Genomic DNA, 57671 nt, shown 5'->3' on the forward strand with positions numbered 1-57671 from the left:
CAATGGGGCCGCGCGTTTTCAGCGCGGAGAACTCATTCACCGCCTCGCTGATCCCTTCCGGGTTCATCGCGCTTCAATGGGGCCGCGCGTTTTCAGCGCGGAGAACCCAACAACCACATCTTGATGATCCGCGTCACCGTCGCTTCAATGGGGCCGCGCGTTTTCAGCGCGGAGAACACAGGCTGGACCTACGGTGGTGAGTACTTCTGGTCCGCTTCAATGGGGCCGCGCGTTTTCAGCGCGGAGAACCCGAAAAGGGTACGTGGAGAAAGCTATCGAGTTGCGGCTTCAATGGGGCCGCGCGTTTTCAGCGCGGAGAACGCATTCTTGAGGTGATGTGATGTCCAAAATGTTTCAGGCTTCAATGGGGCCGCGCGTTTTCAGCGCGGAGAACCCCAGAAGGGGGCCGAGGCGGTCAAGAAGTCGCAGGCTTCAATGGGGCCGCGCGTTTTCAGCGCGGAGAACCAGCCCCGTTCTCGCAGCCTGCCGCACCGGTTGAACTGCTTCAATGGGGCCGCGCGTTTTCAGCGCGGAGAACATCCCCAGGCTTGAAGGCGGATGGCGTCTTATAGACTGCTTCAATGGGGCCGCGCGTTTTCAGCGCGGAGAACTTGTGAACTTCCCAGCGTATTCTCGCACCTGCCTGCGCTTCAATGGGGCCGCGCGTTTTCAGCGCGGAGAACACGATGAACGCACCGGCCGCGCTCTATTACCGCACGCTTCAATGGGGCCGCGCGTTTTCAGCGCGGAGAACGATCGATTCGCGTGCGATTGGTTCGCCAGCGACCAGCTTCAATGGGGCCGCGCGTTTTCAGCGCGGAGAACGAGTCACGGACTCAAAATCCGGTGAACGCCTCCGGTTCGCTTCAATGGGGCCGCGCGTTTTCAGCGCGGAGAACTTTCCTCGACTCTCCTTCGACGTAACTCGTTACGCCGCGCTTCAATGGGGCCGCGCGTTTTCAGCGCGGAGAACAAGCAGGCGGCCGCCCGACCAAAACCGACAAGTGCCTGCTTCAATGGGGCCGCGCGTTTTCAGCGCGGAGAACAGAAGGCAGGGAAACGGTCGAAGATTCCGGATTTTACCGCTTCAATGGGGCCGCGCGTTTTCAGCGCGGAGAACCTTCATGCCCCCGATGGCCTTCAAGAACTGTCTTTCTGCTTCAATGGGGCCGCGCGTTTTCAGCGCGGAGAACGAGCTGATGCCTCCTCGCGACACGTGGCATCTATACCGCGCTTCAATGGGGCCGCGCGTTTTCAGCGCGGAGAACCGTGCTCGCTGACAGTCAGTGCCACTACAGGACTCCGCTTCAATGGGGCCGCGCGTTTTCAGCGCGGAGAACGATGTAAGTGCTGTTCTGAATGCCATTAACATTATTGCTTCAATGGGGCCGCGCGTTTTCAGCGCGGAGAACGAGCAAGGCAATGCTTGTTGAAACCTACGAATGCAGCGCTTCAATGGGGCCGCGCGTTTTCAGCGCGGAGAACCTGCAGGTGATTGACGCGATGGACGCGGAACAACTCGCTTCAATGGGGCCGCGCGTTTTCAGCGCGGAGAACAGATTCTGGAGGACGTGGCAGACATCCTGCAGCGCTATGCTTCAATGGGGCCGCGCGTTTTCAGCGCGGAGAACCTGGCAGAGACGGAAGTGTCGTAGACGTTGGCCGTGCTTCAATGGGGCCGCGCGTTTTCAGCGCGGAGAACAGAACTCGCGACCCCATCAAGCGGTACACCGAGTGGTGCTTCAATGGGGCCGCGCGTTTTCAGCGCGGAGAACGGACACCTCCCCGTCTCCATCGCAGACGGGGCAGTAGCTTCAATGGGGCCGCGCGTTTTCAGCGCGGAGAACCCCGATGAGGATGGTCCGCTCGCCTGTGCTGGCTGCGGCTTCAATGGGGCCGCGCGTTTTCAGCGCGGAGAACGGGAAGTGCAAAGTAATTCCTGAGGGAAATGATCGGGCTTCAATGGGGCCGCGCGTTTTCAGCGCGGAGAACGTCACTCCCAGCTGAGGCACACGCTCTCGGCGATGGCGCTTCAATGGGGCCGCGCGTTTTCAGCGCGGAGAACCGTGATTTTCAATCAACGGTTCGGGCCGCGATGCGAAGCTTCAATGGGGCCGCGCGTTTTCAGCGCGGAGAACGTAACTGTGCGCGGCGTGTGTGGCTTCGGTGAACCGGGCTTCAATGGGGCCGCGCGTTTTCAGCGCGGAGAACCCACGATCATGGCCATCGGTCGCGCGCTGACCTGCGAAGCTTCAATGGGGCCGCGCGTTTTCAGCGCGGAGAACCAGTCGCGGCCTGCCGGTCTCCACTGCCAAGAAGGTGCTTCAATGGGGCCGCGCGTTTTCAGCGCGGAGAACCCTGCAGCGGGATGCTGAGCGGTATCGATGGCTAAGCTTCAATGGGGCCGCGCGTTTTCAGCGCGGAGAACGAGTGAATCTGCGGAGTGATGGTGTGGTTGAGTTTGCTTCAATGGGGCCGCGCGTTTTCAGCGCGGAGAACCTGGTGTGCAGCCGCCTGGGAGATCGGAACTGGTAGCGCTTCAATGGGGCCGCGCGTTTTCAGCGCGGAGAACCGCGGCACGGAAGGAGACGATATGAGCGAAGTAGCTGCTTCAATGGGGCCGCGCGTTTTCAGCGCGGAGAACCCGCCGCGTCCTGGAATCAAAGCGAGAACTCGGAGATGCTTCAATGGGGCCGCGCGTTTTCAGCGCGGAGAACAATCTACGAACCCCCGATGCCCGAGTTGGTGCAGATTGCTTCAATGGGGCCGCGCGTTTTCAGCGCGGAGAACCAGAGCAGCCTGCTCTTGGCCGCCGGCAGATCACGTGCGCTTCAATGGGGCCGCGCGTTTTCAGCGCGGAGAACAAGCGAGAAGTTGGCCTAGACATGCACGGCTATCCGGCTTCAATGGGGCCGCGCGTTTTCAGCGCGGAGAACTGGGGCATCACACCTCGTGCATTCTGGCAGTGTGTGCTTCAATGGGGCCGCGCGTTTTCAGCGCGGAGAACAAGGCCAAGAGGGAAGGAGTGGGGGCGTGAACAGAGCTTCAATGGGGCCGCGCGTTTTCAGCGCGGAGAACGAGTTGATTCTCGGAGGGACCGACCCGGAAGAGCGGCGGCTTCAATGGGGCCGCGCGTTTTCAGCGCGGAGAACGCTGCAGTGCGAGAGTCCACGGTAAACGAAGAAGTGCTTCAATGGGGCCGCGCGTTTTCAGCGCGGAGAACGCGCGATTCTGGGCGTCGTCAAAGAACTCTCCGCGGCTTCAATGGGGCCGCGCGTTTTCAGCGCGGAGAACTCCGCGTCGAATCGTTCAAGGGCGTCGCGGTGATATTCGCTTCAATGGGGCCGCGCGTTTTCAGCGCGGAGAACGCTCAGTGCGGTGCGACGGGCTGCCACATCGAGAATAGCTTCAATGGGGCCGCGCGTTTTCAGCGCGGAGAACCGGCGTCACGATCCCCGTGATAATTCAGCCACAGATGCTTCAATGGGGCCGCGCGTTTTCAGCGCGGAGAACGCCGTCGAAGTTCGGCCTGACGAGGTAGTCCGTCATGCTTCAATGGGGCCGCGCGTTTTCAGCGCGGAGAACGAGATAAAGTTCTTATAGTATTGCCTCACTCCCACGCAGCTTCAATGGGGCCGCGCGTTTTCAGCGCGGAGAACTGACGCCCCTTCGTGATTGCTCGCTGCAGGAGCACCTCGCTTCAATGGGGCCGCGCGTTTTCAGCGCGGAGAACCTCCGTGTTTGTCGCTACGGCGGCGCACGACCACAAGCTTCAATGGGGCCGCGCGTTTTCAGCGCGGAGAACCGCACTGAAACCGATCAGGCGCAGAAGGACATCAAGCTTCAATGGGGCCGCGCGTTTTCAGCGCGGAGAACGTCCTCCTCCTGGCGGGGTATGCGTTTTACGTTCGGCGGCTTCAATGGGGCCGCGCGTTTTCAGCGCGGAGAACGCTTCTGCACGCCACGCCAGTCGAGAGCCTTGGCCCCGCTTCAATGGGGCCGCGCGTTTTCAGCGCGGAGAACGTTGGGACTCAGGATTTCTCTACGTCTGCACAGCAACGCTTCAATGGGGCCGCGCGTTTTCAGCGCGGAGAACGCGATTCGTCGGAATCGAGTTGAAGCGTGAATACTACGCTTCAATGGGGCCGCGCGTTTTCAGCGCGGAGAACAGGTTCTGGCCGTTTGGGATAACCCGGTCTGTGCGGCTTCAATGGGGCCGCGCGTTTTCAGCGCGGAGAACCGCTCGTGTCTGGGGACATGAGCCGGTAAGGACTTACAAGGAGTCTTGCGAGGGCTGCGGTCAATCGAATACTGATCCTCTGTCGCATCGGCACCTTCCTTTCCTATCAATCTGTCACAGAACAACTTACAACGGCGAGCGGTAACGGTCTTTTTTGCGGCACCGGACCACTCGAGTTCGGAAAATTGTCAGATAATCGTAGCCGTGCGAGGACTGGGAGTCACGCAGGGATTGCCCCAGAATTCGATGCACTCATCCCCCCGACCTTCAATCGGCCCCAGGTCGACGATCATGACCCGGTCTTCTCGCAGATTCAAGATCGGCCACAGCAGATCTTTGAGTTGCTGCAGTTCCATGTCGTCCAACTCGCAGCGAAAGACGGAATACTGCAGCGGATCTCCATGACCGCACATCGCTTTGTAAAGCTTGCGATAACGCTTAGGGCAAGAGATGTCGTAAGCAATCAGATGGACGCTGCGCATGGTTAATCTCGCGTTGACTCGCAATGTCTGATGCGGAACTCATCTTGTGATAAAATGTGGATAGGTCGGCAATTCTCCCAAAAGATGCCGTGCCAGCAGACGGGCCTGAACTTCCAGAATTCGGCGGTAGCACACCTTGTAGCCAAAGAGTGGGTGAACGATTTCCGTTTCAAGACGGCGTTCGAATGCTGCGATGACGCTACGGCGACCGGCATCGGTCATGGCCACTGCGCCAGCGCGCTGGATAAATGAATCCGGTCCGACTTCACCGTTATTGAATGCGGTCAGGGTGACCGAGTCGGCAATGAGCGGCCGGAATTCTTCCGCCAGATCGAGTGCCAGAGAAGGCCGGCCATAACGAGGCCGATGGAACACTCCCAGCATCGGATCGAAACCGACCGCCTGTAAAACGACGGTCAACTCTTTCGTCAACAGGCTATAAACAAAAGACAGAACGGCGTTCACCGGATCGCGAGGAGGTCGGCGATTGCGGCCGTTCACATCAAAATCCGGGTGAGCGGGAAAGAGCTGAAACAGCCCTGCGAAGTATTCCTTCGCCGCCATCCCTTCGAGGCCCAGCAGCGTTTCCGCAGAACCCGCGATCAAGGCCCGGCGCGCATATTCCGCCAGTTGCTTGAGGACGGGGTGTCGCTGTTCGTCATTTAAATGGCGCCGCAGCAGCGTGCGACAGTTCTTGATCTTTCCCGCGATCAATTGCCGCGCCACGTTTAACGATTCCTGAGCATTCGCAGCCACGGCGAATTGCCTGATACGGAGTTCGATGTTCTTGTGAACCAGGCCGGTCGTCATGCTGTGGAACCAGCCGCCATAAGAAAAATGACAAATCGCCGCACTGCGTGACGTCAGTGCCTGTAGTGCCTGGGCCGTGAACATCACGTTTCCGAATACGCACACCTGCGAGATATCCAGCAGCCGCACGCTGGCAATTTCCTCTCCTTTCACCTTGATTGTGATACGCTCTCCGGATTTCCCCACGATTGCTCCCTGATTCTGCACATAAAGGGGCAGCGCCTGATGACGGGCTGGAAGCAGTTTTCTCAGTCCCTCCGGAGCGGAGCGTGTGACTTCTTCGGATGGTTCTCCCGAAATCCCGGAGAGTGAGTTATCCAGTTGCAGCAGCAGATTTGTTTCATCGGGCAGACAAATTCCGACCAGCGAACAACGCGGGCATTTGGGACTGTCGACAAGTGGCGGAGGGCGTTGTCCCGATGCAGCTATCGCTCGAAACTGCCGGGCGAGGTCGCGAGTTCTGGCAATTAGTGCGTCGTCGAAAGGAATTGTCACACGGCGACGGGAGGCGATGTAATAAATGACTCCTGCGGTGCATTCGAAGCCATTTTCGCGCAGAATCAATCCCTGCGCACAGAGCTGGACACGCTCGGGCTCATAGGCCCCTTCCGGAACGTCGGGAACCTGGCCACGTTTATAGTCCACTGGTGTTACGCGGTTGCCGTCAGTCCAAGCACCTCCACCATGTCTGGGTCGAGTCCGACGTTTATAGTCCACTGGTGTTACGCGGTTGCCGTCAATCTCCAGGAGATCCAGTTTGGCAAGCAACCCTTCCCGCTCGGCCGAGAGCATGACCGAGCGTGCATGAATTTTATCGCTTTCCGGCTCGACGATCGGTTCGGCATCCCCGTCAGGCTGCTGCCGACGCCCCCGCGACTTGCCGGCAGGAATACTCTTCCTGTCGGGCTTATCGACGTTTCGATGCCCGAACGTTCCCTGGAGTGTCTCCAGATTTTCAGACCATTCACCCTGTACGAATTCCAGATAGCCTAAGCGCGGACAGTATGTGAACTCATTCAGCATTCGCACGGGAATCAGAGCATCCTGATTCAATGCGCATGAGTCAGGCATTGGTGGATCAGACACCGTGAAAGCTACGATGCCGTCACTGGACATTTCCGTCTCATGCAAGTAATTGGTCGGCATCGAAGAATCGACATTGGGCAGGGAATCGGCAGAGAGCTGATCGAGAGCGGGCGCGACGCGAGGAAGCACATCTGCGCGGGGATCGGGTCCGGAAATCATCGGGGAGTCCTTCCACGACCACGAGGCGTCAGCCGCGGGCCATGCTGCGTTGCGGATTCGCGTCGGCCCCTCTGCCAGAAGTTGTTCGCAGTGGAAGCGATCGCTGATCAGCAACACCAAACCGCGGGACCCCGGAATCATCCGGCGGTTGTGCTCCGCGATCGACGAAGGAGACCCTCCGTGCCTTGGCAACGAGCGATCCGAGTCCGCTCGCACACAGCGTCGACGAGAAAAAAGCAATCAGTTCTTTCACCATCGACGCTGTGAGCGTAACGACACGCTTAACCGGAGGCAAACAAAACTTCAGGTGAATTGGAAAAGAGCGAAGATGCGCATCCTTAAGATGGCTTCTCAACGGTCGACATCGCCATTAACCCTAATCCGCAATGCCGCCCCGCGCCAATCATCAACGGGCCGGGAACCTGGAGATCATTGTGGAAGCGCAGCTGCAGGTGGACGGACGACAACCCGAGCAGATGATCCGGCCGAAAATATCCTTTGGGTCGTTGTCCCTTGTTCGCTTGATAAGCAGGCAGCGACTTGGAGAAATAAGAGAATGGGCTCCATTCGAACTCGCAGGGCTGCTCGATGCCTGATTGCGTGAGAGCCTTCTCAATCAGTTTGCGGGTCTTGGCGGGCTTCCCGTCCGCATGTCCCGGGAGAATCACCGGCGTGACGCTGGCCCAGGTGTTGGACGGCCTTACATAATAGTTGGCGACATCATCTTCCTGGACCCGGATCAGGAACGCATCTGCAGCCAAGACGTGCTGCTGTTCGGGTCGAAGCCGCTGTCCGTCAAGAATCTTCGCCAGATGGTCGAGAACTTCATCATCGCCGATCGGAGCCGAAATCATGATTCTGCGAACAAAGTGATCAGCGTGGGCATGTCCGATGGACGGCAGCGGCAGGTAGGAAAGCTGCCTGTGCTCACTCTTTCCGGGGAGAGCGTGCCCCATCACAAATGTTTCCACCCAGTTCTCTGCCACTCCACGGGGTGGCAAGGTCAGCATCGCGTTTTTCGCGAGATGCCGCGTCATCCCGGCAATGTGGATCAGCCTGGCCGGAGCATGCCGGAAGAACGAACCGTCCTCTTGGCGCAGCTGGAAGACAACGGCCGGACGAGCCAGGGAATCACTGGCTCGCCGATAGGCAACAGTCCGAAACGCGGTGAGCGGTGGAACAGGATGAAATCGCTCTCGTCCCGATGGATCCCGCTCGATTCTTCGCAGCCGGGCCTGATGTCGACGGATCAACGCGTCCAACGTTCCCCGGACCGGGACTCGCGATTGCACTCCCGACAAATTCGCCGCTGGAAGCCATCGTTCCCCCGGCAGCTGCGCCGCATCCCCGGTCGGCATCACCGATCCGTTTGCGGCCAGCATATCGACTCCCCATCCCAGATGGGTCATCGAGCGGGCAGCGGCGGAAAGGATCTCCAGCAGATCGCCAACCTCTGCAGGCAGAGGATCCGGCAGATCCCAGAGATAATGGACCGCATCCCCTGTTTGCAGCCGCGTGGGAGTGACATCCTTTTCTACTCGATGGCCGGCCATACTGGCATCAGAATTTCCTCGCGCCCAATCGGCCAGCATCAGGTCGCCGGCGTTATGCGGAACATACATTCTGAAAAGAGATCGCCTCTGTTGAATGTTCGCCGCCACAATCGTTGGCACTTGTGTCTCCAACCACTCCAGCGCCGATCGGGCGAGTGAGATTTGATCGTCCCGCCACCTCGCTGCTGCTGCGGCGACAAGCGCCTGAAACAGCCGCAACGGAGAAGGAGGCCATTCAGGAATGTCCCCGTCTCCACGGCCGTGAAAACTCGGCTGAGGATCCAGAAAACGAACGGTCAGGCAAAAGGAAGACGGCATTATTTCGTCTCCGCTGTTGTGGCTTCTGCCTTCTTCTTGGCCGCTGCCTTGCGGGTGACCTTTGTGTTTCCTTCTCCAGCGATATCCCGCTTGGCCAGTTCTTTGTCAAAGGCGACGGTTCGATCATCACCGACTCCGAAGGCTTTGGCGGCAGCCTGCGCGAACTTTAAGGCTTCGGCATGATTCAGCTTCAGTGCCTGGCGTGTTCCGTCTGACCCGACCTCCAAAAATTCGCGAGGGTTGTCGATGTCGGGAACGAGGTTGCATCCCTGCCGGAGGTACGTTGCTCCTGGTGCAGTGAACGCAACCAGAGCGAGCCCCAGAATGTAGCGTCGCAGGCTGAGAGTCTGCTGCCTGTCCTCTCCCGCTGCCAGCAGCCGCAATGCCGCGAGGCTGAGCACGGCATCCCTGCGGATGCCCGAGCTGGCAATCACCCCACCCGGAGTTCCTGTCGCAGGAACATGAATGAAACCCCGCTCCGCATGGGCTTTGCCGGTAGCTGTATCGGTCGCCTCATCCAGCAGACCTTCACTGAAATAGTTGGTCGCGGGATTGAACTGAGCGGAACGGCTCAGTTTCTTCACGTCGAACGCCCGGACTGTCGAGGAGATCAGACGGGGCAGCTTCGCCTGAGTGTCCCGCGAATCCCACACGCCGAAGATGAGCGACGTCGGAGCCAGCTTGGCCATCGGCAGTGCGTTGCCCCTGAGAATCTGCTTGAAGGCGTCTTGAATTTGCTGCTGCAACGCTGTGCAGCGGACAATTGCATCCCCCGCCCGGTGCCCCGCTTCCAGCAGGCTGACCGATTTTTCACCAGCTTGAATGACGATCTGTGGGATCAATCCGGAATACTCGGGCTTTGCAAATAAAGGTTCGATCCGGTTCGCCTGCGAGCCGACGCTATCGACAAGGCAGACATTCTTCTCCCCTTCAGGCGGATCGATGTTATAGCCTCCGGGAAAGACTTTCTTATCTTCTGCAGCCGCATAGGTGGCCGGAAAAATCACACCGCCCTCACCTTCGACCGGCACCAAAGGCTCGCGGATGACCAAAGCGGCGACCTGATCGCTATTCAGCCATGAATCGAATTTCTCTAATTCACTCATTGATCTCTCCGGTGAAAGGGACCGCAGGCAGGAAACTTTTCAAATACTTCGTGCGATACAACAATCGGAATTCAAATGTTTCGCCGGCGACGGGCAGTTCCCCGCAGGCAGCCACGGAGGCGATTTGCGGCGTGAAAGGGACATTCCAGCAGCGATAGCGAAAGCGGTTTTCCTTTTTGAACTGACGGGGACGAAAACGCTGCAAGCCGACGAACGCAAAGAATTCCAGGCCCGGCCGAGCCGAGGGTTCGATCCGCGTCAGAGCACTCGCCGCCAGTGGATCAAAGCTGAATCCCACATCCAGTCCAGAGCCTTGCCCGCCTAAATCAGAATCAAAATTAAAGGGGAGGCCGCAATCGGTGCTGGAAGTGAAGAACCAGTCCCCCGGCGGCCGTGCGAGCCAGTCTGGTGTTGCCAGCGCCTGCTTCATGGAGGTTGCGATATCGAGCACGGATTGCTGTCCGGCCCAGGTCTTGTAGCGGCTGCCTCCTGACCGACTGTCTCGGAACCAGTCGATCTGGATATTGAAGGGCTGCAGGAGCAGAATCGGCTCTTCGCGACGTTTCTTTTCAAGAAGTGCTTTCTCGTCATCGAGGCCCGGAGTCTGGCTCCTCACTTTGCCAGACAGTGCCGACAGTTCTTCGAGACGAATGATGTCTTCCGGTGACATGGAGTTGGTCAGGCGACAACCGGCCAGCTCGCGCAGCAGTCCCTCGCCAGAAACATTCTCGCAAGGCTGGACCGGTCGCAAATGAAACGTGTGGTTCTCAAACCATCCTTCCGCTCCTTTCCAAATCCGATCGGCCAGCTCGAGTAGCCCACAGCAGGCGAAAAACTGCCCGGGGTTTGCCAGGTCGACGTCCATCCGCAATGAAGTGGCAGGCGTTTGAATCATGCGAGTTCAGCCTCCACCGCCTCAGCAAAGGTGGGAAATGCACTGGCGACATAGTCTGCTGCGCGAAGCAGCGACTCGAGGTAAGCCAGGCCCCAGCGGCCGTACTTCTTTTGCAACCGCACGAACCTCAACGAAACGTCCAGTGTGATTCGGTCAATCAATTCCCGGCTTGCTGTCCGATCCAAGGCTTCCTCCAGAGTGAAATGAGGCCGCCCCCGTCCGTGATGCGCGGCGATGAGGTGTAATGCCAGGTCCTGCATTTCAACATCGAGCTTGGTGAAGGCGATGGCACCCGGATGCTCGCGCACGACGTCCACCAGCGAGCCAAACTCGTGGCGGAACTTCTCTTGAATGGGGCCGCTTCGATCTTTTGACTTCGCCAAGGCTCGCCCCTGATTAAAGTTTCCCAGAACGTTCTGGAACGATTCGCGGTCTTTTCCCAGATCATGCGCGGCGGCAGCGGCGATCACGGCCGCTTTGATCTGAGGAGAGAGCGGGAGAGGGGCCACGATCCGTTCGACCTGCTCGACGACGTCACCGAGATGGTCCGTTAGCCAGACAGGTTTTCGAGCCGTCCTGGACCCTTCCGTGTCCCCTTCTGTTGGAAGCTCAAACCAGTGCCAGAGTGTTTTTGATGCTTCACTTCCCTCGTCGGACTCATTGTTCTCTTCGTCGGCAGAATGAAGTTGAATCGGTTTGCGAATCCGCCGCATCTTTTTGCTGAATGCAACCTTCTGCTTGCTGTCGTCGTCAGCCTGCTCCCAGAATCGCCACCGACGACGAATCTCGTTATCGGGGTTGCTAAACCATTCATCTGCGACGTCATCCGCCATCGAAGACTTCCCGTTCAGGAATCCTCCTTCCAGCCCGCCGGCGGTTGGACAAAGCAGCACGATTTTGGATTCAAGGTGCTCTTTACGGTTGTATTGAGTGAGTTCTGCCAGTGCCGGAATCACCTCGACGCTTCCCTGGTCATCAACGAGCCAGACCGGGGTATCCGGCTTTCGCTCGGCAATCAAAACCAGGTTCTTGAAGACACGGTCGCTCCGCTCTTGCAGGAGTTCGTGAGGTTTGAGCGGAAAATCTTCGAGCAGCTCAGCAGGGGGATATTTCTCTCGGAGTTCCCCCGTGACGATTCCCACTTCCTCCCGCCAGGCGACTTGTGTGACCGGAGGCTCCCAGTCTTTCTCTCCGTGCAGATACGGCTCCACATCAGGACGGCCCGGCAGCTTTCCACGAATGGTCGTCATCGACCAGGAGTCGAAGAGAATCTCTGTGGCTGTCAACATTTTCGGCAGCGGCGCGAAAGCGGCGGCGCGTTCCTGCGCAGAGAGATGACTTAGAGCCTGTGGGCTGGCGTCCCCGTCCAGTTTCAACAGTAACTCGAGCGTTCGTTTCCGGCGTTCATCCAACGGCTCGATCTTGTCTCCTTTGCCGAAAGATTTCGGAGCAACAACATCGATCCGCGTGTCGGTAAAATTTCCAAAGCGGTTCACTCGGCCGAATCTTTGGGCCATGCTTTCGTAAGTCGTCAAATCACAAACCAGATGGTCCGCGGACAGGTTGATCCCCACTTCCCCGGCGCTGGTGCAAACGAGATAGACCGTCCCCTCCCGCCTCTGGCACTTGGAATCGGGGAGAAACCTGGCGAAGACTTCATCTTTGGTCGCCAGTTCATCCCGCTCCTTCCCGCGCATTGTGCCCGTGAGCGTTGTGACAGACTGTTCTTCCGCTTTGGGATAAGCTTTGCGCAGTCTTTCGGCGATCTTGTCCACCGCTTCCACATAGCGAGCAAACACCAGAATCGCCTGACCACTTTCGCGGTGCTCGAGTGCACATTCAATCAGGCGGTCAGCGAGTCTTTTTTCCTCGTCAAGTAGATGAATTTTCAATTGCTTTGCAGCACGTAATCTCTTCTGAATCTCGGGGTGTCGATAATCGTCCGCTTCCAGCTTGAATCCTTCGTCTCCGGACCGGGTGGTCGCGGTCAGCTCGATGATCTTCAACCGTCTTTGCTCATCGAAATCGGGAAAGCGTCCTGTCGCCTGTTCCTTCTCAATTGTTTCCAGCAGCGTCTGAAACGCTGGTTCCAAATGGGCCTCGTCATGAATCAGCAGGACATCATGGCCCAGAAAGCCGGCATGCAGTGGTTTCAACTTGAACCCGACGCCATAGCCGCTGAAGAGCAGTCGACTGCCGATCATGTCGACCGTGCCGCAGATAATCGCGGGACGAGCCGGATTGGCTGACCACTTTCGATTGTCGGCAAACTGCCCCCGCAACGTGCTGAGCGCCAGCGGAAGCTCGTCCCTATCGGCCGGCGAATAAAGCTGGGTGAGACTCTTGCGAAACTCAATCAGCGCCGGGTTATCCAGAGCTTTGCAGATTTTTTCCGCTTCGTCCGTGGTTTGATCGACCACGGTACGGCGATTGACCACATACACCAGCCGCCGGGGAACATTGTCCGGCCGGTGAGCCAGGGCAATCAGCCAGATCGAAAGCAGCGACGTCTTCCCCATCCCCGTCGGCAAACTGCAACGGTGACAGGCATGAAAGCGACCTTCCACAAATTCGTGATACAGTCGCTTCTGCCAGGGAAATGGATCGTAGCCGGTCAGAGCGCGAAATAGGGGGCGAAACTCAATCATGATTCCTGGCTCCGGCATTATGAATTCCGCCCTGGCGACTTGAGTTCTTTTCGCTTCCGCAACGATATTAATTCCCAGAGAATGGCTTCTTCCTGTTCAATCTGTGTCGCCTGCCGAGCCGAAGCTAGAAATTCATTTCGCCACTCCGGCTTACAAAGCATGCGATCAATGGAGCAACCATGCTCGCGTTGAAACATCAACCACGTATCTCTCAATGCGTTGATATTCATTTCGGCCCTTCTTTGATTCCAGCCCATTTTTGAAAGCAAAGGTCGCGACTTAGCTTGTTCTTATCCCTGTGAACTCAACTCTTTGCTGTACTTTTCTTTACCCTAAGAACCCTGGCTGCATCACAGATGCTCACCTCATCGACATAGCCCAGACGGAGCAATTTCTCCGAGTAGGATTTATTCGCCTCCACGTTTCGGATTCAATCAATGCAATCAGCCGTTGACCTGGGCGGCAGAGAGCATGATCATTCTCAGCGAACGCTCCACAGGGATGGCTCTGCAATGCCCCTTTGCTCCTTGCTGCTGCCCTTTCACGACACCGTTTTTGTCTCGTCCTGAACATCTCCCGCTTAACGCGGGCGGCAACCCCGAGCAGCCACCAGACCGCGTGCTCAATTGGGCAGGATTTTGACTTGACAGTGTAAAGTTCGAGACACTTTGAAATCACTTCCTCTTGTTCGAGGTCGGTTAAGCATCTCCATTTGCTGATGGCCGCCTCGAAGCGCTGGATGTCACTTCCATTCAACATTTCACTCTCGCGTCTTAAGGTAGTGACACCTTGGGTGCACTTCCAGTAAACCGTGACACTAAATTCGGTTTGCCTCTGCGGCCGGTTCGTGATATCGGCTACATTCCGCGAATAGCGGCACCATTGAAGTCAGTATTCCGTAATATTGCGGACCACAACTACCGATGTACTTTTCCGCGTTCCAAACACGCGGCTCCATTGACGAGACGATACGCCTGCGTCACTGTGACGCAGGCGGCCTTATTGATCAGAACTTCAGAGTTGAAAGGGACTACTGGCGCGTGCAGCAATGTTCTCGCATGGGCCGAGATGTGGCATTCAGCCTCATGGGGTAAGACTGTAAAACGCCGTCGATGGTCACCACAGGTTGACAATCGAAATGCCGCAGCCGTGTAAGCTCAACAAGCACCGCCCATTCCGGACCGACAGCAGAAAAGAGACAGAAATGCCCTCCCAACATGAGGTGCAACTGCACTTGAGTTGAGAATGACGCCAGATCTGCGTGTATGGGGGGGGCGAACTCGGCGATTGAAACATAGAAAACTCATTCAATCACCGCTTGGGGCACATCGAATACTGCACTGTTTCCCGGAACAGTGAACACGCTCCCGTTTCAGACGCCAGAAGCAATTGCGCCGCTAGATCCACCCCGCCCACCGGCTTCTCGCTCAGACACCCTGTGCGGGTTACCCCCTCACTCCGGCGACACAACGGACCTACCCCAACCAAACCTTCAAAAAACCTGGTACAGAAATTTGAGTCAGGCCACCGCGATCCCTGTCCGATCGAATGGGCGTACTCGACGTACAGCTTGTTGCTTCACACCAGGAGCCGCCGATTGCGTGGGCCTGAATTCGCACGGGTGAAGCAGAATCCAAGAGTTTCGATCTCAAGCCCCGAACAGATTTGAACGACGTTGAGCCGAAGACGCCGAGAAAGATCCGAATTCCCGTTCAGCACAATTCGGGAAATTGGCAAAGCAACTTCCGCCGAAAACGAAACCAGCCAGCAACTTGTGCTGGCTGGCGGGATTAGAAGCGGAGAGAGGGGGATTCGAACCCCCGGACCACTTTGACATGGTCACAGCATTAGCAATGCTGCGCAATCGGCCACTCTGCCATCTCTCCGGGATCGCTGACGAGACGACGATTCTGTATCAGAATTCCTGCGAGGCGTTGGCCAGCCCGCAGTCACCTGAACAAAAGTCACTCTACTCGCTGCAAAGTCATCCGCTCGAAAGTCTATCGATTCCTCCTCCGCTGGCAAGCCTGATCCCCTGCTTCGTTCTGATGGCGCCCCGGCACACGCATCATCCGCCGGAAGATCCCGACTTTCGGTCATCGCCTGCCACTACCCACCGCGGACAAGGGAGAGCCTGCCGACTCCTGCCGGGGGGCCTTGACCAGGCAAGGCCCGGTCAGACGTCGTTCCGGTTCTACCGGCACGGCGCGCGCAGGAATTGCTCCCCCCAAACGACCGGCAGGGACAGCACCAACAGGACACGGGGCCCGCTTACATGTTCGTTTTGGCGTCCATCGCATCACCGAGCACCGAATTGAGCGCGGCATTCAGTTCGGCATCGTGCGCGTGTGTCTGGCAGTAGATGCGGAAAATCAGAAAACTGATCGGAATCGCCCGGAACAGTTCGTCGTCATGCAGTTCGTGAATTCCCGCACCGGGATCGAAAAGGTAATTCTGCCCCCCGGCAGGGAGTCGACCGCTGGGACGGTGATAGTGCTTGGCAACGTCGATGTTGAGCGGCAAATCGCGCAGCTTCTTCGGCAACCGTTCACGAACGCGCCGCAGCACAAGATCCGGTTCAGAGAAAATCGTGAGCCGTTCCCCCACCGCGGAATGGAAATTCAGCATCCGCTCGCAGGACATTTTCCAAGTCGTCTGTCGACACAGGATCGACTGCCAACGTGCCCCGAGCTGGCGACGCTCTTCATCGTCCGCTTTGACCCAGCGCTGGACATCGACCAGCAGCGACGATTCCGTCAGTTGCTGATATTCGTCGAGATAGTCGAGGGGGTTTCCGGGGAACAGATGCCGCATGGTGTCGGCGAAGATCTCTTCGATGGCAATATCGAGCGCCCGGACCGTTCGATGGAAATAGACGATGCGGAACAGATTCGCCCGGGTTTCGATAAAGTGAATGAGTGCAGGCAGCCCGCGGACATGAATCGTCAGCCCTTCCTTGCTGAAAAAGCTGTAGTGAATCAGCCGCGACAGATCGAAAGCCTTCGTGTTGATGCCGGTCATGTAGGCATCGCGGAGGACGAAATCCATGTTGTCGACCGTGTAGATGCCGCTGAACAGTGACCGGAGCTTGCGCAGCCATTCCGGCTGCCCTTCCGCGTCATTGGCCCGCGGCCGACGGATGAGCCACGACACCTGTCGCGGGTCGAGTTCTTCGAGTGGCTGCAGCTTGCCATTTGGATTGCGGCGGATTCCCCGGATGAGATCCGCCAGCGGACCTTCAATGATCGCTCCTCCCAGATCTTCATGTGTCAGATCAAACTGGTCCAGATAGTGATCATCGAAGAAATGACCGAAGGGGCCGTGTCCCACATCATGCAGCAGTCCCGCGAGCCTCGTCAGGCTCTCGACATAGGCTCGTGATGGGACATTGGAACAGACTTCACAGAGGGAGTCGTACCACTCGTCAATGACCCGCGACGCGAGATGCATGACCCCCAGAATGTGCTGAAATCGTCGATGCTCTGCCGAGGGGAAGACCCACCAGGCCGTCTGCAGCTGATGAATGTGCCGCATCCGCTGTACCCACGGATGATCGATAATCTCCTGCTCGGAGACCTCATCCGCCGAGAGCCCCGCACGGGAGATAAAAGGGATGTATCCGTGGACCGGGTCGTGTGCCAGACTCTCGGCTGAATAATCGCGGGTCATGCCGCTCCGTTCCTTCATGGCTGTGAATTCCTTCTCACAGGCATTCTAGAACATTTCTCTAAGGGATCTACCCGTTCCCTGCCGAAGCATCGCGATTGAGGGAGCAGCTGCCGTCGCGCCACGATGCGAGTTCGCCAATTGACTTTGCATCGCGAGGGACGAAGGCGGTACGATCACACTGGCACCGGACACGGACCTTCGATCGGAGTCCGCACCTCCTTTTCACGGGCACGCTCATGACTCAGAAGCACCTTGTTCCTCTGCTGTGCATCACAGCCTTCTGCATAGCCGGTCTTTCCGCACCGGCGATCTCTCGTGCAGAACAGGCTCCGCCCCCGTCCGGCGCACCGGAGGCCACCCAGATCGTTGTTCCCAAACGGGCCGGCGTAGAACTCAAAGTCAACTCCCGGACGTTGCAGACTCTCGGCCCCGAACAGCGATTAACAGTGCTGAAAGCACAGGACAAGTGGCTCTGGGTGAGCCTGAAGAACTCGAGCGGAGCAACACTCCAAGGCTGGGTGAAGAAGGACGAAGTCAAGCCCTACGAGGAAATTCCGTTTCAGGAAGCGGAGGCGCCGCTGAAGCGGCCGCTGGGAAACGGCATGATGCAGAACAGAGCCAGCAACGTGCGCGGCCGGACATCTCAGATGTCCCAGGAAACAGCAGCGGCACGGTCGGCGCAGCAGGCTGGCCCGCCGCTCCCTCAAGCCCCCCAGCTAAAGCGGGCGACAATGCCTGACACCACGGTTTTCCAGCGACGCGAAATTGCACAAGAAGCCCCGATTCCCAAGCGGGAAGTCAGCAGTGGCTCACCCCTCCTGGACCGCTCTTCACAGTCGCACGTCGCTTCCGCTGCCAGAACGGAAGCGGCGGAGCAGCAGAAAAACGGCAACTTTCAGGCTGCCAGAACGCGGCTGGCGGAGGCCCTCGCTCAACTGGAAGCCGCCTCGCAGGCAGAAACGGTGGAATACGGACTCACGCTGCGCGATCTGGGCCTGCTGGATCAGGACGCCTGCAATTACATCCTTGCAGAACAATCACTCAACCAGGCTCAACAGTTGATGCAGAAGCTGGGGCAGGCGGAGGAGTCGGCCATTCTGGATGGTCTGCTCGCGTCGCTGTACTACCAGACAGGTGACTATGAACGCTGCGGCCGCAAGCTGCAGGAATGCCTCGAGCTGCACGCCCGCCTGTTCGGCAGGAACAACGATATTTACTCGTCCACGATTCACAACCTGGGACTGCTCGCCGAGAAACAGGGAGATCGAGACGCCGCATTGAAGTGGCTGAAAGAAGACCTGGAAATCAGCCGCGGGCTGCATGGTGAACAAAGCGTTCAGTTCGCCCATTGCGCGAGCAACATGGGCCTGTTCGAAGGCCGACGGGGGAACGTGGTGGAAGGGATCAGCCAGCTCGAGAAAAGCCTGCAGATCTTCAAAGCCCAACTGGGTGACAAACACCCGACAACGGCCACGACGCTGGAGAATCTGGGCTACGTCCAGCTCCGTAAGGGGGAGCTCTCCGCGGCCGAAGAAAGCCTGCAGAGGGCGCTCGACATCCGCAGGGAAGTTCTGGGGGGCCTCCATCTGGATGTCGCCGACAGCCTGCAGGACCTTGCCCTGCTCCGCGAAGCTCAGGGGCTGACAGCGGAAGCGTTCGAGCTGTTCAACAACTCACTGGAGATTACCCGCCAGCAATTGCTGCTCGCCTCCTATGGCCAGTCCGAACGACAGCAGCTGGCGATGGCCGCCGCGTTTCGGGCCCGGGTCGATGCCTATCTCTCAATGGCACTCCGTTGCGGTCAGATCGGTGCCAGCGAGTATCAGCAGATTCTGACACTGAAAGGGGCCATCTTTTCCCGCCAACGGTGCGTCCGACTGGCCCGGAAAAGTGAAGCTTATGCCGCGAAGTTTGCCCAGCTGCGTCGGATCTCGTCCGAGCTGAGCACGCTGGTCCTGAACGTTCCGGAAGAAGCGGAACTCCCCGAGTGGAGAGCCCGCATCGAAGGACTGCTGCTGGAGAAAGAAGCTCTGGAGGGTTCTGTGGCATCCACTCGCGGCGGTTTCCGGCCTCCCCCGGGAGCGCCGCCCCCACCGAGTGCCACAGCCGCTGCAGGTTCGGCGCCCCCCGAAGTCTCGCCGCAGTTCGACGGGATCGTCACAGCGCAACAGGTTCAGCAACAGCTGTCACCCGGATCAGCGCTGATCGACTTCATCGAATTCGAGAACATCCCCTCGCCGCTCAACCTCGACGCCCAACCCGAACGGGAATTCGGAGTGTTCGTGGTGCGGCCCGGACAGGATGTCGTGTTCCTTCCGCTGGGAAGTGCCCGCAGAATCGCGAAAGCCTATGAATCGTGGAGCAGCTCATTCTCGCGGACTCAGCCAGTGACCGGCTCCGAAGACGATGCCACCGTTCTGCGGCAACTGATCTGGGATCCGATCTCTCCGTATCTCGTGGATGCCAGCACGATTCTGATTTCGCCGGACGGCATCGTCAGCCGCATCCCATTCGCTGCCCTTCCCGGTGACAATCCCGACAAGTATCTGATTGAAGAGAAAGCATTCGCCCTGATCCCCGTTCCCCGATTGCTTCCCGGCTCGCGCCAGGACGCGGCCAATCCCAACGAGACACAGGGGCTGCTGGCACTGGGTGCGGTCGATTTTGATCAGCGGACCGATGCTCCCCCGACTGGAGGACATTCTCAGCTGGCGATGCGTGCGGGAGGGATGCAGCAGTGGTCCAGTCTTCCCGCCACGCGAGCCGAGATCGTGACGATCCGTGACTCGTTCGAAACCCGCTTTCCTGATGACCGGGTCCGGATGCTCCGGGGGGCTGAGGCCACAGAAGATGTCGTCAGCCAGCAAATGGAAAAATGCCGCTTCCTGCATCTGGCCACCCACGGGTTCTTCAGTCCGCCCGACGTCAAATCGGCTCTCGTTGCTGATGGCCGGCGAGGCCAGTCGGTCAGTTCGATCGGATACCATCCCGGCCTGATGTCAGGCATTGTTCTGGCCGGGGCGAATCTTGCTCCCGAACCGGGCCGCGGAGATGGAATTCTGACCGCACTCGAGGTGGCCGAACTGGACCTGACCGGTGTGGAACTTGCCACCTTGTCTGCCTGCGAAACCGGTCTGGGGGAACTGGCTGCGGGTGAAGGGGTACTGGGATTGCAGCGGGCCTTTCAGGTCGCCGGAGCCCGTTCCACGATCACCACGCTCTGGAAGATTCGCGACGATGCCACACAGGACCTGATGATTCACTTTTACGACAACCTGTGGAACAAACAGATGTCCAAGGCTGAGGCCCTGCGACAGGCCCAGCTCGCGCTGCTGGAAAATCCCGCCTATCGCGGACTAATTCGCGAAAACAAACCGCAGACGGGACGCACGCCCCCCAGCCTGTGGGCGGCGTTTCTTGTCAGCGGTGACTGGGAATAGCCGCGAACCGGAAGTTACCGGCGTTCCAGCAAAAACCGGTCAAAGAGTCTGTGCCCTTCCGGCACAAGAATTCCGGTTTCTGCAGCGGCGACTTCGTCGTAGGTTCGTGCCGTTCCCGAGTCAATCCCCTGACCGCACATCGCGAACGGGATCCGCCCGTGGCTGTGGGTTTTGGTCCGCAGAAACGTCGGGTGATCCGGACAGATGAGCAGCCGGTAGTCGCCAGCTGTCTTCAAATAGTCGTGAACCGGACCGACGATGTGCCGGTCGATCTGTTCCAGCGCTTCGACTTTGGCATCGGCATGCCCCTCGTGCGACGCTTCATCGGTCGCCTCGACATGCACCACCACAAAATCCTGCCCCGCTTTCAGCGCCGCGATGGCAGCCTGTCCCTTGGCGGCGTAATCGGTGTCGAGATACCCCGTCGCTCCGGGAACCTCAATCACCTTCCACCCCAGGAGCCGGCCGATCCCGCGCAGCAGGTCGACTGCGGTGATGACTGCTCCTTCGACCCCGAAGCGATCGACAAACGGGACGAAGTTCGGCACGCTCCCCTGCCCCCACAGCCAGATCTGCGTGGCGGGGAGCAATCCCTGTTCGACACGGCGGCGATTGACTTCGCAATTGGCGAACAGCTTTTGGCTGGTCTCCATGAGAGCCCGCAGATCACAGGCCCCCGTCCCGAGGGGGAGATGCCCCGAGACCGGCTGGTCTGTGATATCGTGAGGAGGAACGGTCGTCGTGTCGGCCGCGAACGGAGGGGCCTGACTCGGACGTCCCCGGTAAATCAGCAGATTGCGGTAACTGACACCGGTGTGAAACTTCCAGTGTTCATCTCCGCAGAAATGTTCCTGCAACAGCCGAATCAGCTCCGCGCCGTCGGCGTTCGAAATCTGCCCGGCGGTGAAGCTCTTCATGACACCGTCCTGGACGGTGACCAGATTGCAGCGGATGGCCCAGTCGTCCGGCCCGAGCGCAATTCCCTGCGCAGCCGCTTCCAAAGGTGCCCGGCCGGTGTGGTAAACCAGCGGGTCGTATCCGAACAGGCTCATCGTGCCGACGTCACTTCCCGAAGGCATCGAGGCGGGGACATGGTCGGTCAGACCGCATTCCCCCAGTCGGGCCACGGCGTCCATATGCGGGACAACGGCCGCCTGCAAGGGAGTCCGATTCTGCAGACTCGGCTGAGCCTCATCTGCGCAACCATCGGGAATTACCAGAACGAATTTCATTTCGACCAACAGACTGAATTCTGAGCAGACAGCACGCAGGAGCAGACAGCGGTCCTCAACGTGTGCAGGGCTCGCGGCACCGCTGCTGCTGTCGTAACACAAACAGGGACAAATTCAAAGAGTCGGACGATCGAGGCCACGCACACCTCCTGCAAGCGGAGGGATTTGCCCGGAGCAGTCCTGCAAACTCCACCCGGACTCCGCGAGTAAGGAGAAATGGATGCAGCCGCCGCACTCCGAGGCAATCGACCCGGGGTTCCGTTCAGAACGCCGTGTTGATCGCTTCGTTCCCATTGCGGGTGCAGAGTGACCAGAACAGGATCTGATCAATATTTTTTGCAATCGGCCGGGCAGAGCCGTCCGCCATGCAGAAATTACTCACGTCGCCGTGGAAGCTCCCGAAGCCGAAGAACTGCACATTGAGAGTGACGGTCCCGCCCCCCTGCTGACACTCGGGGTAGTCGTTCCAGTTGGAGGGGGCCTGCCAGTTCTTGTCGAAGCCGGGATAATCATCCCGGGCGCGGGCGACGCTGGAGTAGCTGTCTCCCCAGAACCCGACCGGTGACTCTCCGAACAGGAGCGTGTTCGATGTCCCATCCAGAATGTCCCGATCATCGATCGAGCTGTTCTCGTAAAAAATGCCGTTGTTGGTCACCCGGTTCACACCGTTATCCAGCACGTTGTTATTGGGACTGGTGCCGTTGGGGTTATTGGCATTCGGCGTGATCCAGGCCCCCATGTTGCCGCGATAGTTGGAATAGGCGAGATTCCCCGGTCGGGCTGCCGGCAGCGTGGCACTCGGGCAGACGTAGGTCGCGATCGGGACGCGGATGTATTCCCAATTACTGTCCGTCACTTCCCGGGCGGGGGGAACAGCCTGCTTCCAGTCGGTTTTCGGCAGAGAGAAGTTGATATCGACCGCCCGCTGCTCCATCTGCGGCAGCAGCATGGCGTGCCAACTCCAGTACGGCCCGAGCGCCCACTCACCCACCACAGTCGGGGTCGAGCCGGGGAGGTTCACCACAATCGGTTCAGGGAACGGAACCGGCTGGACCTCGATATCACACAGGGCGGTGGTCGGACGAATCCAACCCGAGGGAAACTTGCCGTGCGTCGACAGATAGTTATGACTGGCGATCCCGAGCTGACGAACATTATTCAGGCACGAGGAGCGGCGTGCCGCTTCGCGGGCCCGTTGAACTGCCGGCATCAGCAACGACACCAGCAGCCCGATAATCGCGATCACGACGAGCAACTCGATGAGGGTAAAGCCGCGACGGCTCGCCGTGGAACGCGAAATGTTTCGTCTCAGCCCAACCATGATCCACTCCTGATGAATCGCCCCGAATGCTGTCAGCGATCATACCAGCCTGCATTCCGGCAGGCAATTTGGCCTGTCCTCACCCAGGTCCCCGCGGGGCTTCACGCGAGGGGGCGGTCTGCTCTATTCAACCGGTTCCGCTGCCGCAGGTTCCGAACCATTTGTCTTCCGGTTGTCTCCCCAGCGACGGCTCAGCCTGGTTTCGACGCCCAGCTGGTCACAGATCCGGTTGACGACAAAGTCGACGAGATCTTCGATGGTTGTCGGCCGGTGATAGAAACCGGGCATTGCCGGCAGAATGACCACCCCGGCATCGGAAAGGATCTTCATATTCTGTAACTGCAGGCTGCCCAAAGGGGTTTCGCGAGGAACCACCACCAGTTTCCGGCGTTCCTTCAAGTGGACATCCGCAGCCCGGTGAATCAGATTGGATGACAATCCGGCCGCCAGAGCCCCCAATGTTCCCATCGAACAGGGGCAAATGACCATCCCCCCGGTCAGAAATGATCCACTCGCGATCCCGGTGAAATAGTCACGGTAATGGGCATACGTCAACCGCCCCCGGACCGCTGGAGAATCGGGCCTGTTGTCGCCGGAGGGAGACCGGTTTTCGATACTGAGGAGCGGTGTGGGATCGAAGTGCTGCAGATCGAGGTCGATATTCAGCTCCTGCCGGAACACCTGCACGGCCGCCTCACTGATTGTGAGGTGCACATCGCGGCCATGCGACAGCAGGACATTCAGCAGCTTCAGCGAATAAATGGCGCCGCTCGCTCCGGTCATCGCCAGCACGATCGGAAGTTGCCTGTTCACACGGACACCCGCTTCGATTCTGACCGGGCCGGAAGACGTCCGGCTGCCCCTGCAGCCGGTCCGATTCTCCACAGCATTCCTGCAACCAAGTTAACCCATACTGCCCGCAGGATCAGTACCTTCGGGGCCAATTACGGCGGTTCCCTGAAATCTCACCGAGCCCCCTACTAGTCGGCATATTACGGACTGGAGATTCGATATTCTTGTTGGCCGGCTGAAACTCTGCCGCGTCCCCTTCGCGCGCTGGATTTTTCCTCCCCTGACTGCCCCGGGCTGGTACAGTTGGCACGAGCCGGAGGCCCGATTGATCTCCGGAGTCCTGGTCCTCCCGTGAAGACGACCTGAGGCTGCCGACAGACCGACTCCCTGTTTCAGAACAGTTTTCACTGCCCGACCTCGACGCACGGGGACGGGACCAGCAGACTGCTCTTAATCCGTTCCATGATCAACTGGTTTCGCACTTCCCGATCTCGAGGGGGTGAAGCCCCAACATTCGGATCGCCTCCGACGGGAAGCCGCTGTGATTCGCTCCATCAGTCAACCCGTAGTGAACTTGCTGATCGCCGGTGCCAGCACACGCTCGGCTGCCTACTCCGCACTGCGCTCGGGCCTGTCACCCCTCTGCCTGGATCTGTTTGCTGACCTCGACCTGCACGAACGGGTCCCGGTCCAGAAGGTTCCGGACCTGCAGGAGAGTCTGCTGTCGGCGCTCCGTCAACTGCCGTCTCTCCCCCTGGTCTACGTCGGCGGTCTGGAGAATCAGCCGGAGGTCCTGAGAGCCGCCAGCGAGCAGCACCTCCTCTGGGGCAACGATGCCGATGTCGTTGCGCAGATCCGCAATCCCGCCACCCTGCAGGAGGCAGCCGGTCTGGCCCGACTGTCGATGCCCGAGTGGCGCTCCGAAGAGAATCCGCCGCCACGGGATGGCAGCTGGCTGATTCGTCCCCGCTTCGGCAGCGGGGGTCGGGATATTCAGGTCTGGATCGAAGGGGATCACCCGGTCCCGGCATTGAACGAGCCTCACATCTTTCAGAAGCGAATTGAGGGAACATCGTATTCGGGCACGTTCATCGCCGACAGATCGGTCGGCGATGTCCGGTTCGTCGGCATTACACAGCAGTTGATCGGCGAACGGATCTGCAATGCTCATCCCTATCAGTGGTGCGGCAATGTCGGGCCAGTCGGACTATCGATTCCCGTCGAGGCGGTCGTTCGCCGACTCGCCAATGTCCTGAAATGGAAACTCGGAATTCAGGGCCTGTTCGGCATCGATTTTGTCCTCGACGCTGAGGGAACGCCTTGGGTGACCGAAGTGAACCCGCGATACCCCGCCTCCGCCGAACTGCTCGAACACATCACCGGCAGCCCTCTCCTTGCGGACCACTGCCGCTGTTTCGCCCCGGATGTCGTTCCGCAGACAGCGTGGACGTCCGCCTCCCAGTCCCCCTGCATTGGCAAGGGAATTCTCTACAGCCCACGAGACTTCGTGCTGCAGCAGGATCTGACCCCTTACGCGGATGTTTCGCTGACCGACCTCCCCAGCCTGGCGGACCTCCCCGCGATCGGCACCTCCATCCGTACCGGAGACCCGATCTGTACGGTGTATGCACTGGGGTCTTCCCCCGGCGAGACCTGCATGTTCCTCGGGGAACGGATCCAGCAACTGTCGGCGTGGCTGAACTGACGCCGCGACATCCCGAAAGCGGGTAGAGACTGCGGACCCGCAGCCCGTGACCCATATGCTGCGCCGGCATTGGAATGAGCAACCCGCTCTAACTGCGACGGAACAGCAGGAAGTAGCCCACGAACGAAACGCCGAGAAACAGCGTGAGTTTAACCCAGACGGGAATATTCGCGAGGTTCATTTCTTCCTGTGGTCCCAGATCGGGCGCTGGAACCGGCGGAACCTCGAGTCGCTGCACTCCCTGCCCGGGCTGTGGCTGGGCAGCCTGTTGTTGGGCAGGCATCGGCTGGCCAACGGGCTGAGGTGGTCCCCCAAACTGCGGCAGGACCCGAACGCCCCCTGAATCCGCAGCGCCGACGGCTGGCCCTGCGTGAGGATGGCCGGACGGCATCCGCAAGTCCGGACTGGGCCCCCCGATTGTCACCGGAGCGACGGAGTCCTCGATCCACAAAACCCCACAGTGGGGACACCGCACCTGACTGCTCTCGGAAACAGTGACCTCTTTCCTGCAGTTCGAGCAGGTCACAAGAACCTTGGGTCCGGAGTTCTCCATCTTCGGAGCCGACCCCGGGGTCGCTGGTCCCCCGGAATTTGAGGGTGAGTTTTCCTCCGTCTGCGGCGCGTCCTCCCCGTCTTCCAGCTGGGACGGTGGAGGAACCTTCGGTGTCACAACCGAGGGGGCTGCCACGACAGCAGCCACGGAGACCCCTTCCAGCATCCGCCCCCGCCCCATCAGATCCTCGGGAATCGTCGTGGGGCTGAACTGAAACTCAGCGTCCGCAGTTGTGAAGCTGCGAATCTCGTTCAGGGGAATCGAGAGTTTCTCCTCCGGTCGTCTCCCCTCCCCGGCAACTTCCACGACGACCTGCCGGAGACTGAACGACAGCAGTTTCCCCAGCGTGGTGCTTCCGGTCTTGCGGTGGATCGTCACCTCACGAGGCGGGTCAAAACGCAATTCCTGCTCGCCCCCCAACACTGCTGATACACAGCAGATGCAGACGACGAAGGCATGAATCGCCAGACTCACCGCCCCGCGCGACATTGTCCACTCCACCCCACGCCCTGAAGATCAAAACAGCCCTGCCTCAAAACGTGGGCTCACTCTCAGAATATTCACTTCAGCGTCTCCCGAGTATCCGAATTCGCGGATTATCTTGTGTCGCCGACAAAAAGTGAGGACGCCAGCAGCCGACCTGAACCGGGAGCCCACAGCCATTTGCCGTTTCTCCGTTGCGAATCGTAGTTCTCCGGATTCGACGATTCGTAAATCCTCTCCGGAAGTCCGCAATCCGATCCGGGACATGCGGGGTTACCAGACCGTCCGGATCCAATTCCCCCGCCAGGAGCAATGGCGGGTTGATCGGCCTGCCGGTATGATCACATGCACGAGAATCCATATCAGTCGATAATTGGATCAACGGCATTCATGACGACGCAGCAAGGGCGAGTCTCGAGTGTATTGGGAACAGTTCGTTCAATCTGAAGCGCAAACCGACATCGGGCTGCGACGCAAGAACAACGAAGACTCGTACTGCATTTCTTTCTGCCCGAACGAAGAGACCTGGCGTCGGTCGGGACATCTTTTTATCGTCGCGGACGGCATGGGGGGCCATGCCGTCGGGGAACTGGCCAGTCGGCTTGCCATCGAAACGATTCCCCATTCCCTGCAGAAGACCTCGACGCAGGACCCGAAAAAGGCCCTCCACGAAGCGATTCTGGCTGCCAATGCCGCGATCCATACACGTGGGACCCAGAATGCCGACTTCCTGCACATGGGGACCACCTGCACCACCCTCATGCTCGGACCGGCCGGCGGGATCGTCGGGCATATTGGCGACAGCCGCGCGTATCGTGTCCGTCGCGACCGGATCGACCAGCTCACGTTTGATCACAGCCTCGAATGGGAACTGGAACGAAAGCATGGCAGCCTGAAGGGAATCATCGACCTCAGCCAGCACCGGAATGTGATCACCCGGTCGCTGGGTCCGGAAGAGGTCATCGATGTCGACCTGGAAGGGCCCTTTCCGGTTTTTCCGGGAGACACATTCCTGCTCTGCTCCGATGGTCTTTCCAATCAGGTTTCCGATCCGGAAATGGGAGCGATCCTGCGGGAGTTCTCGCCCAAAGCGGCCGCGAAGCTGCTGATCGAACTGGCGAATGTGCGAGGCGGTCCCGACAACTCCACCGCCGTCGTCGTCCGCATCGGCGATCTGCCGTCGAACGTCTACCCGACGCAAACGGACGAGTTTATCGAGAATCGCCCGGGGCTGGGGTGGTCCTGGCTGGCCGCCTTTGCCGGAGGTGCCCTGCTGGTCGTCTGGGGAGTCGCGTTGCTCCTGCTCGGACACAGTATTTCCGGGAGTATTCTGACAGCCCTGTCCGTCTGGGGCATGCTCGTCCTCACGGTCTTTTCGATCCGTCAGCAGCAGGCGCTGCGGCAGGACCTCCCAGACGAGACACACACCCGTCTGTGGCGGCCTCACCGAACTGCAGTCGCCTTGTCCTCCAAAGAACTCTTCGAACTGCTGGCCAGCATCGATGGCGAGTTGCAGCGATCCGCGCGCGACGATGGTTGGGACGTGGACTGGGGAGAACACGACCGCGCGGTGAAGGCGGCGGAGCGTGCTGCGCAGGAAAAACGCTACGCCAAGGGACTGCGGGATCTGGCCCGGGCCATCGGCATGGTGATGGACGAACTTCCCCGGCAGCCCGATCCGGGCAACGTCCGCTCTGGCTCGTGATGTGCCGGAAAGCGTCTAAAGCGGACCTGCCTGCAGGAGAGCAGGCCGGTCATGCACGAAGCCTGCAGGCTGACGGGGAATTCACAGGAAAGGTCCGTCGTCCAACAGGCTTCGCGAAGGGGTTGAACTCACGCGCGACCGAGATATTCGCCTGTTTCGGCGGCGATCCGGATCTTTTCACCGACGGTGATGAACGAGGGGACCTGCACTTCGGCTCCGGTTTCCACCGTGGCGGGCTTGGTGACGTTGGTGGCGGTATTGCCACGGGCTCCCGGAATGGTGTCGGTCACTTCCAGCACGACATGCTTGGGAGGGGTGACGCCGATGAGCTGTTCATTCCAGTACATCAGGCCGCAGGGCTCACCCTCCTTCACGTACTTCATCATCGAACCGCAGACTTCGCCCCCCAGGGAAACCTGTTCGAAACTCTCGTTGTCCATGAACACATAGTTGGTTCCGTCGAAGTACGAATACATGCCGTCGGAATTCCGGATGTCAGCCGCTTCGAGGCTGTCGCCGCTCCGGTAAGTGATATCGAGACTGGTGCCGGTCAACAGATTGCGCAGCCGGGTCTTGTAAAGTGCCTGCCCTTTCCCCGGCTTCACGAAGTTGATTTCGATCATTTCGTAGGGAAAGTTCTCATGGACAACCTTGATCCCTTTGCGGAAGTCCCCGGCATTGATCTGTGGCATTGGTCTTTCTTCCAGTGAATCTCTTGAATAGTCGGCGATTGCCGAAAGGAATGTTCATCAGGCCAGTTCGGTCAACGGGAAGCCTTCTCCGTCCGCCCCCCGAATCGGGGAGGATAGCAGATGTCCAGATCCCGGAAAATCGTGCACAGGGTCACGTGGCCCCGTCATTCCGGACCAGCCGGCGACGACCTGGAGACCATTCCCGAATCGCCGGGAGGGTGGCTTGCACTCTCGTAAACCCGACTGCACACTAGTGCAACGTGACTGGAAGTTCTGTTCCTCCCCCGCCCCGCTGCGGTGCAGGCCAATCCGACTTCCGCCTGTTGTTCTGCCTTCGAATCGCTCAGCCTTTTGGATCTGTTCCATGCGTACGAAGATTGTCGGCCTCATCGCCTCCTGTGTCTGCACCCTGATGCTGGGCCTCAGCTGGGCTCAAACCAAATCACGGGAATGGTCCAGCGGGATCGCCTGGCCGGAGCCGGTCGTCGTGACACCGGGTGAGACCTCGCAGTCCCGTCCTGCGGACGCGATCTCCCTGTTCGACGGCACAGATACCTCTGCCTGGGAAGGGGCCAAAGCTCCCATCGTCGCCGATGGTGCCTTTGAAATTGCTTCCACCCTGCGAACCAAAGCCGCTTTCGGAGATTGCCAGCTGCATCTCGAATTTGCCACTCCCGCCGAGGTCGAGGGAGAAGGCCAGGCACGGGGAAACAGCGGCGTCTACTTCATGGGCAAATACGAAGTGCAGATTCTCGATTCCTACGACAACAAGACCTACTTCGACGGGCAGTGCGGCTCGATCTACAAGCAGCATCCTCCGCTTGTGAATGCGTGCCGCAAACCGGGAGAATGGCAGACCTACGACATCATTTTCACCGCTCCCCGCTTCAACGCTGACGGCTCACTGAAATCGCCGGCCGTCATCACCGCCCTGCAGAACGGTGTGCTCATCCAGAATCATTATGAGCTGCTCGGTGGAACCTACTTCGAACAGCCCCCCTCCTACACAGCCCATGCGGATCGTCTGCCGCTGCAGCTGCAATACCACCGCGATGCCGTGAAGTTCCGTAACATCTGGATTCGCGATCTGGCCCCCAAGTCCGGGGAAGGAGAAAAGACCGAGGCTGTCAACGCGGAGGCAGCGAAGACAGAGCCGGTGAAGAAGGAAGAGGTCAAGCCCGCCAAGAAGCCCAAAAAGGCTGACAAGGAAAAGGGCGTGAAGACAGAAAAAGCAGAGAAAGCCGAATAGAGCACAGCTCTTTAGAGCGACGCTGGCTTGCTCCACGGGCGAAAGCGACTGTCAACTCAAATTCTCCCGCACGCAACGCGGGAGAGTTTTTTGTTGGCTCACCTCAACTGAATCCGTTTGCAGCGGACAGAGAGGTGTCGCTGCAGGGCTGGATCACTCGCCACTCAAGCGGGAGGGGTTCTTTCAGAGAAGCTCCAGCCAGCGGGCCGCGTCCTTCGCGTAATAGGTGATGATCATGTCGGCCCCCGCGCGGCGGATGCTGGTCAGCACTTCGAGGGCGACGCGTCGTTCATCGATCCAACCGTTGGCTGCCGCGGCTTTAATCATCGCGAATTCACCGCTGACGTTGTAAGCCGCGAGTGGCACATCCGGGTGGGCGGACTTCACGTTCCGGATCACATCGAGATAGCTGAGCGCCGGCTTGACCATCAGCATGTCCGCCCCTTCCGCCAGATCGAGAGCAACCTCGCGGAGGGCCTCGCGTCCGTTGGCGGGGTCCATCTGATACGTGGAGCGATCTCCGAACTGCGGCGTACTCTCGGCAGCTTCGCGGAAGGGTCCATAAAAGCCGGACGCATATTTCGCGGCGTAGCTCATGATTGGAATCTGAGAGAAACCGGCGTCATCCAGCCCTCTCCGCAGAGCCTGAATCATACCGTCCATCATCCCGCTGGGGGCGATGACGTCGGCCCCCGCCTGAGCATGACTCACCGCCTGCCGCGCCAGCAGTGGCAGTGTCTCATCGTTGTCGACATCAACACGGCCGGTCTTTTCATTCAACACACCACAGTGACCGTGGTCGGTGAATTCGCAGAAGCAGACGTCGGTGATCACCAGCAGCCGTGACGAGATTCTCTTGATCTCGCGCACTGCCTGCTGCACGATCCCATTCGCGGAACAGGCATCGGAGCCCACGGCATCCTTCTGTTCGGGGATGCCGAACAGAATGACCGCCGGAATCCCCAATGACTCGATTTCGCGAATCTCACCTTCCAGCTGGTCGACAGACAACTGGGAGTGCCCCGGCATGGAGGTGATCGGAATCCGCTGTTGCTTTCCGTGCCGGACAAACAGCGGCAGGATGAAATTCGAGGGGGCGAGCGTCGTCTCGCGCACCAGTTCGCGCAGGCGGGGATGTTGACGGAGTCGACGCAATCGGGTCGCAGGAAACATAGTCATTCAGCCAGGGAGTCACGCTCGCGGACTTCTGATCCTCAGCAAATCGACTGGTCTGCGAGGGGGTCCGGTCTCCTGCATGGTCGTGAATCGGCAGGACTGACGCAACCGGGAGCCTGCTGATCGCCGCTGCTCCACTCGCTATGATTCGCCGGGGCTCGGCTGCTCGCGGCAACAGAAGGCGAACTCACCTATGCGATGGCAATTCTGGATCGATGTCGGCGGCACGTTCACCGACTGTGTGGCGCGGACTCCCGCCGGCCAGCTTGTCCAATGGAAAACTCTCAGCTCGGGCCGAATCAAGGGGGCGATCGAGTCGGCCGAGGGACATCGACTCTACGACCCTCGACGTTGCCAGCCGCGCCCTGATTTCTGGGCCGGGTGGACGTTCCAGCTGCTCGATCGCCGCGGAGAGCCCTGCTGGTCGACCACCGTCGTCTCTTCCACGCCGCAGGGCGAGTTGCTGTTATCACAGCCTTTGCCTGCTGATCTATCAAGTGATGGCTATGAACTGGACTGCGGAGAAGAGGCCCCGCTGATCTGCGTTCGCAGCCTTTTGCAACTGCGGCTGGAGGAAGCGATTCCCGACCTGGAAATGCGGCTGGGAACCACGCGCGGCACCAATGCTCTGCTGGAGCGAAAAGGCGCGAGGACCGCTTTTCTGACGACGAAGGGCTTCGCCGACATCCTGCAGATCGGCAATCAGGATCGGCCGGACCTCTTCGCGCTGGAGATTGTGAAACAGCAGCCGCTGACGGAGACCGTCGTCGAAATTGAAGAAAGACTGGGGGCCGAGGGACAGGTTCTCCAGCCAATGGACCCGGCAGCCGTGCGGCGCCAGCTGCAGCGATTGGCTGAACAGCAGATCGAATCACTGGCCATCTGTCTGCTGCATGCGTACCGGAATCCGGTCCACGAGCTGCAGATTGAAGAACTCGCCCGCGAGGCTGGCTTTCGGTACGTCAGCCGCTCGAGTCTTGTGGCACCGGTCATCAAGCTCGTGCAGCGGGGGGAAACAACTCTGCTCGACGCTTACCTGACGCCGGTCTTGCGGAACTACCTCGATGGCATCCGCGAGAAACTCGGAGCAGGAAGTTCGCTGAAGGTGATGACGTCTCACGGGGGACTGGTCGACAGCACCGAGTTCTCGGGCAAAGACAGCATCCTCTCCGGGCCGGCGGGGGGCGTGATCGCCTTTTCCACGATTGCTCAGCAGGCGGGGTTCACCAGGTCGATCGGCTTTGACATGGGGGGAACCAGCACCGACGTCTCCCGCTTCGACGGTCGTTACGAACTCGATCGCGAAACACAGACCGCCGGGGTGCGAATCGCCGTGCCGCAGCTGGCGATTGAGACGGTCGCCGCCGGTGGAGGCAGTCTCTGCACCTTTGACGGCTTGCAGCTGAGGGTCGGCCCCGCGAGTGCCGGTGCTGATCCGGGGCCCGCCTGTTACGGCCGGGGGGGCCCGCTGACCGTGACCGACATGAACCTCATCCTCGGTCGGTTGCTTCCCGAACTGTCTCCCTTTCCGTTGGATGCAGATTTCGTTCGACTTCGACTGAAGTGGCTCTGCGAACTGATCGCCGCCTCGCCTCTGGAAAAAGAGTATTCGCTCGAAGAACTCGCACAAGGGTTCATCGACATCGCCAACGAAGCCATGGTCCGTGCCATCCGGCAGATCTCGGTTCGGAAGGGATACGACCCTGCCGACCATCTGCTGGTCTGCTTTGGCGGCGCAGGGGGGCAACATGCCTGCGCACTGGCGCGGGCACTGGGGATCAGGAAGATCCTCGTTCATCCCTATTCCGGTGTGCTCAGCGCACTGGGGATGGGACTCGCCGACGTCCGCCGACGGGGGGAAGTGTCGGTCCTGCAGGAACTGACTCCCGCCACGCTGCGCGAGCTCGAACCCACATTCCGGCAACTGGAGCAGGAGCTGGTCTCTGCCGTCACAAGAGAAGGGATCGCGGCAGCTGATATCGAAGTGCCGCAGCGTTCACTGGCGTTGCGGTATCGCGGAGTCGAAGGGACCATCGTCATCGAATCCCCCGCCGACGGAGATTATCAGGCGGAATTCGAACGGCGCCATCAACAGCTTTATGGCTACAGACAGTCGCACCGGGCTCTGGAAATTGTGACCGCGACCGTCGAAGTGATCGGCCGGCTGCCACGTCCGGAAATTCCACCACTGACAGCAGACGCATCTCCGGAAGCCCCTCGCCAGACCCGCACCTGGTTCAATGGCCGTTCGCTGGAGACGACGGTTCTAGAGCGCGAACAACTCCGGGCAGGCCAGCAGCTGACCGGACCGACCCTCGTTTGTGGCGGGGGAGCGACGCTCTGGATTGAGCCGGGCTATCGGGCGACCATCGGTCGCTGCGGCGAACTGCTGATCGAGTGGGAAGAAGCCGTCGCTGCCAACGATGTCGACATGACTCAATACACACAGTCACAGGATGCGGCTGCGCCGGCCGATCCGGTGCTGCTTGAGATCTACAACAACCAATTCGCTTCCATCGCGGAACAGATGGGAGTGACCCTCCGCAAAACGTCTCGCTCGACCAATGTCAAAGAGCGGCTCGACTATTCGTGCGCTCTGTTTGACGCCCAGGGGGGACTGGTGGTCAATGCTCCTCACATTCCTGTGCACCTGGGAGCGATGGGAGAAACGGTCCGCTGCCTGCTGCGTGATCGGCCAACCCTCCATCCGGGGGATGTGTATGTCACCAATGATCCTTACGCGGGGGGTTCGCACCTGCCGGACCTGACGGTCATCACACCGGTCCACGATGCGGCCTCGGGCGAACTGCTGTTCCTCACCGCCAGCCGGGCCCACCATGCGGAAATCGGCGGCATCACTCCGGGGAGCATGCCCCCCTTCTCGACAACTCTCGGGCAGGAAGGGGTCTTGATCCAGAACTTCCTACTCGCCGACCGAGGCCACGTGCGACTGTCGGAGTTCCGGCAGCTGTTGACTTCGGGACCGTATCCCTCGCGCAGTCCCGACGACAACATTGCCGACGTCACGGCGCAGGTGGCCGCCAATCAACTCGGGGCCAGGCTGCTGCTGGAAATGGTCGCGAACGCGGGACGATCCCAGGTGCAGCAGTACATGCAGCATATTCAGGCGGCTGCCGAGCGGAAGATGCGGCGGGCACTCTCCCGCTTAGCGGATGGACGATACGAGCGAACCGACTTTCTGGATGATGGTTCTCCGATCCGGGCGGTCATCACCATTACCGGGGATGAAGCGGGCATCGATTTTGAGGGGACCGGCCCGGTGCTGCGGACGAATCTGAACGCCAACCGGGCGATCGTCACAGCGGCGGTGATGTATGTCTTTCGCTGCCTGATCGACGAGGCCATTCCGCTGAACTGCGGAGTGCTGCGGCCGTTGACCATTCAGTTGCCCGAGTGCCTGCTCAATCCCCCTGTCAATCCGGACCGCGCTCAGTGTGCTGCGGTCGTTGGCGGAAATGTCGAAACCTCCCAACGCATCGTGGATGTGCTGCTGGGGGGACTCGGACTGGCGGCGGCGAGTCAGGGGACGATGAACAACCTGACGTTCGGCGATGAGACGTTCGGCTATTACGAAACGATTTGTGGTGGTGCGGGAGCCACAGACCACGCAGCGGGGGCGGATGCCGTCCACACCCATATGACGAATACCCGGCTGACCGATGTCGAGGTCTTGGAACACCGTTACCCCGCACACATCGAGGAATTCTCGATCCGGCGGGGTTCAGGCGGTGTCGGTCGCCACTCGGGAGGGGCGGGAATCCGACGGGTCTTTCGGTTTCTGAAGCCGCTGCGGGTGTCACTGCTGACCCAGCGGCGCGGCCCATATCCTCCGTTCGGACTGGAGGGAGGGGCAGCAGGAGCAGTGGGCCGCAATCTCCTGCAGCGACGGGGAAGTGACTTTTGGGAAGAGCTGGCAAACGCGGTGGCGATCGATGTCGAAGCGGGAGATCGACTGATTCTCGAAACGCCGGGGGGCGGGGGCTTTGGAGTTCCCGAGAACTCCTGACCGCGAGGGCAAAAAAGACTCCTCGTCGTCAATCTCTGGCCGACGAGGAGTTCGGCGACATCAGACATGGGGACCTGCACTTACCGGACAAACAGACCGAAGTTGGGAGTCGTCACACCGAAGCTCGGCCCTGAGTTGTAGACCGGATAGGCCTGATAAACAGGAGTCGGGCAGTAGGTGTTCGGATAAGGCAGGATGACGGGCCGCTGCGGGCGGATCACGGGAGCCACCGGGACATACCCTCCTCGACCGGGGGCATAGCGTCCCTGGTTGTGATGGTGATGGTGGCCGTGGTTGTTCCAGCCACGATTGTGATGCGACGCTTCAGCGGTGCCGGTCACAGTCAGCAGGGAAACTCCGCCCACAGCAGCCAAACCCAGGAGGAACTTTTTCATGGCAGTCTCCAATCAATTCTGAGGTGTGTCAGTTTTTGGTGATGACAGAACTCTGTCTGGTGAGGCTCGATCGTCAGCTCCCCTTTCCCTGACCGTCCGCAACTCAGCGTTTTGTTATTCGCAGCGCTGGCTGCGCGGACAGAAGACAGGGGAACCTGATTCAGCGGGCGAACAGGCTGAAGCCGGGAGTTGTCAGGCCGAAGCTCGGCACGGTGTTGTAGACCGGGTAGGTGTTGTACACCGGAGTCGGGCAGATTGTGCTGGGGTAAGGACGGACGACCGGAGCAATCGGTGCCCGGTAGACCGGAGCCGGCCCATAGCCCACTCGCGGCAGATTGGAGTGCGAGTGGTTGTGACCGGGCCGGTTGTTCGAGCCCCAGTTATTGTGATGACCATGATTGTGGTTGTGGTTTCCCCAACCCGGGCCGTAGTTGGCAGCTTCCGCTCCCGAAACAGCCAGCATGGAAATCCCCGCAACAGCAGCAACACTCAGGATGAACTTCTTCATGGCAGCCTCCAATATTTCTGATGTCTTGTGATGACGTGGATGAACTTTGGGAAACAGCAGCACATTCAGTTAGCGGGCATACAAGCTGAAGCCCGGGGTCGTCAGACCGAAGCTGGGCACGGTGTTGTAGACCGGGTAGGTGTTGTACACCGGCGTGTTACAGCCGGCTCCCAGGTAGGGCCGGGTGACCGGGACAACCGGGGTCCGGACCACAGGGACCGGGCTGTATCCCACTCGCGGCGGGTTGTAGTGCGAATGGTTGTGAACGTTGTTGAAGGCAGGCCGGTTGTTCCAGCCCCAGAGGTTGTTGTTGGAGCCGTGATTGTGATTGTGGTTGTAAGAGTTTCCGGCTCCCCAGCCCGGTCCGTAGTTGGCAGCTTCCGCTCCCGAAACAGCGAGCAGGGAAATTCCCGTCACAGCAGCAACACTCAGGATGAACTTCTTCATGGCAGTCTCCGACTTTCTGAAAGGGTGTTCGGCGTGTTCTGCTGAGCGGTCTCAGCCGCTTCGTTCGCATTCACGTCTGATGAGATGGACAAAAAGCAAAGAGCGGCCCGATGCCAGCCCACGGAGCACGATTGAGCGCAAACCCCATCCACCATCAGTACTTAGATTTTTTGGCATCTTGGCGTGCCAGAAAAAATGTGTCGCCGAAACGACACAAGCGCCGCTCATTTGACAGCGCGCTATTGAAGAAATGAGTCCAACAAGACGGCGCCCGGGGTAAAATCGAGCGTGACACGGGACCTCTCGGCGGGAAGGACCACTGTGTCCCCCGTCAGCAGATTGAGGGCGTCACCTCCTGTGCAGATCACCGTCCCCTGCACCACCGTCAGCACATGCGACCGGTTGTCGTCCGGGAGCGCCAGCCACCCCGTATCCGCATACCGGTTCACCGTGAACGCATCACAGTCCACCAGCTGCTGCGGCCCCCCAGGCAGGTAAAGATTGCGGGGCACCAGAGGCTGCACTGGACCACGCTGATAATCAACCGCAGCCAGCCCCCGCTCCTGCTGCAGTTCGCGCGGTAACTGAGCCGGCGTGAGTCGACGCCAGTCATAGATCCGGAAGGCGGTCTCCAAAGGCTGTTGCACGGCTGCCGCGAGAATCCCCGCTCCCAGCGCATGCAGCACTCCCGGTTCGATAAGGACCACATCACCGGGGGTCACTTCAAAGGTGTGGACGCACTCGGCGAGTCGATCATGGGCGAGCGCCTGCTGCAGGTCACTCTGCTGCACGCCCGCCCGCAAACCGGCAATGACACGGCTCCCCGGCTGCGCGTCCAAAATGATCCATAACTCTTTTTTGGGAGGGATGAGGTCATCGTCTGCCGGATGCACCTGCACCGACGTGAAGTCAGCGGCATCGAGAAACTTCACCGCCAGCGGATAGCGGGTAAGCCCGAGATGCCGCCCCAGCAGTTCCCGCGCGCGGTGGTGCATCAGTTCGCGAATCGATAATCCGGCCAGCGGGCCATCCTCGATCGCCGATTCGAGGCCCGGCAGATCCGCGACTTCCCAGCACTCGGCGAAACTTCCCCCGTCCCCCAGTTGCTTGCCCAGTTCGGTACCAAACCGTGTCCCTCCCCAGAGAGCCCGACGCAGCAACGGTTGAAAACGCAGGATGTGCATCGGCACTGACTGGCGGCAGAAACTCGTTGAAGGGGTTCGCGACAGCAATGACAGGAGTTTGCCGGTTTCACGGCAGACTGCAAGGGAAGAGGACCGCCTCAGGAATCAGCGACCTCCAGAAACGGATCGAGACCGATCTTCCTGTACTTTTTCTTCTGTTCTTTCTCGTACTTCAGTTGCCGCTTCCGTTGCTTCACGTGCAGTTTCTCCAGCGACTTCTGCGTTTTCGTAAACAGCCGCGCGGACCAGCGGGATAGTTCGCCATTCGCATCGGGGCGGGCCCGACGAATCAGCCGCGCCCGCGCCTCCGGCTTCATCACCCGCAGCAGCTCATCTTCGTAAGAGAGAAAAAACTGGAAACTCCCCGGGTCCCCCTGCCGCGCGGAACGGCCCACGAGCTGACGGTCGATCCGCTTCGAGGTATGCATCTCGGTGGCAATCACATGCAGCCCCCCGTTCTCACGCACAACATCTTCCAGCAGGATGTCTGTCCCCCGCCCCGCCATATTGGTCGCGATGGTGACCCGTCCCGGTCGACCTGCCTGGGCGACAATTTCCGCCTCCTGCTCGTGATAGCGGGCATTCAGCACGACATGGTGAATCTGAGCTCCCTTCAGCCGGGCGGAAAGCATTTCCGACGCATCCACCGAGGGTGTCCCGATCAGAATCGCCCGCTTCTGCGCCGCCAGCCGGATCACCTCATCGACGATCGCTCCATACTTGGCCGCCTGGGAAACAAAGACACGCGTCGGCAGTCCTTTCCGGATGCAGGGACGATTGGTCGGAATCACGGAGACCTTCAGGCCGTACACCCGTTTGAACTCACTGCGGGCCTGCGAAGCGGTTCCGGTCATCCCCGCCAGGTGTTCGTATTGCCGGTAGAGCGACTGGATCATGATCCGGGCAGCAGACGATGTGATCTCCGTCACGTCGAGACGCTCTTTGGCTTCAATGGACTGGTGCAGACCTTCCTGCCATTTGCGGCCTTCCATCTTGCGGCCGGTCCCTTCATCGATGATGGCGATTTCCCCTTCGGAAATGACGTAATCGCGATCCCGCTCGAAGGCCAGCTGCGCAGTCAGCGCTTTCTCGATGTGCTGATAGATCCGCTCGGTATCAATCGAATCGAGCAGGACCGGCTTATTGAGCAGAGTGATATGCCGGCAGCCGTGATCGGTCAGGTGGACCTGCCGTTTCCGCTCATCGAACAGGTAGTCTTCATTCCGTTTCAGATGGGCGATCGCTCCGACGCACCAGCGATACAGGCTGACCATCGCCGGGCGGTTTTCCTGCATGACACCAATAATCAAGGGGGTTCGGGCGTCATCAATCAGAATGCTGTCGATTTCGTCGATGAGTGCAAAATAGTGCCCTCGCTGCACCGGCACTTCGCCCTCTTCGGCGTTCTCGAAGATCATTCGTTGCAGGCTGTCGGCATTGCCCGCCCCTTTCTTCAACCGGTCCCGCAGAAAGTCAAACCCCATTTCACTGGCAGTTCCATAGGTGATGTCACAGGCGTACGCCTGCTGCCGATCGGGATCGGACATCTGCTGCTGCACACAGCCGGTCGAGAGACCCAGCGGAGCGTAGACCGCCTGCATCTTCTCCTGATCGCGCTTGGCGAGGTAATCGTTCGCGGTGACGACATGCACCCCTTTGCCGACCATCGCCCGCAGGATCACCGGCAGCGTTGCCGTGAGCGTTTTCCCTTCACCCGTCTGCATCTCGGCAATGTTCCCCTCGAAGAGGGCAATCGCCCCCATCACCTGCACCGGGAAGTGCCGCATCCCCAGTGCCCGCCAGGCCGATTCAATTCCGAGTGCATAGACCTCGGGCAACAGCCCCCGCAGCGGTTCACCCGCCCGGGCGCGCCACTGCAGCCCCTTCGCCCGACGGAGCAGCTCACCGCCGCTGATCTCCTTCAGCGACGCCTGTAGCCGAAGGATTCGATGGGCCTCCGCGCGCCAGCGTGACAGTTTCCCCCACATTGTGTGTTCCGCCATTCCTGTGCCGAATCCGCTCCGGCGGCGATTCTCTTGCCCGATTCCCGCCGGAATGGACTCTTCCGGCAGTCGTTTGGAGATTAACAGATGCGGCGGTGTTCCGGGGAGATCACTACGGTTACAATCCTCTCTTGGCCCCTGCCCCGACTGAAGGAGGCGGGGTATCCGTTTTTCATATCTTGTTGATCGAGTTCACAGATGCTCACTCTCGAAGGCTGCCTGGCCCGTCGTCAACGGTTATGGGATCTCCTCCCCCAGGCCATCGAATGGGTCCTGATCGCAGATCCTCGTCACGTCCAATACCTCGCGAATTTCTGGGTTCAGCCGTTGAGCTTCTCCACTGGCGAGCGGGGTCTGCTGCTGCTGGAACGAAACGGACGGGCCACGCTGCTGGGGGACAATTTCTCATTGCGCTCCGCCACGAACGCCCCTTATGCCGATCGTGAAATCGTCACCACCTGGTACGACCACCAGCACAGCGTGGTGAACCGCGACCATGCCCTCTTCAAGGCACTCAGCGATGTGGCCGGTGATCTGCGAGGACGAAAAGGTCTGGTGGAAGCCGAATGGCTGCCGCTGGGAGCGGCGGTGCTGCTGGATCCCGGCTCTTACGAGTTCTCCGCCAATCAGGAGGCAGGTGCGAGCGTCCTGACCGATCTGGGAACGATCCTCCGCAGCCTGCGGACCCGGAAGGATCCCGATGAAATTGCTCTCCTCAGGCAGTGCATGGTGGCGGGCGCCGCCGGCCAGGCCCGCCTGCTGGAAATCGTGGCGGAGGGGATCACGGAGTTCGAAATCTTCTGCGAAGTCCAGAAAGCAGCTGTCGCTGCCGCTGAGCGTCCCGCCATCGTCTACGGAGACTTCCGGGCCTGCTTCCCCGACAAGCCAAAGAACGGTGGCCTCCCCAACAGCCAGGGCCGCACGCTGCAGAAGGGGGACACGTTTATCCTCGATTACACCGTGATGCTCGATGGCTACCGCAGCGACTTCACCAATACCGTTTCGGTCGGGCCACCGTCGGAAGGTGTGATGGAACTGTTCAGCATCTGTCAGGCAGCCATGGCAGCGGGCGAACAGAAACTCGCCGCCGGAATTTCCGCAGCCGAGGTGTATCGGGCGGTCGCGAAGCCCTTCCACGACGCCGGCAAGCCGAAGGTCTTCACGCATCACGCCGGGCATGGGATCGGTCTCGCCCACCCCGAGCCCCCCATTCTGGTTCCCCGCAGCACCGACACACTGGCGACTGGCAATGTCATTACGCTCGAACCGGGAGCGTATCAGGAAGGGATCGGCGGCATGCGGATCGAGCATAACTACCTGATCACCGAGCAGGGTTATGAACGGCTCAGCCACCACGAGATCCGGCTGACGTAACGATCCGTGGAGCCTCGCGATGCTCCGGCTCCGTGAGAACCGAATCGCAGAGATGACTTCTTCTCCTGATGTTCCCCTGGGCGCAACGACTTCCGGACAACCCGATCCGCTGCACTGGCTGCAGCAGGGGCTGGAGGGATTGTCCGCTGCGCACCTGCGCCGGCGGCAGCGGAACATCACGCCGCTGCCTCACGGTCGCTGCCTGAGCGACGGCCAGGAACTGTGGAACTTCGCCGGCAATGATTACCTCGGGCTGGCGGAAGATCCGCGCGTCATCAGCGCCGCGCAGGAGGCTTTGCAGTCCGGTGGAATCGGCGCGCGGGCGAGTGCTCTCGTGACCGGCCGGACGATCTGGCATGATCAGCTGGAACAGAGCCTGTGCCGGTTGAAGTCGGCCGAGAGGGCATTGCTGTTTCCTTCCGGCTACGCCGCGAACGTCGGCGTTCTGACGGCGCTGGCCGGGCCCGAAGATGTCATCTATTGCGACCGGCTGAACCACGCGAGCCTGATTGATGGCTGCCGCCTCTCGCGGGCGACGTTCCGGGTCTATCCGCACAATGACCTCATCGCATTGCATCGCGAGCTGCAGCGTGGACCTTCGTTCCGCCGACGATTTGTCGTCACCGATTCGCTGTTCAGCATGGATGGCGATGCCGCTCCCCTCGCAGAACTGATCGAACTGGTGACCCGGAATGACGCGTTGCTCATCGTGGATGAAGCACACGCGACCGGCACGTGCGGGGACAAAGGGAGCGGTCTGCTGGAGGGACTCCTTTCTGACCCGGTCACAGCCCGCCGCGTGGTCAGCATCGGCACACTCAGCAAGGCGATCGGCTCACAGGGGGGCTTCGTCACCGGCAGCCATGACCTCTGTGAATGGCTCTGGAATTCAGCGCGGACCCAACTGTTTTCGACAGCGCTGGCAATTCCCAGCTGCGCCGCCGCGACGGCAGCATTGAAAATGATCGAGGAAGAACCGCAGCGCAGGGAATGGCTGGCAGCTGCCTCCGTCCGTGTGCAAACGGAGCTGCGTCAACTCGGCTGGCAGGTCCCGGAAAATCTCGTCGGCCCGATCATTCCACTGATTGTGGGTGATCCGGATCTCACGGTGCAGCTCGCGGGACAACTGGAACAGCTGGGACTGCTCGTGGCAGCGATCCGTCCACCGACCGTCCCGCATGGCACCTCCCGTCTCCGGATCTCCCTCAGCTACGCCCATGGCGACGAGGGAGTCGAAGCAATTCTGCGAACTTTCTCCGACATGCCGTGTCGTGCCGCCTCGCCGCTATAATTTCCGCTTCGCAATTTCTCTCACGACGCACACTGCAGAAATCGACTGTGACGGAATCGACCGCTCCCAATCTGACGGAACTGGAACATCGGATCGCGGTCTGTCTGCTGGCGGACCGGGGACGACTGCAGAAATCGCTGGCCGGCATTCGCCGTCTGCAACGGGAAAAGAAACCGTTCGACCGCAGTTTGTCCCGCCTTCTTGAAGAACTGCAACGCTCCGAAAAACAGGTGGAACAGCGGCAGCAGCACCGGCCAACGCTCAAGTACGACCCGACGTTGCCGATCGTCGGTGAGAAGGAACTGATCCTCAAGACGCTGGCGGAGGAACAGGTCTTCATCGTCTGCGGGGAGACCGGATCGGGCAAGTCGACGCAGCTGCCGAAAATCTGTCTGGAGGCAGGTCGAGGGCTGGCCGGAATGATCGGCCATACCCAGCCGCGACGGATCGCCGCCCGCTCGGTGGCGAGTCGCGTGGCGGAAGAACTCGAGACCCGCGTGGGTGACGGTGTCGCGTTCAAGATCCGGTTCACGGATACCACCTCCCCCCGCACGTTCATCAAGCTGATGACCGACGGTATCCTGCTGGCGGAAACACAATCGGACCCGCTACTCAGCCGCTACGACACCATCATTGTCGACGAAGCCCATGAGCGCTCGCTGAACATCGATTTCCTGCTCGGATATCTGAAACGCATCCTGCCGCAGCGACCCGAGCTGCGACTCATTATTACGTCGGCGACGATCGATGCCGCCCGCTTCGCCAGCTTCTTTGGCACGCCGGACCGACCGGCGCGGGTGTTGGAAGTGTCTGGGCGGACTTATCCGGTGGAGCTCCGCTATCGTCCGGTCGAGTCCGAGGACGAGGGGGACGAAATTGACTGGCAACAGGCTGCGGCCGATGCCTGTGAAGAACTCGCCTTCGACGGACCGGGGGACATGCTGGTCTTCATGCCGACCGAGCGGGATATCCGCGAAACCGCACGCGTGCTGCAGGGACGGTCATTCGCCGCCGACAATGGACGCAAGCCGGACGTTGTTCCGCTCTTCGGACGTCTCTCCGAAAAAGAACAGAACCGGATCTTTGAACCCCACAACGGCCGGCGGATTGTGATCGCCACCAATGTCGCGGAATCATCGTTGACGGTGCCGGGCATTCGCTACGTGATCGATCCCGGTACCGCGCGCATCAGCCGGTTTTCGGCCACTTCGCAGGTACAGCGGCTGCCGATCGAACCGATCTCACAGGCCTCCGCCAAACAACGCGCGGGTCGCTGCGGACGTGTCGGTCCCGGCATCTGCGTGCGACTCTATTCCGAAGCGGATTTCCTCGCCCGTGATCCCGATACCCCGCCCGAGATTCTGCGAACGAATCTCGCCTCGGTGCTGCTGCAGATGAAGGCGTATCATCTGGGCCGGATCGAAGATTTCCCGTTTCTCGATCCCCCCAGCCCGAGTGCTGTCCGCTCCGGGCTGAAGATGCTCTTCGAACTGAATGCGATTGATGAACAGGAGCAGCTGACGCCGATCGGCAAATCGATGTCGCGGCTGCCGGTCGATCCGCGCATTGCCCGCATGATTCTCGCTGCTGCGGATGAACACTGTCTGGAAGAGCTACTGATTATTGCATCGGTGCTGGAACTGCGTGATCCGCGCGATCGTCCGCTCGACCGCCAGCAGGCGGCGGATACCGCACATCAGCAGTTCCGGCATGAGCGGTCTGATTTTCTTTCCTGGATCGCGTTGTGGGACTTCTACGCAGCACTCGAGCAGAAGCTCTCGAACAGTCAGCTGCGCAAGGCCTGTCAGCAGAATTTCCTGTCGTACAATCGCATGCGGGAATGGAAAGACCTGCACCGCCAGCTGCGCGAACTGGTGATCGATCACGGCATCAAGCCGACTCCTCGCAAGAACGATGAGCAGGCGATCCATCGCGCCATTCTCGCGGGACTGCTGGCCAACATCGCGCAGCGAACGGAAACCGCCGAGTACGAGCGGGGCGGTGGCCAGAAGGTTTTCCTCTGGCCCGGATCGGTGGCGTTCGCGAGCAAACCGAAATGGATCATGGCGGCCGAACTGGTCGAGACGACCCGCCGCTTTGCCCGAACCATCGGCCCCCTGCAGCCGCAGTGGATCGAATCTCTGGCAGGTCATCTCGTCAAACGGACCTACAGCGAGCCCCATTGGGATTCCAAAAGTGCCTCGGTCAAAGCGTTTGAAAAGGTGACGCTTTTCGGGCTGGTGATCGTACCGCGACGGGAATGCCGCTACGGACATATCGATCCGAAAACTTCTCGCGAGATGTTCATTCAGCATGCGCTCGTGGAAGGAGATCTCGTCACTCCAGGGGAATTCTTCAAGCACAATGCCCGGCTGAAATCAGAGCTGGAAGACTGGCAGGCGAAGCTGCGGCAGGGAGTGCAGTTCGTCGGTGAGGAGGCAGAATTCGACTTCTACGACGCCCGCATTCCCCCGGATGTTTTTGACGGTCCGAATTTCGAAAAGTGGCGCAAGACAGCCGAGGCCCGACAGCCGAAGCTGCTGTTTCTCTCCCGCGAAGATCTGCTCGCTGATCCGGGCGGGGCTCCGCGACAGGAGGCCTTTCCCGATGAACTGCGGATCGGCACCATGCGTCTGCCGCTCGAATATCATCTGGAACCGGGCGCGGTCGACGACGGTGTCACGCTGATCGTCCCCCCGGAAGGCTTGAATCAACTTTCCGAGGAGAATCTCGGCTGGCTCGTTCCGGGTCTGCTGGAAGAGAAGGTCGCCGCACTGATCAAGACGCTGCCAAAAGAGCTGCGCATCCTCTTTGTTCCGGTGCCCGACACAGCCCGGGAAGTGACACGGCAACTCGCCTATGGCCAGGGGGATCTCATCACCCAGCTGGCTGCAGCCTTGCGCAGTCGCTCTGGCGAGCATGTCCCGGTGTCAGCTTTCGAACAGTCCCGTCTGCCCGATCACCTCCGCTTCCACCTGCGGGTGGTCACCACGCAGGACAAAGTTATTACCTCGGGACGTGATCTGCAGAAGCTGCGCCAGGAAATTCAGCAACAGTCGTCACAAACCATCAGTCAGGTCTCGGACACGCGCTGGCAGAAAGACAACATCACCCAGTGGGATTTCGGAGATCTGCCGACGCAGGTGGAGCTGCACCGCAACGGAATCACCGTTGTCGCGTTTCCCATGCTGAAGCTGGCCAACGGTGAAATTCAACTGCGGCTGGCCGACACCCCGACGGAAGCCGAGCATCAAACCCGTCACGCGCTGATCCGTTTGTTCTCGCTGGCGGAAGAAAAGCGGATCGCCGAGCAGATCAAGCATTTCCCGAACATCAATCAGCTGGCGATGCAGGCACTCGCCCTGCCGGATGGCAAGCAGTTTCGACAGCATCTGTCACAGCGGATCGCCGCCGAAGCCCTGTTCAGCAACGACAAACTCCCCCGCACCGCCTCAGACTGGGCGCTCAAACAGAAGCAGGCCAAGAGCCTGATCGCGGTCGCGGTGCAGGATCTGGCGCAGCTGCTCGGCCCATTGCTCACTGAGTTCAATACGGTCCGCCGACTGCTCGATCGATCCCCCGCACCCGCTTTGGCTCCGCTGGTAGCCGACCTGAAGCTGCAGCTGCAGGACCTGACCCGCTCCGGATTTCTGGCACAGGTGCCATTGGCGTGGCTCAAACAGTATCCCCGCTATCTGCAGGCGATGCAGCACCGCTTCAGCAAAGCGACCACTGGCGGCTTTCAGAAGGATCGCAAACATCAGCAGCAGCTCGAGCCGTACCTCCGTCGCCTTCAACTCGCGGTCAGTCGTCTCGGTCGGGAGGCTGCTCAAAGCACCGCTCTGATCCAGTACAGGCTGCTGCTGGAGGAATACCGTGTCTCGATCTTCGCGCAGCAGCTGCGAACAGCGGTTCCGGTTTCGGAAAAACGCCTTGAGGAGGCGTGGCGCGCCGTAGGTATCTAGAGCAGGCTGCACTTTGCATTCCCCACGCAGCGCGCATTTCGAATCGTGTCATGCTGAGATCCGTGTGGCGAGGACGGGGGGGAGCAAATGTCAAAATGCTCTCCCGGTTCCCGCGACACTCCCCTTCTGAATCGTCTGCATCAGCTGCAGAGAGGTCTCACGCCTGCGGACAGGTTTCGCGGAAATGATGCAGCGCCAGCCGCAGGTTGGCCTGTGTCCATAGGAGCGGACAGATGTCGTTGGGAATCCAGTGACCGTGCTCCAGAAAATAACTCTCAGGACACCGGTAGGGGGGAAAACGGGATTCCGCGGAGGTGAGTTGTTTGAGAGATCTTTGCAGATGGTGCACCTGCAACGCCCGTGATTCCGGATCGCCGGTCGCCTCGAACTGGCGGCCGTGAATGATCGACAGAATCGGATCGAAAATGCACCACTGGGCTTCCTGGCCCGGCTTCAGCAGCTTGTCCCGCTCGGACATATCATCACTGAAGTCGGACGTCCGGACTTCTGCCGAAAGCAGATCGCGGTAATCCGCACACCAGTAGGAATCGCCAATGTAACGGCGAATTCCGATCTGCCCCGTCAGGTGCTCGCGTACGTCTGCGATGATGCGAGCTGCCATCTCTCCCTCAACCACGCCGAGCGGGTAAATCAGAAACAGCAGGGCCCCATCGTAAAGACGCTGCTGCGAGGGGTCGGGCTGCCGGCATTCGGCAGGCAGAATCTCTGCGAGCGCCTGCTTCCCCTTCTCGATCATCTCCTCCAGCAGATCCAGAGGGAAACCGGCTTGCGGTTGTTCGGCAAGCAGGGACCGCAGCTCCAGTAAACCTGCTAACGCTGCGCCGATACTTGAGGCTTCGATCTTCCGCGTCTCTTCCCAGTGCCCGCTGTCTTCATCCTGCCAGTATCGCACGCTGGCAAAGTAGCGAACGAACAGTTCCAGCAGTTCAATCCGTTCTGCGTCGGCAGACAGACAACCGGAGCGAAGCAGTTTGCAGGCGAGCCACAGCACCGCTCCCAGGGCATCATTCTGGGCGTGCGACCAGCGGACATCCAGCTCCTGCAGCAGTTCGCCATCAAAGCGGATATGCGGCCGGTTCATCGGCTCGTCCGGGTCGGCACCGCCGTTGATGATCTGGACGAATTTATGTCGATACTTCGTGTAGAAGCGGAGCAGTGCTTCCGTCGCCCGGACGGCTGCTTTCTCTTCCCCGATGGCCCACAAGGCATGGGCGATATGACAATTGTCGCGGGTCCAGACGTTCTGATAGCCGGTTAGCCGGAATTCGGAACTCTCCGCAGCCGCGGCGGAAAAGAGGCCTGACGAGACGGTCGGGAAACGAAAGGTCCCCTGCTCGGTCAGAAACTGAATCAGATCCTCGCAGGCGTCGCGGGTAGAATCTTTCGTCAGCCAGTTTTCGATCGGCACTCCCTGCCAGTCGTGAGCCATGTCCACTTCCTGTTGCTGGACCAATTTCAGATTGCGGCGCGCGAGCACTTTGACTTTGTGATTACCCCGGCCTCGCCACGCGGACGTCCGCATTACATCCAACGAAACGCTTGCTGCGCGGGTACTGGCAGGTGCAACCTGCTCTAGATCATAACGGCACAGGACAGGCTGCAAAGTCCACATGACTCCGAGAACAGGCATCATCGGAGGAGTGCCGGTTCCGGTATTTCTCCGACTTTTGCAGCTTGCGTGACACGGTCTCGACCTACGATGAAAGAAACGTCAATGCGCCAAGTGTCCGTCGGTCGCCTGATACCGGCAGAGGCTTCGCAGGGGAAAGGCACCCGATGAAAATTCTGAATCTCATTGTGGGGATTGCTGTTGTCGCCTGCTTCGCGTACGCACTTCAGCAATCGGTGACACCGCCAGACGATCCCTGGTTTCAGGCTGCCGTGGTCGAACGGGAAACGCCGGTGCTGGTGAAATTTGGAGCGGACTGGTGTCCCCCCTGCCGGTCGATGGACGCCATCCTTGATCAGGCCGGCGATGAATTGAACGGCCGCGTGAGGGTTCTGAGAATCAATGTGGATGAAAAGCCGGAACTCGCTCAGCATTACGGTGTTTCCGCCATCCCGCGACTGATCCTCTTTCAGCATGGTCAGCCGGTCGCCAATGCGGGTGGCTTCAGCAGTCCGCAGGAACTGGTGGACTGGGTGAAACAAAAGACCCCGTAATTCCGTTGGCGCTGCCGCCACGAAGAATCCTGCGGGTGGAACTTCTCGCCTGGCACGACCAACCGGGGTGAATCAGCCCGCCGCCGTTCGCCCGACGTGAACTGGTGACAACACTTATGAAACTGTTAGATTGACCGAATTCAGCTCCGATCAGCCAGTGAGGGGGGAAGGGTGCGGGGAATGCACCCGCTCCTGGCTTTCAAGATCGAGTTCGCCGGAGTGGTGCATGCCGAAGATTCGCTGCAAAGGTTGTGAAAACGTTCTCAATCTGCCTGACAAAGCGTTGGGCAAGGTTGTGGCCTGCCCCAAATGCGGCACGAAAATGAAGGTTCCTGCGGGACCGGCTGGCGCCGCCACAGCGAAGCCCTCGGCGAAGAAGGCTGCGGCGGAAGCGGACGATCCCTTCGGCAGCCTCGATCTGTCCCGGATGGAAGCGGCTGACGAAAAGATCTGTCCTTATTGCGCTGCCGAACTGAAGCCGGAAGATCCCGTCTGCCGCAGCTGCGGCATGAATGTCTCCACCGGCATGATGGACGCCCGCGAGCAAAAGAAGCGGGCCATCCGCGGACCGGACCCAGGGAAGTTTTTCAGCGACGTCTGGGGAGACGGATGGCGGTTCGTCATGAACGAGAAGAAACTCGCCCTGCGCACCGGCACCTACTGGATGATCTTCTCGGCGATTCACGCCGTCTGTGCCTACATGGGGCTCGTCTACTGCGACCGGCTCCCCCCCAAAACCTTCTGGGTCTGCCTGACGGTCCTGTCGTTTCTGGGAATCCCCGGCTGGTATCTGTTTCTGACGATCAAGGTGATCAGCTCGACGATGTCGCGCGAAACCTTTCGCTCGGACAGAATCTTTTTTGACTTCTTTCTGGCGGTTTCCGCCGGGATGCGACTCGTCTTCTGGCCCCTGATTGTCATGGGACCGGTCACCCCGGTGGTGATCCTTCTTCTGTACTGGCTCTCCGACCGGCTGCCCCGCAACGCCCTGATCGGGATCGGACTGACGACGTGGGTGCTGATCCCGCTGGTCCTGCTCCCCATCGCGCTCGTGCATATGACCGACCGGTACACGTACAAGGCCTGGATTCTCTGGGAACTGCTCAAGCTGTTCGTGAAGAACGCCGTGCCCACGCTGTATTTCCTCTTCGTTTCGCTGGTGGTGATGTTACCCCTGCTGGCGGTGGCGATCCCGCTGTTCTATTACCTGGGAACCATGAATCCGCCGCTCAGCGAACCCCTGAACCAGCTGACCGACAAGCTCGCCCTGTGGATCATGGAAATCGCCGATCTCGGACGGGAGCCGAAGGGTGCCTATTACACCCTGCTCAAAGCTCCACTCAACATCGCGGCGACGTTTCTGGTGCTCGCTCCGGTCAGCCTGCTGGCGGGCTTCCCCGCGCTCTTTCTGATGCGGGCCAACGGGCTGTTCGGATATTACAACCACCGCACTCTCGATATCGTCGGCCAGATGAAGCCGGGAACGGTCGCGACATTCTGGGTCCGTTACCTGGCCCATACGATCGATTCCCTGTTCTGCCCGCTGGCGGGATTTCTGGTGACAGCCAATCCCAAGGCGTTGTCCCTCCAATGGGGCCTGACTGCCCTGGTGATTCCGGTGTTCCTGTTCCACAAGGCCCTGTTGCCGGTCTATATCATTCTCTGGTGCTTCGCCACGAGCTGGATGTACTGGGTGGTGCAGGAATCGTCTCAGCTGAAGTCGACTCTGGGAAAAGATGCTTTCGGCCTGATGGTCGAAACCGACAAGGGAAAAACGCTTTCGATGCGTCAGGCCAGCATCAAATGGTTCTGGCGGATGCTGTTTTACATTCCTTTCGGAATTCCGTTTCTGACGGCGATCTTCAACGTCGACAAGAAAGCCCTGCACGATATCGCCACCCGCACCCGGGTCGTCTGGAAAGGGGACAAGTAGCCCCGTTGCCCCATTCCCGGGCACGTCCGTCGAAACACGTACGGTTGCTAGAATCCGCAGTGCGCCCCACAACCTGTTTCAATTTGCACAGGGAATCGGCTTCGCACCGGCTGACATGTTGTAAGTTTCAACGACGACAACCGCTTGCCCTTCGCCACCAGTTGACGAGGGGTGAGCGGCATTTTTTTTTACATCTCAGCCAGCCTCAAGTTCACCGTGGAGAGTTTTATGCTGTTTCCCCGGGTCACCCGACCAACACTGATTTTATCGGCCCTCGTGAGTCTGACGTTCCTCGCGATTGAATCGGAAGCCTGCACGAGATTCGTCTTCCTCGGCGATAACAATCAGGTGGTGGTCGCCCGCTCCATGGACTGGGCCGAAGACCCGCACACCGAGATCTACTCGCTTCCGCGCGGCATGAAGCGGAACGGAGCCGCGGGCAAGAACTCTCTGGAGTGGACCAGCAAATACGGCAGCGTGATCTGCTCCTTCTACGATGCCGCCTCGGTCGACGGCATGAACGAAAAGGGGCTTGTGGCCAACACCCTGTATCTGGTGGAATCCAATTACGGAAAGCCGGATGGAAGCAAGCCGCTGCTCTCGATCGGCGCCTGGGCACAATACGCACTCGACAATTTTGCCACAGTCGATGAAGCGGTCGCCGCTCTGGAAAAAGAGCCGTTTCGCATCGCGGCCCCGATCCTCCCCAACGGCGATCCGGCACAGGGTCACCTCGCAATCTCTGACCCGAGCGGCGACTCCGCCATCTTTGAATACATTGACGGAAAACTGCACATCCATCACGGTCGCCAGTACCAGGTGATGACCAACTCACCCGCTTACGAAGAACAGCTGGCCCTCACGACCTACTGGAATGACATCGGCGGCTTCACGATGCTGCCGGGAACGAACCGGGCGGCAGACCGCTTTGTGCGGGCTTCCTTCTACCTCACGGTGCTGCCGACAGATGTCGACCTCAATCGGGCAATCGCTTCGGTCGCCAGTCTGATCCGCAGCGTCTCGGTGCCACTGGGGATCACCACTCCCGGTGAGCCGAACATCGCCAGCACGATGTGGCGGACAATCCACGACCAGAAGAACAAAGTCGTCTACTTCGACTCCGCCTCCAGCCCGACCGTGTTCTGGGTCCCGCTCGACGAACTGGACTTCAGTGAAAATGCTCCCGTGAAGAAGCTCGCCCTCAAGGGGGGCAAAACCTATCAGGGAAGCACCTCCAGCCATTTCAATGAAGCCAAGATGTTTGAGTTCCTCCCCTGGAAAGAGTAACGACACCGCAACGGCGATCACTGCCGTGAGATGCGGACTCGCCTGATGATGGAAATCAGGACGACATTCCAATACGTTCAGGGTGCCGTTTACACGAGCGGCACCCTTTTTTTCTTCCTGTGATGGTGATCACTCATCACCACGGACAGGCCACGCCTCGCACGAGAATCGCCGCATGAAACGGATCCTGATTCAACTGGATACAGACCCCCTGCCATCCTCCTTCGACAGGGTCGTCGCCATCGATGCCGGCGTTGACGAACTGCTGAGCTATGGGGGGATCACGGTGGAAAACGTGGAGCCACTGGTCCACGGAGCCATCTTCACCCGCGCCCCGGCGGCACTCAAAGAGACGGCGATCTTCATCGGCGGGAGCAATGTTCAGGCGGCAGAGAAAGTTCTCTCCAAGGTTGAGCAGACCTTCTTCGGACCGATGCGTGTTTCCGTACTGCTCGATGCCAACGGCTCGGACACGACCGCTGCGGCCGCCGTTCGCTGTGCCTCCCGGCATCTCCCGCTGAAAGGGGCGGAGGCGCTGGTACTCGGCGGAACCGGTCCGGTCGGTCAACGAACGGCTCAGATCCTCGCGTTGCAGGGAGCTGCCGTGCGGGTCGCCTCGCGGACTCTCAAACGGGCGGAAGAGGTGGCAGCTTCGTTACGCGCCAAAGTCGAAGGAGCCAAGATCACCCCATGCGACATTTCCGACGACGGGCTGGCAGCGGCAGTCGACGACGTCCAGCTGATCGTCTCCTCCGGGGCAGCTGGAGTGCAGTTCCTGCGAACGGATGAATGGGCCAGCATTGCCACGCTGCAGGTGGTGATTGACCTGAATGCCGTCCCTCCGCCGGGACTGGAAGGGATCGCCGTCACCGATCAGGGGACCGAGCGGAACGGCAAGCATTGCTATGGTGCTATCGGCGTCGGCGGACTGAAAATGAAGGTGCACAAAGCAGCTATCGAAAAGCTGTTCACCGCCAACGATCAGCTGCTCGACACGGCGGCAATTTACGCCATCGCCGAACAGCTTGGTTAGCGCGCAGCGGGCTCCCCTCAATCGTGGAGCTCACTGCGAGATCATGCGACGAGGCCATCGGGCATCAGGAAACCAGTCGCACAGCGTCACCGACGTCGACGGTCCCTTCATAGATCGCCCGACCGGTAATGACACCGATGAGATTCGGCTCCGCCTGAGCAATTTCGTGCAGTTTGCGGATATCTTCCATGGTGGTCACCCCCCCGGAGGCGATCACTTTCAGTCCCATTTGGGCCAGCTCACGGAAGTCGTTCAGCGTGCCGTCATCGATCCCCTGCATCATCCCGTCGTTGGCGATGTTCGTATAGATCACCGCCGCGAGCGGAAGACCGACATGCTGGCGAGCCAGTTCCAGCGCCGAGGTCTGTGACACCTCCAGCCAGCCTTCCGTGGCGACCATGGAATTGCGGGCGTCGAGCCCCAGACAGACCCGACCGGGAAAACGCTGAACAATCTGCCGGAACCATTCCGGCTGCTTAAGCGCCTGCGTCCCGATAATCACGCGATCCAGGCCAATTTCCTCCAGCAGGAGTCGAACGGTCTCTTCCGTGCGGATGCCGCCCCCCAGCTGACAGGGAATCCGCAGAGTCTGTACTACCTGGCGGATGACATCCAGATTGACCGGGTGCCCGGCTTTCGCGCCGTCGAGATCGACCAGATGCAGCCGATGCCCCCCCGTCTGTTCCCAGCGGACCGCCATCGCCACCGGGTCATCCCCGAAAATGGTCTCCTGTGCGTAGTCACCCTGCCGCAGCCGGACACATTTCCCGTTTCTCAGATCAATTGCAGGCAGGATTTCCATCAGTCGCTTTACAGTTTCATTCAAAAGTCTGGATGTTCGGCGGCAGTTGGTCGGCGCCGCAGCGGGGACCTGTTGTAGCCGATTCGCCACACGAATCGAAATCGTGCGGCGAAAATCGAGGCAGGAATCAGATCGACAATCGAACCTCGATACGGAAGACGCCAGCGGAGGGACGTCGTCAGGACCACTGCTATTCCGTATCGGCCGCCCGGATCAGCTGCGTGATATAGTCACGCACACCGACCGCGTCCACGCGGGTCAGGACGTCGATATTCGGTTGTCGCTGCGCACTGCTGCGACGGTCGAATACGCTCATCCCCCGGGTCAGCTCGCCGGCCACTTCCACGTCGATCCGCATCGGTGTGCGCTCAAACAGCCGCGAGCGGGAGACCGCGGCCAATGCCACCAGCTCGGGGAGCACGAGTCCTTCCTGCCCCAGTTGTATCCGGCTCTCACGCAGCATGTAGGGGAGTGTCTTGCTGAGAAACTGCCCCAGCCGCGAAAACTCATCGATCTTCAGCGCGTCGAACTGATCGAAGGAGAGTCCCAGTTTGCATCCGGTATCGAGCGGGACGAGGGTTTTGGTGGCCGGATAGGTCAGCACGCTGCGGGCCGCTTCCGGATCGGCAAACAGGTTGAACTCCGCGGCGGCACTCGCGTTTCCCCCCACAGAAACAGAGCCTCCAAGAGAGACCAATCCTTTCAGTTCCTGAAGGAACTCCGGATGCCGCTCCTGCGCGAGCTGCACATTGGTCAGCGGTCCCAGCGTCAGCAGGACCAGTTCATTGGGCCACTCCCGAACGAGATCGGACATGAGCTTGGCGGAGTCGGTCGGCTGATGCGGCGGAGCTTCGATGATTTCGCATTCCGCCAGCCCGTGGACTCCATCACGCGCCAACAGTCCACATCGCTCCGGGCTCTCGGGCATGCCGGCAGCGGGAGCGGAACTCCATCCCAGTCGTGGCCAGCGTGGCGGATCGATCATCGAGACGACGGTCTGCAGATTCCGGAACGCCTGCTCTCCGGAGCAACGGCCCCCGCAGGCGGTGACAGCGATGACATCCAGCTCGGGATCGCAGAGAGCAAAAGCAATGGCCAGCGCGTCGCCGACGCCCGGATCAGCGTCGATGATTAGTTTCTGTGCGGGCATCGTCCCTCCGCTTGTTCATCCCGATTGGCCGACAACATGCGTCTTCCGATCGCTCGCTCCCCGAGCAGACCAGAACACTCAGACGTCGCGAGGCATCTTCGCCAACTCTGCCGTCCCGATTCCCTCCGGCAATTGCCACGGAGAACGGGTCTCTGAACGCAGCCAGGTGTTCGCGGCGGCGTCGTCCCCAAATGATCTCGTTGCGGGATCAAACTCAACCTGCCGTCCGAGTCGATAAGCGATGTTCCCCAGATGACACATCGCCATACTCGCCTCACCGATCGACAGATCCGCCTGCGGAGCCCGGCGGGTTCTCAGACAGTTGATCCAGTCGCGCAGATGAGACTGGCGGATGTCTGATGCATCGCCATACAGGCCGGGGCGACCGTCGTAGACTTTCCAGCCACTCCGGTCGACGATCAGTGTTCCCGCTTCCCCGTAAAACGCAACTCCCGCCGTACGCCCCTCAATCCCGCGGCCGCTCCACTGCCGGTGCTCCCACGTCACGTCGACGTCGGGAAACTCGAAGTGGACCTGCAGTGTGTCCGGCGTCTGCCGATCATCGCCAAAGCTGCGCACGCCTCCATAGGCAGCCACGCGGGTCGGCAAGTCGAGATTCAAGCCCCAGCGAACAACGTCCAGCAACTGGACTCCCCAGAGTCCGAGTTCACCGGAGCCGTAGTCCCAGAACCAAGGCCAGTTGTGATGGAACCGATTGGCCTGAAAGGGATGGTCGGGAGCGGGGCCGAGCCACCGCTGATAGTCGACTCCCAGTGGAGGGGCTGTCTGTGAAGCCCGGCCGATCGGTCGACGACGATGAGTGGCCCACGCCTTCGCCAGGTGAACGCGCCCGAGCTCGCCCTGTTGGAGCAAGGCGACCGCGGATTGAAAGTGAGCACCACTCCGCTGCGGCAACCCGGTCTGAACAATCCTGCCGGTCTGACGGGCGACCTGCAGAATCGCTTCGCCTTCACGAATGGTATGAGCGACTGGTTGTTCGAGGTAAAGATCTTTGCCGGCGCGACAGGCGTCGATCGCCATGCGGGCATGCCAATGGTCCGGCGTCGCGACGACCACCGCATCGATCCCCGCCCGATCGAGAAGTTGCTCATGAGCGGTCAGTGCGACCGGCCGTTCGCCGGTCTGTAAATACAGTTCATGCTGCAAGAGCGCCAGCGCCTTGGCGTCCACATCGCAAATCGACTGCAGGACGACATCCGGAAACGCGGCCAGTTGCTGCGCCAGTTCGCGCCCCTGCTCACCGGCTCCGATCAATCCAATCTGCAGCTTGTCATTGGGACCGATCGTCCCGGATGCGGCAGCGCCCAGACTCAGAACTCCCGCAGCAGCCCCTGCTGCATTTCTGGCGCTATTGCCCAGAAACTGCCGACGATTCAAATCGGTCTGGTGAGATTGGGGAGCTGACATGAGCTTTTCGAAAACTCCCACCGGGCGGGGGATGAAGGCGCGATTGCTTCACGCGGGAAGGAACAAAAACAGCGGCTGCGGGGAGGTCAAACCGCACCTCATTCTACCAAGGCGATTTGCATTCGTGCACTGATTTATCGGAAATCGAGGGAATCAGCGAGGGAGCTATGCACGGCCCCCACCCCAGGGAATTCTGCTCCACTCTCCCGGAAACCCCGGTGTTTTGCCTGGTCACACGCCCCTTGTCGCCAGGTGAGGCATTCAAAAAACAACACCCGGCAGGAACCGGGTGTTGCGCATCAACAGGTTATCAGGATCGATCCGATTGTTACGATTTCTTCTCGAATTCGGCATCGATCACATCATCATCACCCGAATTCGACGCGGTGGCACCGGCATCTGCTCCGCCGCCCGCCTGGTTGGCAGCTTCGTAGATGTGCTTGCTGAGGGCATGAGTCGCGTGCTGCAGGTTTTCAAGGGCCGACTTGATTGCGGCCACATCGGTCCCCTGCTCGGCTTCCCGCACCTTCTGCACCGCAGCTTCCACGGCGGACTTCGCCGACGCATCGAGTTTCGCTTCGTGCTCCTTGAGGAGTTTCTCGGTCTGATAGACCTCGTTCGAAGCGCGGTTCTTGGTTTCGGCCAGTTCCTTCCGCTGCTTGTCTTCCGCAGCGTGGGACTCGGCATCCTTTCGCATCTTCTCGATGTCGGCGTCCGACAGTCCGCTGGACTGCTGGATCATGACCTTATGCTGCTTGCCGGAAGATTTGTCCTTGGCCGAGACGTTGAGAATCCCGTTGACATCGATATCGAAGGTGACTTCGATCTGCGGGACTCCCCGGGGTGCCGGCGGAATTCCTTCCAGATTGAACTGATCCAGCAGACGGTTATCGCCGGCCATCGGACGTTCACCCTGGAACACACGCACCGTCACGGCGGTCTGTCCATCGGCAGCGGTGGAGAACGTTTCCGACTTGGTCACGGGAATCGTGGTGTTCCGCTCGATGAGGGGAGTCATCACCCCCCCTTCGGTTTCAATTCCCAACGAGAGCGGAGTCACGTCGAGCAGGACCACATCCTTCACGTCTCCCGCGAGGATGGCTCCCTGGATGGCCGCGCCAATCGAGACGACTTCGTCCGGGTTCACCCCCTTGTGAGGCTCTTTTCCCTGGAAGATCTTCTTGACGAATTCCTGAACGGACGGAACGCGTGTCGAGCCCCCGACGAGGACCACTTCATCCACTTCTTTCGGCGACAGCTTGGCGTCCGACAGCGCCTGTTCCACAGGCTTCCGGCAGCGTTCCACCAGCGGATCAATCAGTCGTTCAAACTGGGAACGGCTGATA

The 57671-nt window shown here is 59.9% G+C and carries 35 protein-coding genes, 1 tRNA gene and 1 CRISPR repeat array (2 of these 37 only partly in view); of the genes, 12 read left to right on the top strand and 24 right to left on the bottom strand.

Translation table 11 applies throughout. From position 1 onward, the window contains the following. Nucleotides 1–4240: a CRISPR direct-repeat array (repeat unit 36 nt; unit sequence GCTTCAATGGGGCCGCGCGTTTTCAGCGCGGAGAAC); it begins 7046 nt to the left of the window's first position. A 188-nt stretch (nt 4241–4428) separates the two neighbouring features. The 8 genes from cas2 to SH664x_RS17005 all read right to left on the bottom strand — a co-directional run bounded on the left by cas2 (nt 4429) and on the right by SH664x_RS17005 (nt 16984). Continuing rightward, complete coding sequence (gene cas2 / locus SH664x_RS16970; RefSeq protein WP_437202905.1) at nt 4429–4722, bottom strand: CRISPR-associated endonuclease Cas2; 294 nt, start codon at nt 4720–4722, stop codon at nt 4429–4431. Between the two features lie 39 nt (nt 4723–4761). Next, complete coding sequence (gene cas4g/cas1g, locus SH664x_RS16975; protein WP_437202907.1) at nt 4762–6777, bottom strand: CRISPR-associated endonuclease Cas4g/Cas1g; 2016 nt, start codon at nt 6775–6777, stop codon at nt 4762–4764. A gap of 338 nt (nt 6778–7115) precedes the next feature. Beyond that, nucleotides 7116–8648: a type I-G CRISPR-associated protein Csb2 gene (gene csb2, locus SH664x_RS16980; RefSeq protein WP_437202909.1), complete on the bottom strand. Its 1533-nt coding sequence runs from the start codon at nt 8646–8648 to the stop codon at nt 7116–7118. Further along, the gene (gene cas7g, locus SH664x_RS16985) at nt 8648–9754 is read right to left on the bottom strand and encodes a type I-G CRISPR-associated RAMP protein Csb1/Cas7g (RefSeq protein WP_437202911.1); all 1107 of its coding nucleotides are present in this window, start codon (nt 9752–9754) and stop codon (nt 8648–8650) included. The genes csb2 and cas7g overlap by 1 nt, the downstream gene beginning before the upstream one ends. Then, nucleotides 9747–10649 (bottom strand): type I-G CRISPR-associated protein Cas8g2, encoded by a 903-nt coding sequence (cas8g2, locus tag SH664x_RS16990; protein ID WP_437202913.1) that lies wholly within the window; start codon nt 10647–10649, stop codon nt 9747–9749. Before cas8g2 ends, cas7g begins: the two co-directional genes overlap by 8 nt. Continuing rightward, nucleotides 10646–13297, bottom strand: a complete 2652-nt coding sequence (cas3g, locus tag SH664x_RS16995) for a type I-G CRISPR-associated helicase/endonuclease Cas3g (protein ID WP_437202915.1) — start codon at nt 13295–13297, stop codon at nt 10646–10648. Before cas3g ends, cas8g2 begins: the two co-directional genes overlap by 4 nt. Before the next feature lie 1797 nt (nt 13298–15094). After that, nucleotides 15095–15183: transfer RNA gene (locus tag SH664x_RS17000), tRNA-Ser, on the bottom strand. Nucleotides 15184–15568: 385 nt separating this feature from the next. Then, complete coding sequence (locus SH664x_RS17005) at nt 15569–16984, bottom strand: HD domain-containing protein (RefSeq protein ID WP_437202917.1); 1416 nt, start codon at nt 16982–16984, stop codon at nt 15569–15571. A gap of 218 nt (nt 16985–17202) precedes the next feature. Between SH664x_RS17005 and SH664x_RS17010 the strand changes: the two genes are divergently transcribed. Then, nucleotides 17203–20406, top strand: coding sequence for a CHAT domain-containing protein (locus SH664x_RS17010; RefSeq protein ID WP_437202919.1), 3204 nt, complete (start codon nt 17203–17205; stop codon nt 20404–20406). A 14-nt stretch (nt 20407–20420) separates the two neighbouring features. Here SH664x_RS17010 and SH664x_RS17015 read toward each other — a convergent pair whose 3' ends face one another. From SH664x_RS17015 to SH664x_RS17025, 3 genes are all read right to left on the bottom strand, one after another. Next, the gene (locus SH664x_RS17015; RefSeq protein ID WP_437207253.1) at nt 20421–21638 is read right to left on the bottom strand and encodes a cofactor-independent phosphoglycerate mutase; all 1218 of its coding nucleotides are present in this window, start codon (nt 21636–21638) and stop codon (nt 20421–20423) included. A 262-nt stretch (nt 21639–21900) separates the two neighbouring features. After that, complete coding sequence (locus SH664x_RS17020) at nt 21901–22959, bottom strand: DUF1559 family PulG-like putative transporter (protein ID WP_437202921.1); 1059 nt, start codon at nt 22957–22959, stop codon at nt 21901–21903. A 123-nt stretch (nt 22960–23082) separates the two neighbouring features. Beyond that, on the bottom strand, nt 23083–23742 hold the full coding sequence (locus SH664x_RS17025; RefSeq protein WP_437207255.1) for a UbiX family flavin prenyltransferase: 660 nt from the start codon (nt 23740–23742) through the stop codon (nt 23083–23085). A 550-nt stretch (nt 23743–24292) separates the two neighbouring features. Here SH664x_RS17025 and SH664x_RS17030 point away from each other — a divergent pair. Next, complete coding sequence (locus tag SH664x_RS17030; RefSeq protein ID WP_437202923.1) at nt 24293–25456, top strand: ATP-grasp domain-containing protein; 1164 nt, start codon at nt 24293–24295, stop codon at nt 25454–25456. Between the two features lie 88 nt (nt 25457–25544). Here the strand turns inward: SH664x_RS17030 and SH664x_RS17035 are convergent, their stop codons facing one another. Then, the gene (locus tag SH664x_RS17035) at nt 25545–26498 is read right to left on the bottom strand and encodes a hypothetical protein (RefSeq protein WP_437202925.1); all 954 of its coding nucleotides are present in this window, start codon (nt 26496–26498) and stop codon (nt 25545–25547) included. A gap of 412 nt (nt 26499–26910) precedes the next feature. Between SH664x_RS17035 and SH664x_RS17040 the strand changes: the two genes are divergently transcribed. Beyond that, nucleotides 26911–28197, top strand: coding sequence for a PP2C family protein-serine/threonine phosphatase (locus SH664x_RS17040; RefSeq protein WP_437202927.1), 1287 nt, complete (start codon nt 26911–26913; stop codon nt 28195–28197). Nucleotides 28198–28325: 128 nt separating this feature from the next. Here SH664x_RS17040 and efp read toward each other — a convergent pair whose 3' ends face one another. Next, on the bottom strand, nt 28326–28889 hold the full coding sequence (efp, locus tag SH664x_RS17045) for an elongation factor P (protein WP_437202929.1): 564 nt from the start codon (nt 28887–28889) through the stop codon (nt 28326–28328). Between the two features lie 364 nt (nt 28890–29253). On the opposite strand from efp, the gene SH664x_RS17050 reads away from it, so the two are divergent. Continuing rightward, entirely contained in the window at nt 29254–30138 is an 885-nt protein-coding gene (locus SH664x_RS17050; protein ID WP_437202931.1) for a 3-keto-disaccharide hydrolase, read from the top strand. Nucleotides 30139–30321: 183 nt separating this feature from the next. Here the strand turns inward: SH664x_RS17050 and hemB are convergent, their stop codons facing one another. Beyond that, the gene (gene hemB / locus SH664x_RS17055; protein WP_437202933.1) at nt 30322–31317 is read right to left on the bottom strand and encodes a porphobilinogen synthase; all 996 of its coding nucleotides are present in this window, start codon (nt 31315–31317) and stop codon (nt 30322–30324) included. Between the two features lie 190 nt (nt 31318–31507). Between hemB and SH664x_RS17060 the strand changes: the two genes are divergently transcribed. Continuing rightward, complete coding sequence (locus tag SH664x_RS17060) at nt 31508–35341, top strand: hydantoinase B/oxoprolinase family protein (protein WP_437202935.1); 3834 nt, start codon at nt 31508–31510, stop codon at nt 35339–35341. An 80-nt stretch (nt 35342–35421) separates the two neighbouring features. Here SH664x_RS17060 and SH664x_RS17065 read toward each other — a convergent pair whose 3' ends face one another. The 5 genes from SH664x_RS17065 to SH664x_RS17085 form a co-directional block, all read right to left on the bottom strand. Continuing rightward, nucleotides 35422–35736 (bottom strand): hypothetical protein, encoded by a 315-nt coding sequence (locus SH664x_RS17065; protein ID WP_437202936.1) that lies wholly within the window; start codon nt 35734–35736, stop codon nt 35422–35424. A 160-nt stretch (nt 35737–35896) separates the two neighbouring features. Then, nucleotides 35897–36244 (bottom strand): hypothetical protein, encoded by a 348-nt coding sequence (locus tag SH664x_RS17070; protein ID WP_437202938.1) that lies wholly within the window; start codon nt 36242–36244, stop codon nt 35897–35899. A gap of 69 nt (nt 36245–36313) precedes the next feature. Next, the gene (locus SH664x_RS17075) at nt 36314–36691 is read right to left on the bottom strand and encodes a hypothetical protein (protein WP_437202940.1); all 378 of its coding nucleotides are present in this window, start codon (nt 36689–36691) and stop codon (nt 36314–36316) included. A gap of 239 nt (nt 36692–36930) precedes the next feature. Then, on the bottom strand, nt 36931–37875 hold the full coding sequence (locus SH664x_RS17080; RefSeq protein ID WP_437202942.1) for a type I phosphomannose isomerase catalytic subunit: 945 nt from the start codon (nt 37873–37875) through the stop codon (nt 36931–36933). Nucleotides 37876–37973: 98 nt separating this feature from the next. Next, nucleotides 37974–39878: a DEAD/DEAH box helicase gene (locus tag SH664x_RS17085; protein ID WP_437202944.1), complete on the bottom strand. Its 1905-nt coding sequence runs from the start codon at nt 39876–39878 to the stop codon at nt 37974–37976. A 198-nt stretch (nt 39879–40076) separates the two neighbouring features. Here SH664x_RS17085 and SH664x_RS17090 point away from each other — a divergent pair, with 198 nt between their 5' ends. Genes SH664x_RS17090 through hrpA form a run of 3 tightly spaced genes read left to right on the top strand, consistent with a single transcriptional unit; the run spans nt 40077 to nt 46508 of the window. Next, entirely contained in the window at nt 40077–41252 is a 1176-nt protein-coding gene (locus SH664x_RS17090; protein WP_437202946.1) for a M24 family metallopeptidase, read from the top strand. Between the two features lie 52 nt (nt 41253–41304). Next, the gene (locus tag SH664x_RS17095; protein ID WP_437202948.1) at nt 41305–42543 is read left to right on the top strand and encodes an aminotransferase class I/II-fold pyridoxal phosphate-dependent enzyme; all 1239 of its coding nucleotides are present in this window, start codon (nt 41305–41307) and stop codon (nt 42541–42543) included. A gap of 47 nt (nt 42544–42590) precedes the next feature. Beyond that, nucleotides 42591–46508: an ATP-dependent RNA helicase HrpA gene (gene hrpA / locus SH664x_RS17100; protein ID WP_437202950.1), complete on the top strand. Its 3918-nt coding sequence runs from the start codon at nt 42591–42593 to the stop codon at nt 46506–46508. 157 nt (nt 46509–46665) lie between these two features. On the opposite strand, the gene SH664x_RS17105 is transcribed toward hrpA, so the two are convergent. Continuing rightward, on the bottom strand, nt 46666–47958 hold the full coding sequence (locus SH664x_RS17105) for a glycoside hydrolase family 15 protein (RefSeq protein WP_437202952.1): 1293 nt from the start codon (nt 47956–47958) through the stop codon (nt 46666–46668). 347 nt (nt 47959–48305) lie between these two features. On the opposite strand from SH664x_RS17105, the gene SH664x_RS17110 reads away from it, so the two are divergent. The 4 genes from SH664x_RS17110 (at nt 48306) to SH664x_RS17125 (ending at nt 52945) form a co-directional block, all read left to right on the top strand. Then, nucleotides 48306–48692 (top strand): thioredoxin family protein, encoded by a 387-nt coding sequence (locus SH664x_RS17110; protein WP_437202953.1) that lies wholly within the window; start codon nt 48306–48308, stop codon nt 48690–48692. 226 nt (nt 48693–48918) lie between these two features. Continuing rightward, on the top strand, nt 48919–50625 hold the full coding sequence (locus SH664x_RS17115) for an RDD family protein (protein WP_437202955.1): 1707 nt from the start codon (nt 48919–48921) through the stop codon (nt 50623–50625). A gap of 228 nt (nt 50626–50853) precedes the next feature. Continuing rightward, entirely contained in the window at nt 50854–51912 is a 1059-nt protein-coding gene (locus tag SH664x_RS17120) for a linear amide C-N hydrolase (protein ID WP_437202957.1), read from the top strand. 175 nt (nt 51913–52087) lie between these two features. Beyond that, a complete protein-coding gene (locus tag SH664x_RS17125) occupies nt 52088–52945 on the top strand; it encodes an NADP-dependent methylenetetrahydromethanopterin/methylenetetrahydrofolate dehydrogenase (RefSeq protein WP_437202959.1) in 858 nt (285 codons plus the stop codon). Nucleotides 52946–53009: 64 nt separating this feature from the next. Here the strand turns inward: SH664x_RS17125 and hisA are convergent, their stop codons facing one another. From hisA to dnaK, 4 genes are all read right to left on the bottom strand, one after another. After that, nucleotides 53010–53747 carry a 1-(5-phosphoribosyl)-5-[(5-phosphoribosylamino)methylideneamino]imidazole-4-carboxamide isomerase gene (gene hisA, locus SH664x_RS17130; RefSeq protein WP_437202960.1) on the bottom strand — a complete coding sequence of 246 codons (738 nt, stop codon included), beginning with the start codon at nt 53745–53747 and terminating at the stop codon, nt 53010–53012. 190 nt (nt 53748–53937) lie between these two features. Next, on the bottom strand, nt 53938–54897 hold the full coding sequence (locus tag SH664x_RS17135; protein ID WP_437202962.1) for a nucleoside hydrolase: 960 nt from the start codon (nt 54895–54897) through the stop codon (nt 53938–53940). 78 nt (nt 54898–54975) lie between these two features. Continuing rightward, nucleotides 54976–56325 (bottom strand): Gfo/Idh/MocA family protein, encoded by a 1350-nt coding sequence (locus SH664x_RS17140; protein WP_437202963.1) that lies wholly within the window; start codon nt 56323–56325, stop codon nt 54976–54978. Nucleotides 56326–56653: 328 nt separating this feature from the next. Further along, nucleotides 56654–57671 carry the 3' portion of a molecular chaperone DnaK gene (gene dnaK, locus SH664x_RS17145; RefSeq protein WP_437202964.1) on the bottom strand. The gene runs 872 nt beyond the window's last position, so 1018 of the gene's 1890 nt are visible here — the last part of the coding sequence; the start codon falls outside the window, past its right edge; it ends in the stop codon at nt 56654–56656.

The organism is Planctomicrobium aquicomposti, assembly GCF_051466325.1.
GTDB lineage: Bacteria > Planctomycetota > Planctomycetia > Planctomycetales > Planctomycetaceae > Planctomicrobium.

Excerpts from the sequence above, each read along its gene's own strand:
- cas2 (WP_437202905.1), bottom strand. The coding sequence starts at position 4,722 with ATGCGCAGCGTCCATCTGATTGCTTACGACATCTCTTGCCCTAAGCGT.
- cas4g/cas1g (WP_437202907.1), bottom strand. The coding sequence starts at position 6,777 with ATGATTTCCGGACCCGATCCCCGCGCAGATGTGCTTCCTCGCGTCGCG.
- csb2 (WP_437202909.1), bottom strand. The coding sequence starts at position 8,648 with ATGCCGTCTTCCTTTTGCCTGACCGTTCGTTTTCTGGATCCTCAGCCG.
- cas7g (WP_437202911.1), bottom strand. The coding sequence starts at position 9,754 with ATGAGTGAATTAGAGAAATTCGATTCATGGCTGAATAGCGATCAGGTC.
- cas8g2 (WP_437202913.1), bottom strand. The coding sequence starts at position 10,649 with ATGATTCAAACGCCTGCCACTTCATTGCGGATGGACGTCGACCTGGCA.
- cas3g (WP_437202915.1), bottom strand. The coding sequence starts at position 13,297 with ATGATTGAGTTTCGCCCCCTATTTCGCGCTCTGACCGGCTACGATCCA.
- SH664x_RS17005 (WP_437202917.1), bottom strand. The coding sequence starts at position 16,984 with ATGAAGGAACGGAGCGGCATGACCCGCGATTATTCAGCCGAGAGTCTG.
- SH664x_RS17010 (WP_437202919.1), top strand. The coding sequence starts at position 17,203 with ATGACTCAGAAGCACCTTGTTCCTCTGCTGTGCATCACAGCCTTCTGC.
- SH664x_RS17015 (WP_437207253.1), bottom strand. The coding sequence starts at position 21,638 with ATGAAATTCGTTCTGGTAATTCCCGATGGTTGCGCAGATGAGGCTCAG.
- SH664x_RS17020 (WP_437202921.1), bottom strand. The coding sequence starts at position 22,959 with ATGGTTGGGCTGAGACGAAACATTTCGCGTTCCACGGCGAGCCGTCGC.
- SH664x_RS17025 (WP_437207255.1), bottom strand. The coding sequence starts at position 23,742 with ATGACCGGAGCGAGCGGCGCCATTTATTCGCTGAAGCTGCTGAATGTC.
- SH664x_RS17035 (WP_437202925.1), bottom strand. The coding sequence starts at position 26,498 with ATGTCGCGCGGGGCGGTGAGTCTGGCGATTCATGCCTTCGTCGTCTGC.
- efp (WP_437202929.1), bottom strand. The coding sequence starts at position 28,889 with ATGCCACAGATCAATGCCGGGGACTTCCGCAAAGGGATCAAGGTTGTC.
- SH664x_RS17050 (WP_437202931.1), top strand. The coding sequence starts at position 29,254 with ATGCGTACGAAGATTGTCGGCCTCATCGCCTCCTGTGTCTGCACCCTG.
- hemB (WP_437202933.1), bottom strand. The coding sequence starts at position 31,317 with ATGACTATGTTTCCTGCGACCCGATTGCGTCGACTCCGTCAACATCCC.
- SH664x_RS17060 (WP_437202935.1), top strand. The coding sequence starts at position 31,508 with ATGCGATGGCAATTCTGGATCGATGTCGGCGGCACGTTCACCGACTGT.
- SH664x_RS17065 (WP_437202936.1), bottom strand. The coding sequence starts at position 35,736 with ATGAAAAAGTTCCTCCTGGGTTTGGCTGCTGTGGGCGGAGTTTCCCTG.
- SH664x_RS17070 (WP_437202938.1), bottom strand. The coding sequence starts at position 36,244 with ATGAAGAAGTTCATCCTGAGTGTTGCTGCTGTTGCGGGGATTTCCATG.
- SH664x_RS17075 (WP_437202940.1), bottom strand. The coding sequence starts at position 36,691 with ATGAAGAAGTTCATCCTGAGTGTTGCTGCTGTGACGGGAATTTCCCTG.
- SH664x_RS17080 (WP_437202942.1), bottom strand. The coding sequence starts at position 37,875 with ATGCACATCCTGCGTTTTCAACCGTTGCTGCGTCGGGCTCTCTGGGGA.
- SH664x_RS17085 (WP_437202944.1), bottom strand. The coding sequence starts at position 39,878 with ATGGCGGAACACACAATGTGGGGGAAACTGTCACGCTGGCGCGCGGAG.
- SH664x_RS17090 (WP_437202946.1), top strand. The coding sequence starts at position 40,077 with ATGCTCACTCTCGAAGGCTGCCTGGCCCGTCGTCAACGGTTATGGGAT.
- SH664x_RS17095 (WP_437202948.1), top strand. The coding sequence starts at position 41,305 with ATGACTTCTTCTCCTGATGTTCCCCTGGGCGCAACGACTTCCGGACAA.
- SH664x_RS17105 (WP_437202952.1), bottom strand. The coding sequence starts at position 47,958 with ATGGCTCACGACTGGCAGGGAGTGCCGATCGAAAACTGGCTGACGAAA.
- SH664x_RS17110 (WP_437202953.1), top strand. The coding sequence starts at position 48,306 with ATGAAAATTCTGAATCTCATTGTGGGGATTGCTGTTGTCGCCTGCTTC.
- SH664x_RS17115 (WP_437202955.1), top strand. The coding sequence starts at position 48,919 with ATGCCGAAGATTCGCTGCAAAGGTTGTGAAAACGTTCTCAATCTGCCT.
- SH664x_RS17120 (WP_437202957.1), top strand. The coding sequence starts at position 50,854 with ATGCTGTTTCCCCGGGTCACCCGACCAACACTGATTTTATCGGCCCTC.
- SH664x_RS17125 (WP_437202959.1), top strand. The coding sequence starts at position 52,088 with ATGAAACGGATCCTGATTCAACTGGATACAGACCCCCTGCCATCCTCC.
- hisA (WP_437202960.1), bottom strand. The coding sequence starts at position 53,747 with ATGGAAATCCTGCCTGCAATTGATCTGAGAAACGGGAAATGTGTCCGG.
- SH664x_RS17135 (WP_437202962.1), bottom strand. The coding sequence starts at position 54,897 with ATGCCCGCACAGAAACTAATCATCGACGCTGATCCGGGCGTCGGCGAC.
- SH664x_RS17140 (WP_437202963.1), bottom strand. The coding sequence starts at position 56,325 with ATGTCAGCTCCCCAATCTCACCAGACCGATTTGAATCGTCGGCAGTTT.